General features: G+C 70.9%; 48 protein-coding genes and 3 pseudogenes (1 of these 51 only partly in view). 22 read left to right on the plus strand and 29 right to left on the minus strand.

Annotated elements, in window-relative coordinates; genetic code table 11:
* From IE177_RS25815 to IE177_RS25840, 6 genes and pseudogenes are all read right to left on the minus strand, one after another.
* A pseudogene (locus tag IE177_RS25815) lies at positions 1 to 152 on the minus strand (RNA polymerase sigma factor SigF); the annotation flags it as partial.
* Positions 153 to 264: 112 nt separating this feature from the next.
* Positions 265 to 2,484 carry a SpoIIE family protein phosphatase gene (locus tag IE177_RS25820; RefSeq protein WP_229816267.1) on the minus strand — a complete coding sequence of 740 codons (2,220 nt, stop codon included), beginning with the start codon at positions 2,482 to 2,484 and terminating at the stop codon, positions 265 to 267.
* Positions 2,485 to 2,742: 258 nt separating this feature from the next.
* Entirely contained in the window at positions 2,743 to 3,702 is a 960-nt protein-coding gene (locus tag IE177_RS25825) for an anti-sigma factor RsbA family regulatory protein (RefSeq protein ID WP_229816268.1), read from the minus strand.
* Positions 3,699 to 4,574: an MEDS domain-containing protein gene (locus IE177_RS25830; RefSeq protein WP_190017827.1), complete on the minus strand. Its 876-nt coding sequence runs from the start codon at positions 4,572 to 4,574 to the stop codon at positions 3,699 to 3,701. The genes IE177_RS25825 and IE177_RS25830 overlap by 4 nt, the downstream gene beginning before the upstream one ends.
* Before the next feature lie 110 nt (positions 4,575 to 4,684).
* On the minus strand, positions 4,685 to 5,644 hold the full coding sequence (locus tag IE177_RS25835; protein ID WP_190017828.1) for an SDR family oxidoreductase: 960 nt from the start codon (positions 5,642 to 5,644) through the stop codon (positions 4,685 to 4,687).
* Positions 5,645 to 5,945: 301 nt separating this feature from the next.
* Positions 5,946 to 6,470 (minus strand): GNAT family N-acetyltransferase, encoded by a 525-nt coding sequence (locus IE177_RS25840; RefSeq protein WP_190017829.1) that lies wholly within the window; start codon positions 6,468 to 6,470, stop codon positions 5,946 to 5,948.
* A 175-nt stretch (positions 6,471 to 6,645) separates the two neighbouring features.
* On the opposite strand from IE177_RS25840, the gene IE177_RS35850 reads away from it, so the two are divergent.
* Together IE177_RS35850 and IE177_RS25850 are read left to right on the plus strand one after the other, a co-directional pair.
* Positions 6,646 to 6,768 carry a hypothetical protein gene (locus IE177_RS35850; protein WP_373305179.1) on the plus strand — a complete coding sequence of 41 codons (123 nt, stop codon included), beginning with the start codon at positions 6,646 to 6,648 and terminating at the stop codon, positions 6,766 to 6,768.
* 229 nt (positions 6,769 to 6,997) lie between these two features.
* Positions 6,998 to 7,174, plus strand: coding sequence for a hypothetical protein (locus IE177_RS25850; protein WP_190017830.1), 177 nt, complete (start codon positions 6,998 to 7,000; stop codon positions 7,172 to 7,174).
* Positions 7,175 to 7,322: 148 nt separating this feature from the next.
* On the opposite strand, the gene IE177_RS25855 is transcribed toward IE177_RS25850, so the two are convergent.
* On the minus strand, positions 7,323 to 8,075 hold the full coding sequence (locus IE177_RS25855) for a helix-turn-helix transcriptional regulator (RefSeq protein ID WP_190017831.1): 753 nt from the start codon (positions 8,073 to 8,075) through the stop codon (positions 7,323 to 7,325).
* Positions 8,076 to 8,195: 120 nt separating this feature from the next.
* Here IE177_RS25855 and IE177_RS25860 point away from each other — a divergent pair, with 120 nt between their 5' ends.
* From IE177_RS25860 to folE, 3 genes are all read left to right on the plus strand, one after another.
* Positions 8,196 to 8,744, plus strand: a complete 549-nt coding sequence (locus IE177_RS25860) for a DUF2231 domain-containing protein (protein ID WP_190017832.1) — start codon at positions 8,196 to 8,198, stop codon at positions 8,742 to 8,744.
* A gap of 79 nt (positions 8,745 to 8,823) precedes the next feature.
* Positions 8,824 to 9,279 carry a hypothetical protein gene (locus IE177_RS25865; protein WP_190017833.1) on the plus strand — a complete coding sequence of 152 codons (456 nt, stop codon included), beginning with the start codon at positions 8,824 to 8,826 and terminating at the stop codon, positions 9,277 to 9,279.
* Between the two features lies 1 nt (position 9,280).
* Entirely contained in the window at positions 9,281 to 9,940 is a 660-nt protein-coding gene (gene folE / locus IE177_RS25870; protein WP_190017834.1) for a GTP cyclohydrolase I FolE, read from the plus strand.
* Between the two features lie 147 nt (positions 9,941 to 10,087).
* Here folE and IE177_RS25875 read toward each other — a convergent pair whose 3' ends face one another.
* Positions 10,088 to 11,512 (minus strand): non-reducing end alpha-L-arabinofuranosidase family hydrolase, encoded by a 1,425-nt coding sequence (locus IE177_RS25875; RefSeq protein ID WP_190017835.1) that lies wholly within the window; start codon positions 11,510 to 11,512, stop codon positions 10,088 to 10,090.
* A gap of 624 nt (positions 11,513 to 12,136) precedes the next feature.
* On the opposite strand from IE177_RS25875, the gene IE177_RS25880 reads away from it, so the two are divergent.
* Positions 12,137 to 13,570: an endo-1,4-beta-xylanase gene (locus tag IE177_RS25880; RefSeq protein WP_190017836.1), complete on the plus strand. Its 1,434-nt coding sequence runs from the start codon at positions 12,137 to 12,139 to the stop codon at positions 13,568 to 13,570.
* A 159-nt stretch (positions 13,571 to 13,729) separates the two neighbouring features.
* Here IE177_RS25880 and IE177_RS25885 read toward each other — a convergent pair whose 3' ends face one another.
* The 4 genes from IE177_RS25885 to IE177_RS25900 form a co-directional block, all read right to left on the minus strand.
* A complete protein-coding gene (locus tag IE177_RS25885) occupies positions 13,730 to 14,050 on the minus strand; it encodes a hypothetical protein (protein ID WP_190017837.1) in 321 nt (106 codons plus the stop codon).
* Positions 14,031 to 14,477, minus strand: a complete 447-nt coding sequence (locus IE177_RS25890) for a MerR family transcriptional regulator (RefSeq protein WP_190017838.1) — start codon at positions 14,475 to 14,477, stop codon at positions 14,031 to 14,033. Before IE177_RS25890 ends, IE177_RS25885 begins: the two co-directional genes overlap by 20 nt.
* Positions 14,474 to 14,809, minus strand: coding sequence for a hypothetical protein (locus tag IE177_RS25895; RefSeq protein WP_190017839.1), 336 nt, complete (start codon positions 14,807 to 14,809; stop codon positions 14,474 to 14,476). Before IE177_RS25895 ends, IE177_RS25890 begins: the two co-directional genes overlap by 4 nt.
* Positions 14,810 to 14,903: 94 nt before the next feature.
* The gene (locus IE177_RS25900; protein WP_190017840.1) at positions 14,904 to 15,089 is read right to left on the minus strand and encodes a hypothetical protein; all 186 of its coding nucleotides are present in this window, start codon (positions 15,087 to 15,089) and stop codon (positions 14,904 to 14,906) included.
* A 226-nt stretch (positions 15,090 to 15,315) separates the two neighbouring features.
* On the opposite strand from IE177_RS25900, the gene IE177_RS25905 reads away from it, so the two are divergent.
* From IE177_RS25905 to IE177_RS25930, 6 genes are read left to right on the plus strand one after another with little or no spacing between them, the layout of a single operon-like run.
* Entirely contained in the window at positions 15,316 to 15,585 is a 270-nt protein-coding gene (locus IE177_RS25905) for a hypothetical protein (RefSeq protein ID WP_190017841.1), read from the plus strand.
* The gene (locus tag IE177_RS25910) at positions 15,582 to 17,240 is read left to right on the plus strand and encodes a hypothetical protein (protein ID WP_190017842.1); all 1,659 of its coding nucleotides are present in this window, start codon (positions 15,582 to 15,584) and stop codon (positions 17,238 to 17,240) included. The genes IE177_RS25905 and IE177_RS25910 overlap by 4 nt, the downstream gene beginning before the upstream one ends.
* Positions 17,237 to 17,851, plus strand: coding sequence for a hypothetical protein (locus IE177_RS25915; protein ID WP_190017843.1), 615 nt, complete (start codon positions 17,237 to 17,239; stop codon positions 17,849 to 17,851). The genes IE177_RS25910 and IE177_RS25915 overlap by 4 nt, the downstream gene beginning before the upstream one ends.
* The gene (locus IE177_RS25920; RefSeq protein ID WP_190017844.1) at positions 17,848 to 19,944 is read left to right on the plus strand and encodes an Hsp70 family protein; all 2,097 of its coding nucleotides are present in this window, start codon (positions 17,848 to 17,850) and stop codon (positions 19,942 to 19,944) included. The genes IE177_RS25915 and IE177_RS25920 overlap by 4 nt, the downstream gene beginning before the upstream one ends.
* 4 nt (positions 19,945 to 19,948) lie before the next feature.
* Positions 19,949 to 22,909, plus strand: a complete 2,961-nt coding sequence (locus IE177_RS25925; protein ID WP_190017845.1) for a GTPase — start codon at positions 19,949 to 19,951, stop codon at positions 22,907 to 22,909.
* Positions 22,902 to 24,602 carry a GTPase gene (locus IE177_RS25930; protein ID WP_190017846.1) on the plus strand — a complete coding sequence of 567 codons (1,701 nt, stop codon included), beginning with the start codon at positions 22,902 to 22,904 and terminating at the stop codon, positions 24,600 to 24,602. Before IE177_RS25925 ends, IE177_RS25930 begins: the two co-directional genes overlap by 8 nt.
* Before the next feature lie 620 nt (positions 24,603 to 25,222).
* Here IE177_RS25930 and IE177_RS25935 read toward each other — a convergent pair.
* The 8 genes from IE177_RS25935 to IE177_RS25970 form a co-directional block, all read right to left on the minus strand.
* The gene (locus IE177_RS25935; RefSeq protein WP_190017847.1) at positions 25,223 to 27,808 is read right to left on the minus strand and encodes a sensor histidine kinase; all 2,586 of its coding nucleotides are present in this window, start codon (positions 27,806 to 27,808) and stop codon (positions 25,223 to 25,225) included.
* 2 nt (positions 27,809 to 27,810) lie between these two features.
* Positions 27,811 to 28,494, minus strand: coding sequence for a response regulator (locus tag IE177_RS25940; protein ID WP_190017848.1), 684 nt, complete (start codon positions 28,492 to 28,494; stop codon positions 27,811 to 27,813).
* 79 nt (positions 28,495 to 28,573) lie between these two features.
* Entirely contained in the window at positions 28,574 to 29,242 is a 669-nt protein-coding gene (locus tag IE177_RS25945; RefSeq protein WP_190017849.1) for a potassium-transporting ATPase subunit C, read from the minus strand.
* A gap of 5 nt (positions 29,243 to 29,247) precedes the next feature.
* Positions 29,248 to 31,353, minus strand: coding sequence for a potassium-transporting ATPase subunit KdpB (gene kdpB / locus IE177_RS25950; protein ID WP_373305180.1), 2,106 nt, complete (start codon positions 31,351 to 31,353; stop codon positions 29,248 to 29,250).
* 41 nt (positions 31,354 to 31,394) lie between these two features.
* Complete coding sequence (gene kdpA, locus IE177_RS25955; RefSeq protein ID WP_190017851.1) at positions 31,395 to 33,056, minus strand: potassium-transporting ATPase subunit KdpA; 1,662 nt, start codon at positions 33,054 to 33,056, stop codon at positions 31,395 to 31,397.
* Positions 33,057 to 33,064: 8 nt separating this feature from the next.
* On the minus strand, positions 33,065 to 33,154 hold the full coding sequence (kdpF, locus tag IE177_RS25960; RefSeq protein WP_037770757.1) for a K(+)-transporting ATPase subunit F: 90 nt from the start codon (positions 33,152 to 33,154) through the stop codon (positions 33,065 to 33,067).
* Positions 33,151 to 33,327 carry a hypothetical protein gene (locus IE177_RS25965; RefSeq protein WP_190017999.1) on the minus strand — a complete coding sequence of 59 codons (177 nt, stop codon included), beginning with the start codon at positions 33,325 to 33,327 and terminating at the stop codon, positions 33,151 to 33,153. Before IE177_RS25965 ends, kdpF begins: the two co-directional genes overlap by 4 nt.
* Positions 33,328 to 33,401: 74 nt before the next feature.
* Entirely contained in the window at positions 33,402 to 35,243 is a 1,842-nt protein-coding gene (locus IE177_RS25970) for an APC family permease (protein ID WP_190017852.1), read from the minus strand.
* Between the two features lie 335 nt (positions 35,244 to 35,578).
* Here IE177_RS25970 and IE177_RS25975 point away from each other — a divergent pair, with 335 nt between their 5' ends.
* Positions 35,579 to 36,004: a hypothetical protein gene (locus tag IE177_RS25975; protein WP_229816269.1), complete on the plus strand. Its 426-nt coding sequence runs from the start codon at positions 35,579 to 35,581 to the stop codon at positions 36,002 to 36,004.
* Between the two features lie 16 nt (positions 36,005 to 36,020).
* On the opposite strand, the gene IE177_RS25980 is transcribed toward IE177_RS25975, so the two are convergent.
* Both IE177_RS25980 and IE177_RS25985 read right to left on the minus strand, forming a co-directional pair.
* Positions 36,021 to 36,269 carry a hypothetical protein gene (locus IE177_RS25980; RefSeq protein WP_190017853.1) on the minus strand — a complete coding sequence of 83 codons (249 nt, stop codon included), beginning with the start codon at positions 36,267 to 36,269 and terminating at the stop codon, positions 36,021 to 36,023.
* Positions 36,270 to 36,555: 286 nt separating this feature from the next.
* Positions 36,556 to 37,449 (minus strand): annotated as a pseudogene (locus IE177_RS25985) (histidine kinase); the annotation flags it as partial.
* Positions 37,450 to 37,684: 235 nt separating this feature from the next.
* Between IE177_RS25985 and IE177_RS25990 the strand changes: the two are divergent.
* On the plus strand, positions 37,685 to 39,259 hold the full coding sequence (locus tag IE177_RS25990; RefSeq protein WP_190017854.1) for a Na+/H+ antiporter: 1,575 nt from the start codon (positions 37,685 to 37,687) through the stop codon (positions 39,257 to 39,259).
* A gap of 6 nt (positions 39,260 to 39,265) precedes the next feature.
* On the opposite strand, the gene IE177_RS25995 is transcribed toward IE177_RS25990, so the two are convergent.
* Positions 39,266 to 40,591 carry a GlnX family signal transduction membrane protein gene (locus IE177_RS25995; protein ID WP_506005065.1) on the minus strand — a complete coding sequence of 442 codons (1,326 nt, stop codon included), beginning with the start codon at positions 40,589 to 40,591 and terminating at the stop codon, positions 39,266 to 39,268.
* A 369-nt stretch (positions 40,592 to 40,960) separates the two neighbouring features.
* Between IE177_RS25995 and kdpB (IE177_RS26000) the strand changes: the two genes are divergently transcribed.
* The 5 genes and pseudogenes from kdpB (IE177_RS26000) to IE177_RS26020 all read left to right on the plus strand — a co-directional run bounded on the left by kdpB (IE177_RS26000) (position 40,961) and on the right by IE177_RS26020 (position 47,828).
* Positions 40,961 to 43,114, plus strand: coding sequence for a potassium-transporting ATPase subunit KdpB (gene kdpB, locus IE177_RS26000; RefSeq protein WP_190017856.1), 2,154 nt, complete (start codon positions 40,961 to 40,963; stop codon positions 43,112 to 43,114).
* Positions 43,115 to 43,538: 424 nt separating this feature from the next.
* A pseudogene (locus tag IE177_RS26005) lies at positions 43,539 to 44,350 on the plus strand (SDR family NAD(P)-dependent oxidoreductase).
* A gap of 196 nt (positions 44,351 to 44,546) precedes the next feature.
* A complete protein-coding gene (locus IE177_RS26010) occupies positions 44,547 to 45,323 on the plus strand; it encodes a GNAT family N-acetyltransferase (RefSeq protein ID WP_190017857.1) in 777 nt (258 codons plus the stop codon).
* A gap of 28 nt (positions 45,324 to 45,351) precedes the next feature.
* Positions 45,352 to 45,714, plus strand: a complete 363-nt coding sequence (locus tag IE177_RS26015) for a hypothetical protein (protein WP_229816270.1) — start codon at positions 45,352 to 45,354, stop codon at positions 45,712 to 45,714.
* 155 nt (positions 45,715 to 45,869) lie between these two features.
* A complete protein-coding gene (locus IE177_RS26020) occupies positions 45,870 to 47,828 on the plus strand; it encodes an APC family permease (RefSeq protein WP_190017858.1) in 1,959 nt (652 codons plus the stop codon).
* Between the two features lie 451 nt (positions 47,829 to 48,279).
* Here IE177_RS26020 and IE177_RS26025 read toward each other — a convergent pair whose 3' ends face one another.
* Together IE177_RS26025 and IE177_RS26030 are read right to left on the minus strand one after the other, a co-directional pair.
* Positions 48,280 to 49,608 (minus strand): class I SAM-dependent RNA methyltransferase, encoded by a 1,329-nt coding sequence (locus IE177_RS26025; protein WP_190017859.1) that lies wholly within the window; start codon positions 49,606 to 49,608, stop codon positions 48,280 to 48,282.
* 113 nt (positions 49,609 to 49,721) lie between these two features.
* Entirely contained in the window at positions 49,722 to 51,773 is a 2,052-nt protein-coding gene (locus tag IE177_RS26030; protein WP_190017860.1) for an APC family permease, read from the minus strand.
* Positions 51,774 to 51,934: 161 nt separating this feature from the next.
* Here IE177_RS26030 and IE177_RS35500 point away from each other — a divergent pair, with 161 nt between their 5' ends.
* The 3 genes from IE177_RS35500 (at position 51,935) to IE177_RS26040 (ending at position 53,523) form a co-directional block, all read left to right on the plus strand.
* Positions 51,935 to 52,069: a hypothetical protein gene (locus tag IE177_RS35500; protein ID WP_268253182.1), complete on the plus strand. Its 135-nt coding sequence runs from the start codon at positions 51,935 to 51,937 to the stop codon at positions 52,067 to 52,069.
* A 111-nt stretch (positions 52,070 to 52,180) separates the two neighbouring features.
* Positions 52,181 to 52,852, plus strand: a complete 672-nt coding sequence (locus IE177_RS26035) for a potassium channel family protein (RefSeq protein WP_190017861.1) — start codon at positions 52,181 to 52,183, stop codon at positions 52,850 to 52,852.
* The gene (locus tag IE177_RS26040; protein ID WP_190017862.1) at positions 52,852 to 53,523 is read left to right on the plus strand and encodes a potassium channel family protein; all 672 of its coding nucleotides are present in this window, start codon (positions 52,852 to 52,854) and stop codon (positions 53,521 to 53,523) included. The genes IE177_RS26035 and IE177_RS26040 overlap by 1 nt, the downstream gene beginning before the upstream one ends.
* 172 nt (positions 53,524 to 53,695) lie before the next feature.
* Here IE177_RS26040 and IE177_RS26045 read toward each other — a convergent pair whose 3' ends face one another.
* The 4 genes from IE177_RS26045 to IE177_RS26060 all read right to left on the minus strand — a co-directional run.
* Positions 53,696 to 54,475: a DUF3159 domain-containing protein gene (locus IE177_RS26045; protein WP_190017863.1), complete on the minus strand. Its 780-nt coding sequence runs from the start codon at positions 54,473 to 54,475 to the stop codon at positions 53,696 to 53,698.
* 3 nt (positions 54,476 to 54,478) lie between these two features.
* The gene (locus tag IE177_RS26050; RefSeq protein ID WP_190017864.1) at positions 54,479 to 54,877 is read right to left on the minus strand and encodes an OB-fold nucleic acid binding domain-containing protein; all 399 of its coding nucleotides are present in this window, start codon (positions 54,875 to 54,877) and stop codon (positions 54,479 to 54,481) included.
* 112 nt (positions 54,878 to 54,989) lie between these two features.
* Positions 54,990 to 55,676, minus strand: a complete 687-nt coding sequence (locus IE177_RS26055; protein ID WP_190017865.1) for a response regulator — start codon at positions 55,674 to 55,676, stop codon at positions 54,990 to 54,992.
* Positions 55,673 to 57,549: the 3' portion of an ATP-binding protein gene (locus IE177_RS26060; RefSeq protein WP_190017866.1), read on the minus strand. 679 nt of this gene lie beyond the right edge of the window; the window shows 1,877 of its 2,556 coding nt (coding positions 680-2,556); its start codon lies beyond the right edge, outside the window; its stop codon occupies positions 55,673 to 55,675. Before IE177_RS26060 ends, IE177_RS26055 begins: the two co-directional genes overlap by 4 nt.

Raw genomic sequence — 57,549 nt, forward strand, 5'->3', positions numbered from 1 at the left:
TGGAACTCCGGCGTACCCTCCTCCAGCACCGCCAGCCGATCGAAGAACACCCGCGACAACTCCCGCGCGTCCTTCGGCGCGACCCGGGACGGGTCGGCGATCTCCGGAACGTCCGCCGTACGCCTCGTGGTCCGCGCGGTCGTCGTCGCCATCGTGCCCCCTCCCGGTCGATCGGCCTCTTCCCCACCGGTCCCCCCGCCCGGCATGCACGCGTCTACCCCTGATGCCGCCCGGCAATCGGACGGAGCCGCGCGGCCGTTCCCGCTACGGCGCCGGCTCGTCGGCGGTGATGACCAGAACCGCCTGGTCGTCCTCGACGTCCCGGCCGTTCACGAAGCCGCGGACGTCCTCGGCCACCGCCTCGACGATGTCCGCCGCGGTCGGCCGGCGCGGCGCGGAGGCCAGGGCCTTGGCCAGTCGCATGTCGCCGTACTGTTCGGTCCCGTCCTCCCCGTCGGTCCGGCACTCGGTGAGGCCGTCGGTGTAGAGGAGCAGGCTCTCCCCGGGACGGAGGGTGAAGCGGCGGGCGGCGAGCCTGGGCGGGATGCCTATGCCGAGCAGCCCGCCGGACGCCTCCACCGTGTCGACCGCGTGGTCGGTGTCCAGCAGCAGGGGCAGCGTGTGGCCGGCCCGGACGAGGTGGACGGCGAGTCCGTCGGCCGCCGGTGCGAGGTGGCCGTAGACGAGGGTCACGAAGCCGTTGTTCTGGTGGGCGTAGCGGTCGTTCAGCGCCTTGTCGACGGCCTTGACGATGTCGACGGGGTCGTCGAGGAGGGAGGCGACGGCGCGGGCGGTGTGCCGGACCAGCGCGGTCGTGGTGGCGGCCATGGCCCCGCGCCCGCAGACGTCGCCGAGGATGAAGGCCCAGCTGCCGTCGTCGCGGGGGAAGACGTCGTAGAAATCGCCGCCGATCTCCAGCCCCTCGCCGGCCGGGTGGTAGAAGGCGGCGAGCTGGGCGCCGGGGATCTCGGGCAGGTCGGGCAGCAGAAGGCCGGTCTGCAGGTCGCGGGCCAGGGCCGCGCGCTGCGCGTACTGGCGCGCGTTGCGGGCGGCCGAGGCGGCGCGGCGGGCGAGTTCCTCCGCCAGGGCGACCCGGTGGCCGTCGAAGCTGTGCCCGTCGGTGGACAGCAGGGTCAGTGCGCCGAAGGGCCGGTCGCGGTCCAGGAGCGGTACGCAGACGTAGCCGGTGACGCCGAGGTCCTGCCAGGGTCCGGGGCCGGTCGGGGTGCGGCGGGCCACTTCGGTCAGGCCGGAGGCCAGGACCCGCGCGACGGCGTCGTCCTCGGTGTCGCGGGCGGGGGCGTGGGAGGCGAGCAGCCTGTGGGCCTCGCCGGCCGGTGCGGCGGTCGCCACCCGGTGCACGCGTCCGGCCTCCACGACGTCGACCGCGGCCAGGGGCGCCAGCGCCGGGCTGGACAGGGTGGCCAGGCGCTGCAGGGTCTGCCGCTCGTCGAGCGGGCCGGCCAGGGCGGTGCTGGCGGTCAGCAGGAAGGCGAGGTCGTCGCGGGCCGCCTTCTCCCGCTCGTCGGCGGCCAGCCGGGCCTGTTCCGCGCGGTGCCGCTCCACGGCGAGGGCCGCCGTGTCGGCGAAGACGCGGGCCATCGCCAGATCGGTGTCCTGAGGGGCTCGCGGTACGCGGTGGTACATCGCGAAGGTGCCCAGCAGCCGGCCGTCGCGGGTCAGGATCGGCGTCGACCAGCAGGCGGCGAGTCCGGCCCGGCCGGCGAGGTCGCGGAAGTCGTCCCACAGGGGGTCGGTGGCGATGTCGCTGACGATCACGTTCCGGCGCCGGTGGGCCGCGGTGCCGCACGAGCCCACGCCTTCGCCGGTGGTGATCCCGTCGATGGCCTGGTTGTAGAAGTCGGGCAGGCTGGGGGCCGCGCCGTGGTGCAGGTGGCGGCCGTCCTCGTCGGCCAGCAGAACGGAGACGATCACCTCGGAGGACAGTTCCTCGATCGCCCTGCACATGCCGTCCAGCACCTCGGACAGCGGGGCCTGGCGGGCTATCTGCTCCAGCAGCGCGCGCTGCTCCACGGCCAGCCGCCGGGCGTGCTTGACCTGGGTGACGTCCACGCCGATCATGCGCACGCCGAGGACGTTGCCGCCGGCGTCGCGGCGCGCCTCGTAGGTGAAGTCGAAGTAGGCCTCGCGCGTGTCGTCGCCGAGGCCGATGAGGACGCGGGCGTCGCGGCCGACGTGGCGCGTGCCGCTCCGGTACACCTGGTCCAGGAGCCCGATGAAGCCCTGGGCGGCCAGCTCGGGCATCAGCTCGGCCAGTGGGACACCGGTGCGTTCGCGCCGTCCGCCTCCGATCGCCGCGAAGAAGGCCGGGTTCGCCGCCTCCAGCACGTGCGCGGGGCCCGCCATGGACGCGAACAGCGCGGTGGACGTGCCGAACAGCAGCGACAGGTTCTCGTCCGTGCCGTCCGGCGCCGCGGGCAGGCGGACCTCGTCCGCCGGCCGCCGCTCTCGCTCAGCCGTCACGCCGCCCCCTCGCCGGACCGCCTGCCGCGCAGGCCGTCATCTTGTACGACATCGGTCAGTCCTCATCATGGGTCGTATGCACCGCGACGGGCCGGTACGGGCCCTTGGCGGACGGGCCGGGACACGGTCCGCGGTGGGGCCGGGACACGGTCCGCGGTGGGGCCGCGACCCGATCGGTGGTGTGGCCGCGACCCGATCGGCGGTGTGGCCGCGACGCCACGCCGAGCGCTTCCGGGGCGCCGCCGGCCGGTTCGCCGCTCATTCCAGCGTCACGTGAAGGCGCACGACCAGACCGGACGGCGGTGTCCGGATCTCCACCAGGTCGCAGAGCTGGTGCATCATCCAGACGCCCCGGCCGCCCGCCGGAGAATGCGGATCGGGGCGGCGCCGGCCGACGAGGGGGTCCGTAAGGCGCCCGCGGTCCCGTGCCTCGGCGACGACGGCGGCGGCCGTGCGCCACAGGCGCAGGGTGCCGTGTCCTCCGCCGTGGCGCACCGAGTTGCCGGTGGCCTCGTTGACGGCCAGCAGCCAGTCGGTGCGGCGGAGCCGCGGCAGGCCCGCCGACTCGGCCCAGTCCCTGGCGGCGTCGCGTACGTCCGCGAGGTCCTGCTCCTCGAAGCGCAGGACGACCGGGTCGGCGGGTTCGGGCAGTGGCGTGTCGCAGTCGTGGCAGACCGCGTGCGGGTCCGCGTAGCGCGTACTGCGCCGGTAGCCGCCGGGGTCGCCGACGACCGGGTGCGTACGGTGGGCCTGCGTCAGTACCCGCTCGGGCAGGGCGGTGTCGTAGGGACAGAGGATGGTGGCGCGCCGGCCGGCGAAGGCCAGGTTGATCAGCGCCTCGTGGCGGGTGGCCTCGCGTGCCTCCTCGGAGGTGCGCCCCACCCAGATCGGCTCACCCACGACCGCCGGGCGCCGGTCCGCGTGCCGGTCGGCGAAGTCCTGCAGCATCGACAGGATGCGCCCCGGGTTGCGGCCAGCCTGGCGCATGTCGACCCAGGTGACGCCCGCGTGCGCGTCGCCGACGAGGTCCCGGAGCACCGTCAGGCGTTCGCCGGGCACGGCGACCAGCACGGGGCGTTCGTCGGCCGTCTGCTTGCGGATGAAGTCACCGACGCCGTCCGCGTAGTCCTCCCCGGTGGAATAGAAGAGAGCGGGATGATGGAAGATCACGTCGTCCTGGGCGGGGGGCCGGGGCGTCCCGTGGATGCGGGCGGTCACCGTCCGTCCACCTCCAGGCCCTCCCCCAGCTCCGGGAAGAGCTCCACCATGCGGTGGAGTGCGGGCGGAGCCCCGACGAGGCGCACGGGTGTGCCGGTGGGCCGCCGGCGCGCCGCGTCGGCGATGTCGGCCAGCGCCGCGATGTCCAGGTGGTCGAGGACCGACAGGTCCAGGGTGACGCGCTCCGCCGGAGAAGCGGCGAGCGCGGCCGCGGCCGAGGCGACGACGCGACGGCCCTCGTAGCCGGCGGACCCGGCCAGCCGGAATCCCGGCGCACCCGTCAGCGGAGCCGCCGACAGACCCGGCCCGCCGCCGGGGGCGGCACCCGTGCCCCACCGCGCCAGGTGGGCGTGCGCGAGGACCTCGAGGTCGTCGCGGGCCAGCAGGCGCCGGTCGTAGAAGCACCATGCCGTCAGCGGCAACCGTTCGAAGACCTCGTGGTGTATCCGCAGCTCGTACTCCAGCAGGCGCTCGGCGCCCGCGATCCGCCGGGCTCCCCACGACATCTCACCGATCGCCCGCAGCCCGCGGAATCCCTGTGCGGCGGCCGCGTCCACGGCCTCCTGCCACAGACCCGTCATCACGTCCGGGTCGAAGCGGGCTCCGGCCAGGTACGTCTCGTCGGCGGTCGTCACCACGAGTTGTCCGCGCCGCACGGCGGAAGCGGCGTCCACGCCCCGGTCCGCGAGCGTGCGCGTCACGAGACCGGGATCGGTGGCGTCCGCGAAGTACTGGACCTGCTCGCCCCTGCCCAGCCCGGCTCGGACGAAGACCACGAGGTGACCTGCCCACTCGTCGTCGCTGGAGTACTCCACGGCGACATGACGGTCCGCCGCGGCTCCGCCGCTCGCGGACGGACATGCGCGGTGCATCGGATACCTTCCTCTTGCGACCGAATCCGGGTGTACCAGGCAGTACCAGGCATAGACGCATCGAGCCTACTGCAGGGTATGGGTGCCCGGACCTCCGCGGCGGCGGGCGGCTATCCGGGCGGCTCCTCGTACGGGCCGCCCGGCGACCGGTGCGCGGCGGACTTGTACGCCTCCCAGTCCGCGCGTCCGCCCGCGCCCATCACCCCGGTGCCGACGGTGAGCTCGGCGGCGGGCGTGCGGCGCAGCTCGCGCCGGGCGGCACGGGCGACCAGCGCGGGGAACAGCGGCCGCAGCGGCTGGCACAGGCGCAGCCAGGGCGGCGCGTAGACGTAGTGGGCGCGGCGCCGCACGCCGGCGGCGAGCCAGTCGGCCACCTCGCCTGAGGTGTGCACGCGGCGGCTGAACCAGGGCTGGTTGGCCCGCAGGGCGCGCAGCACCGGATGGTCGTCCACGCCGCTGATCATGTCGGTGCCGGTCCAGTGGAGGTAGGCGATGCCGACGGTGACCCCGTCGGGCTCCACCTCGCCGCGCAGGGCCTGGGCGAAGGACTCGGCGCCCGCCTTGGAGGCGCAGTAGGCGCTCATCATCGGCGCCGAGCCGAAAGCGGCGGTCGAGGCGATCTGCAGCAGGTAGCCGCGGGTGCGGGCGAGCTGGGGAAGGAAGGCGCGGGCGGTGTTCGCCGACCCGACCAGGTTGACGTCGATGACGCGCTGCCACACGTCGGCGTCGGTGCGCCGGAAGGGGCCGCCGGCCGCGACGCCCGCGTTGGCCACGACCACGGCCGCGTCGCCGAGCCGGTCCGCCACCTGCCGTGCGGCGCTGTCGAGTGCCGCCCGGTCGGTGACGTCGGCCTCGACGCACAGGCTCGGGGTGGCGAGCGAGGCCGCCGCCCGCCGCAGCGTCTCGGCCTCCCGGCCGAGCAGGGCCACGCGCATGCCGTCCTGGGACAGCCGCCGGGCGACGGCCTCGCCGATGCCGCGGGCGGCTCCGGTCACGACGGCGACACGCCCGCGCAGGGGCGAGTCCGGAGGGGCGGCGGCAGGGCGGCGCCGGGGGGTGACGGTGTCCATACGGTTCTCGCTGTTCCTCGGCTGCCGGAGCGCGGGCCGGGAGGAGTCACCTCTCCCGCGTTCCGCACCGGCTGACGTGACGCGCGGTCGGCAACGGGTACCCACCTGACCTCCACGTACTCCGGCGGCCACACCCACGGCCGCCCGGTGGTGGCGGTGTGCGGGCCCACCGCGCCGGGAGGGGCCGGGAGCACGGTCCCAGCGCGCCGGGCGGGAGGAATCGACGAGCGGTCGACCGCCTTGCGCGCCGCGGTCGCCTCCGCGCCCGGCCTCGACGCGCGGGTGCCGGGTGGGCGGGCTCCTACTCCGTCCCTCCCGGCACGGACTTCTCGAGAAGCGTGAACGACTTGGGCGTACCGCCCGGCTGCGGCTTGCCCTCCGTGCGTCCGACGACCCGGTAACCGGCGTCCAGGTAGTACGCGTTCAGGGACGCGTTGCCGGCCAGGCAGTCCAGGCGTACCAGCGGCCGGCCCGCTTCGGCCACGCGCCGCTCCGCGGCCCGCAGCAGCTCACGTCCCGTCCCGGGCGGGACCGTGCCGTGGTCCACCATCAGGCGGTGCACATAGCCGGCCGTCGACGGCTGCGGCCCCCACGCCTGCTCGTCCTCCCACCACAGTTCCCAGGCCCCGACCACACGGCCGGCGGCCTCCGCGAGCCACACCTCCCCGTTCTCCATGATCCGGCGGAAGTGATCCACACCCAGCTCACCCGGCTGCCACTGCCCGGTGACGCCACGGGCCAGCATCCAGCGGGCGGCGTCGTCACGCAGACGCACGAGGGAGACCAGGTCGGCGTCGCCGGCGAGACGGAAGCGCAGAGCAGCCATGTCGCGATCTTCGCACAGGCGTCCGTACAGCCCGAGCGACGGAACCCAGGAGCGGGACCGGCACGGCTCCAGGCCCACGAGTCTGCAACCGTTCGACGCGTTCCGGGAGAAAGAGCAGCGGAAAGGGCAGGGCGGCGGACGCCCGGCCGCCACAGCCCACCGAGGAGGACCGGGGATGCGACTGCGCGACGAGCTTCCCGTCGATCACGAGCCGGCCACCGTCCACCGCTGCGGCGCCGCGCTGTGCGGCGTGATCCTGCTGGTGTCCGGCCTGCTCGGCTTCGCCGACCACTGCTGATCCAGACCTTCGGCATGTACGGCCGCGTCTCGGGCGGGCTGCCGCACGACAACCCGTACTGGCGCGGCCGCCACCCGCGCGAGGCGGCACCGGAGAAGCAGTCCTTGCGCCGGTGTGCGCGGCAGGCGGCCCTCACCCCGGCACCGCCCACCGGCGGAACCGACCCGTTCGGCCCCGGCGCCCGGGCTGACCCGCCCCTACGGGACCCCTGCGGGGAAGGGCTCCTTCCATGACCACCCCGCACTGGATCTTCGGCGACCAGCTCGGCCCGCACTTCCTCACGCCGGCCGGCGAGGAGGGGCCGGGCCACGCCCGCATGCGGCGCGCGGTGCAGGGCCTGGACCGCCTCGCCGACCTGGACGAGGTGCTGCGGCAGGAACGGCGACGGGCGAACGAGGTGCCGTGAGGGGCTGGACGGCGGAAGGGGCCGGGCGCCGGGGCGTGGTGCGGCGGGAAGACGAGCGCACGACTTGCCCACCGCCCGACACCGCGCCGGGAAGCGATCGGCAGGACGCGGTCGATCTCATGTGCCCGGGACTGCGACCGGCGCGGCGTCAGCCGTCCTGTGCCGTCTCGTCGTCACGATCGGTGTCGCCAGGACCCAGTCGCACGCAGCACTCGCCCGGCTCGGGGGCCAGGACGGCCCGGACCCCGCCCACCTCCAGGCCCTGGAGGTAACCGGCGAGGAAGGACTGGTTCATGCCGCACACCAGCTCCGTGGCCTTCGCGGCCAGCGGGTGGAACGGGCAGTTGCGCAGCCGTAGCTCGGTCGGGGATTCCCGTACGGGTTCGTAGCCGAACTGGTCCAGCAGGCGCTCGCAGACGGTCAGCCCGCGCTCGGGGCCGAGGCGGCCGGGTCGGGTCCGGTCCCGCGCGGCCTCGCCCAGCTGCCGTCCGCGTCGTCCGGCGCTGCGCATGGCCGCCTGCGCGGCGTTCTCGTCGGCGCCCTGGGTCAGGACGGCGTCCAGGAGGAGGTCCGCCAGGAGTTCGTGACGCCGGTCGGGGATGCTCACGGTGATCTGGGCGTCGGTGGGTTCGTACACCTTGGGCTGCCTGCCGACCTTGCGGATCCCGCCGGGCGTCTCGTAGCGCGCCCGCAGCAGGCCGGCGTCGACGAGCTTGTCGAGGTGGAAGGCGGCGAGCTTGCGGGAGATGCCGACGCTGGCGGCCGCCTCGTCCCGGGTGACCGCGCGGCGGGCACGGCGGATGAAGGCGAACATGCGCCGACGCGAGTCCTCGCTCAGGACGCTGACGGAGTCGATGGCGCTGTCGGCCGCGTCGGCCCGCGCGCTCGGATCGGATGCCACACGACCACGGTAACTCCCATTCCGGTAGGTACAAGTGTTCTTCGCTCGTCTTGGGGTGCACATCTTGACGCCGACCCTCAATAAGTCCAAGACTTGTTGGTGAAACAACTGGAGGTTGCGATGGCCAGTGAGTCACAGCTTCAGGCGAAGCGCCCGGTAAGCGCCCTGCTCGCCGGCCCGTACGGCCACCCGTTCCATCCGATCCTGGTGACCGTGCCGATCGGCGCCTGGGTGGTCAGCCTGGTGTTCGACATCGCGTCCCACGTCGTGCACCGCCCAGGCTTCCTGGCCCAGTCCTCTCAGTGGCTGATCGCGGTCGGCGTGATCGGTGCCCTGCTGGCGGCCATGGCCGGATTCCTCGACCTGTTCGCCATTCCCGCCGGGACCCGGGCCTTTCGCACCGCCCTGGTCCACATGACGCTGAACCTGCTGGTGACAGCCGCCTACGTCGTCAACTTCCTGTGGCGCCAGGGCGACTACGCGGACGGCGGGAGCGTCGGCACCGGCAGGATCGTCCTGTCCGCGCTCAGCGTCGCCGCCCTCGCGGTCTCGGGATTCCTCGGCGGCAAGCTCGCCTACCGCTACGGCGTACGCGTCGCCGACGAGGACACCCAGGCCGAGGGATACACGCCCGGCGGCAGCCGGAACGGCACCCGCACGGCCGTGTGAGCCGGCCCTCCCCACGCCCACCCGCGACGCGGCCGGTGTCCTCCGGCCGCCCGCGCCACCGTCCCCTCAGGAGTTCCCCATGGACATCGCCGCACTGATCACCTGGGTGGTCACCGCTCTCGGCGGTTTCTACATGCTCGGCACCTGGATCCAACGCGGCGGCATCCGGCAGCAGCGATCCGGCGCCAGCCGCCTGCCCGCACCCGTCGTCTTCGGCCACTTCGCCCTGGCCGCGATCGGACTGGTGGTGTGGATCGCCTACGTCGTCGCCGACAGGGGCGCGCTGGCCTGGACCGCGTTCGGCCTGCTGCTGCCGGTCGCACTGCTGGGCTTCGTGATGCTGGCCCGCTGGCTCCCCGTCCACCGCGACCGCGCCACGGCCGGCGCGGCGGTGACCGCGGGGGGCCCGGGGGCCGAAGGTCCCGTCCCCGCCGAACGCCACTTCCCGGTGCCGGTCGTGCTGGCCCACGGGCTGCTCGCCGTGGCCACGCTCGTCCTCGTCCTGCTCACCGCCCTGGGCGTCGGGGGCAGCTGACATGACCGAGCACCGGAACCTCACCACCGCTGCCCGGAGAGACCCTCTCGGCGAGGAGGACGCGATAGCCACGCGGCCGGTCCTGCGGGTCGTGCACGAGCCCGACGGGATAGACCTGGCGGCCGCGGAAGCCGCGGCCGGCCGGTTCCTCACCGCGCTCGGCATCTCCACCGCCTCGGAGAGCCTGCGCGGCACACCGGGCCGGATGGCCCGCGCCTACGCCGAACTCTTCACCCCCCGCCCCTTCGACCTGACCACCTTCCCCAACGACGAGGGATACGACGAACTCGTCCTGGCCCGGCGCATACCGGTCCGGTCGGTGTGCGAACACCACCTGCTGCCCTTCGTGGGCACGGCGCACGTCGGCTACCTGCCGGGGGCCCGCATCCTGGGCCTGTCCAAACTGGCCCGTGTGGTCGAGCACTTCGCCTGCCGCCCACAGGTCCAGGAACGTCTGACCAAGCAGGTCGCCGACTGGCTGCAGACCCACCTTGAGCCCAAGGGCGTCGGCGTGGTGATCGAAGCCGAACACTCCTGCATGACCCTGCGCGGTGTTCAGGCGACGGGATCCAGCACCATGACCTCCACCCTCCTCGGTCTGCTGCGCTCCGACGCCCGCTCCCGCAGCGAGTTCCTCGGCCTGACCGGAGCGGCTTCCTGACCTCTGCGCCGGGCTGACCGGTACGCGCTCCGGTGCGCGGCACGCGGCGCTCCTCCTCCGGCGGTGCGCCGGAGACGAGAGGAACCCCGGCCGCCGCGCGGCCGGGGTTCCTCGAGACGGTGTGCGTCGGTCGGCAGGTCGGGGAGGTCAGCGCCGCAGCGTGAGGACACCCGGCCGCCACGGCAGCTGGTCGTAGGGGCCGCTCGCGGTCGGGGACTTGCCCTGGTAGAGGAACTGCAGGTTGCAGGGGTCGACGGTCATGGTCTGGTCGGGGTTGCTGCGGACCAGGTCACCGTGGCTGATGTCGTTGGTCCAGGTGGCACCGCTGTTGGCCTTGCCCGCGAAGGGGTTGCTCTCGCTCGTGGCCTGCGGGGTCCACGAGCCGGTCAGGCTGGAGGCGGTGAAGGAGCGGAAGTAACGCCCGTTCGCACCCATGGCCTCGACGATCATGAGGTACTGGTTCTGGCCCTGGACCTTGTAGACCTGTACGCCCTCGAACAGGTTGGCCTTCGTGTCGCTCATGACCGTCGTGTACGACGAGCCGAAGTTGCCCGGGAAGTTCCCGATCGGCATGCTCGCCCGGTAGATCCTGCCGTTGTCCCCGGCGAAGAACAGGTACATGTTCTGGCCGTCGGCGATCAGGGTCTGGTCGATCGGTCCGGTGTCGGAGCCGGAGATGCTCCCGGTGAACAGCGGCTGCGGAGCGGACCAGCCGTTGGGGTTGGCGGGGTCGCTCGACGTGCGGTAGACGAAGGGCGACGCACCCCACTGGTACGCCAGCACCCAGATGTTCCTGGGCGCGAAGTAGAACAGCGTGGGCGCCACGGCGGCCTGGCTCATCCCGGTCTGGCCGGCCGACGCCATGTCCGGCCAGTTCGTGAACGGGCTGAACATCATCGAGCCGTAGGACGACCCCGACACGTTCGACGCGTAGACCAGGTGCCTGCCGTTGTAGGTCACGGTGGTGAAGTCCTTCACCGCGGCCCATCCGTTCGCCGGCTGCGCCAGCACACCCGTCGACGTCCAGCGGTACGTCGACGGAAGAGAGCACGTGCCGTCCGTCGGCGGCGCCCCCGTCAGGCCGGCCCACTTCTGGTTGCCGCCACCGTTGCACGTCCCGACCTGCACCGCCGTACCGTTGGCCGTACCGGCGCCCGTGACCTCCAGGCACAGCCCGGACTCGACGCCGACGACCGCACCGTCGGAGTTCACCCGCCACTGCTGGTTCGCACCGCCGGAACAGGACCAGATCTGCACCCGGGTACCGGGCGCGGTTGCGTGGCCGGGTACGTCCAGGCACTTGTTGCCGTACACGGTCAGCTGATGGTCGTCCGTCAGCGTCCACTGCTGATTGGCCCCACCCCAGCAGTCGTAGATCTGCAGGTGGGTGCCGTTCTCCTGGCTGGCGCCCGGCACATCGAGACACCGGTTCGAACCGGCGCCGCGCAGGGCGCCGCTGGTAGCCGCATGAGCCGGGGTGACGACGAGCATCGCCGCCAACGCGGCCAGGACCGCGGCCCCGGCGGCGAGCATCGCGGACGTATGCCTGCGGCTGGAACTTCCTCCGTGCATGGGGACTTCCTCAACCTTGAGTGGGCGGTTCCGGTCGGCCTCGTCAGAGGTTGTCCGGACTGTCGGTGCGGTGGGGGTGCGCTACGCGATGGGCGAATGAGCGACCGGTTCGACGTACCGAACAACAGTCGAAGTATCGAGCGCTTGAATGATAGGTAACCGGAGAACGGCGTCAACCTCTCTCGCACGTATCGCCGGACACTCCGAAACATTTGGCCGGTATTCGCGTACGACGGCATGCGCCCACTCAACAAAAGCCCGCGTCGCACCGCACCTGGCGCGCCGAGCAGGCGGGGCCCCGCACGGCCGGTTCCAGGTAGTCGGCGCTGGAGCGGGACAATGGCCTTCCTGCACCGCCCGACTCGCGGTATCGAAACTTTCGGACAAGATGCAGAAAGTTTGCACGCAGCGTGTATTGACGATGCGTCGTCGGCACCTCAATGATTTCTGCCTGAGAGACCGGCCGCAGGTCGACATTTCGAACCGGCGCCTGCGGCCCAGGCTTCGGTTCGCCCCGCTGCACCCCGTCCGTCCGCCCGTCCGCGGCACCTGCCGAACGACAGCGGACGACGCGGTCCCCCTGCGCTTCAGTCCTTCCGTGATTTCTACCTTGGAGGCACAGTGATGGGCTCGTATGCCCTCCCCAGGCCGCTCGTCCGCCGGAAGAGGCGCGGCCTGCTGTTGACGCTGGTCGTCGGCGTCCTCGGTGTCGTCGCCGCACTGGTCGCGCCGCCGGCCGCCCACGCCGCCGAGAGCACGCTCGGCGCCGCGGCGGCGCAGAGCGGCCGCTACTTCGGCACCGCCATCGCCTCGGGCAAACTGGGCGACTCGACGTACACGGCGATCGCGGGCCGTGAGTTCAACGCGGTGACGGCCGAGAACGAGATGAAGATCGACGCCACCGAACCGCAGCGGGGCCAGTTCAACTTCTCCGCCGGCGACCGCGTCTACAACTGGGCGGTGCAGAACGGCAAGCAGGTACGCGGCCACACCCTGGCCTGGCACTCCCAGCAGCCCAGCTGGATGCAGAGCCTCAGCGGCAGCACACTGCGCCAGGCGATGATCGACCACATCAACGGCGTGATGGGCCACTACAAGGGCAAGATCGCACAGTGGGACGTCGTGAACGAGGCCTTCGCCGACGGCGGTTCGGGAGCCCGGCGCGACTCCAACCTGCAACGCACCGGCAACGACTGGATCGAGGTCGCCTTCCGGACCGCCCGCGCCGCCGACCCGTCCGCCAAGCTCTGCTACAACGACTACAACGTCGAGGACTGGACCTGGGCCAAGACCCAGGCCGTGTACAACATGGTCCGGGACTTCAAGCAGCGCGGTGTGCCGATCGACTGCGTCGGCTTCCAGTCGCACTTCAACAGCGGCAGTCCCTACAACAGCAACTTCCGCACCACCCTGCGGAACTTCGCCGCCCTCGGCGTCGACGTGGCCATCACCGAACTCGACATCCAGGGAGCGTCGGCCTCGACCTACGCCAACGTGGTCAACGACTGTCTGGCCGTCCCGCGCTGCCTCGGCATCACCGTCTGGGGGGTGCGCGACACCGACTCCTGGCGATCCGGGGACACGCCGCTGCTGTTCAACGGCGACGGCAGCAAGAAGTCTGCCTACACCGCCGTCCTCAACGCCCTCAACGGCGGCGGCTCCACGACGCCCCCTGCGGAATCCGGACAGATCAAGGGCGTCGGTTCGGGCCGCTGCCTGGACGTGCCCAATTCCAGTACCTCGGACGGCACCCGGCTTCAGCTGTGGGACTGCAACAACGCCACCAACCAGCAGTGGACGTACACCGGCGCCGGCGAACTCAGGGTCTACGGCAACAAGTGCCTGGACGCCGCCGGCACCGGCAACGGCGCCAAGGTCCAGATCTACAGCTGCTGGGGCGGCGACAACCAGAAGTGGCGCCTCAACTCCGACGGAACCATCGTCGGCGTCCAGTCCGGCCTCTGCCTCGACGCCGTCGCGGGCGGCACCGCCAACGGCACCCTGATCCAGCTCTACTCCTGCTCGAACGGCGGCAACCAGCGCTGGACCCGCACCTGACGGAACCTGATGCCCTTCGCGGCCCCGGGCACCCGGCGGCTCGGCCTGGCCGTGCCGCCGGCGGCACGTTCGGCGGGATGTCGGCGCGGTCGGCATCCCGCGCCTGGCCGACGGGCCTGGCCACCGCCGCCGGATCGTGATGCGGACGCGCGTCTGACCCTACCGACGACCCGCGCCGCTGATCTTCAGCGGGCCGGCGGACGCCTTGCAGCCGCATCCGCCCTCACCGGCGGTCTTCGGCGCGCAGGCACAGGAGCGGCGACGCCCGCCATACCACCAGGTGCCAGCGGCGAGCACGGCCAGGACGACGGCGAGGGCGGGCAGCCGGCCCACCACCGCCCCGGCCCCGGCGCCGGCGCCGACAACCCCTGCGGTGATCAGGACGGGCAGCGCGCAGCACGCCACACAGGCCAGCGCGGCAAGTCCCCCGAGCGCCTTCGGGGCCCGCTCAGGGCGTCGGTCAGCAGCAGGGCCCGGCATGGCGGTTCCCCTCGGCGAGGTCGGTGAAGGGGATCGGGCAGCACGTCCTGGACGCGCAGACGGTCAGGTCGTCGCAGCCCGCCTCCGCGGCGGCGGCCAGGACGGTGCGGATGGTGGTGAGGTCGGCGATCTTCGCGTCGACCTCGGCGAGCTTGGCCGCCGCCCGGTCCTGGAGGCCCGCGACAGGGCGGCCGTGACGGAGGCGGCCGGCCTCCAGCAGCTCGGCGACCTCCTCCAGCGTGAAGCCGAGCCGCTGGGCGGCCTTGATCACCCGCAGCGCGGTCACCGCGTCCTCGCCGTACAGGTGGTGACCGCCGTTGCTGCGTTCCGGCTCCGCCAGCAGGCCGCGCCGCTCGTAGTAGCGCAGCGTCTGGATGTTCACCCCAGCCGCCTCGGCGACCTGCCCGCTGCGCAGATCCGTGCTCACCGCTGCTCCCCGGCGGCAGCAGTCCGGACGGCGAGGGCGTCCAGGACCGGCTCGTGCGCCTGGTCCACGGAGATGTCCAGCCGGAACAGGTCCTGGCCGGGCATGGTGGTGAAGGTGAAGAACGAGCAGCAGCCGCTCTCTCGCTCCACCAGGTCACGGACCCGGTCCGCCACGTCCTCTCCGCCTGCCAGGGCAAGGCGCAGGTGGAGCGGCTGCGGCCTCGACAGCGAGGTCAGCCGCTCGGCGAACAACGCATCCCGTTCGGCGCCCCGCAGGGGCCGCTCCTCGGTGGGCAGGGTGCAGGACTGCGGCACCCACGCAAGATCACTCATCGCGCTCCCTCCCGTCAGCACGTCCCGGTGGTGGGGACACCTCCGACGGTAGACCTGTACCCGGGTACCGGTTGCAGGCCCGGCCGCCGGCGGATCAGCGGCGGGCGTCCCCCGGGGCGAGCAGGCTGGTCAACCCGGCGATGGCCTCCGGACCGGCCTTGCTCGCCCTGGCCAAGGCCCTGGTGGTGCAGGCCGGTGGGCTCGGCGCGGTCACCCGGACCGTGGAGGAGCTGGGCGGGTCGCGGGGCAGTACGAGCAGATCGAGAAGGTCTCCGCCCACCACGGCAACTTCTGGGAGCTCGTCGAGGGGGGCGAATCCCGACGAGGTGCCGCTGCTGCGTTGACCATGTCAACAGGCAAACACCTGTTGCGTGCACCGATCTCCGTGTACTGTAACGACCGCGTCGCCCTCTGTCCTGAGACGATGGGCCGCGCGCCAGGGTGCAGAGGGGAGCGCGTTCACCCGGGGGAGGGTGGGGGCGCGTGCAGAGAGCAGAGGAGCGGCAGTGACCCACGAGCTCGCCGACGGCGGATTCCGCATGGGGCGCGGCATGGGCAGGGGAGACATGGGGGAGGTCCACCGGGCCGAGGACCTGCGGACTCCCGCAGAAGTCTCCGAGCGCGCGGTCGCCGTCAAGACGATCCTCCGCCGCCGTACCGGGGCCCGCGTCGACACCGGCAGCGACTCGAAGGCCCCGGTCCCCGCCTGCGAGCAGCCGGCCCCGGTCACCCCGCTCCCGGGCCACGGCCTCCGGCACGAAGGAGCCGGGCAGTGACGGGTCCGCCGCCGGTCGGCGGGGCCGGGCAGCCGGTGTCGGGGACGCGGGCCGAGGCAGTCGCACGCGAGAGGGAGCGGCTGAGGGCGCTCAGGGAGCGGCGGGACGCTCAGAGCGCGGACGACGGAGTCGACGGGTTCACCGTACGCAGATGGCGCAAGGCCGGGGTGTTCGGAGCCCAGGCGGTACTGCAGGCCCGCGCTCTGCTCCGACAACTCGCGTCCCGCGCACAGGACGCGGCCCACGACGCCCTGGCCGACGCCCTGCGTGACGAACCGGACGAACGCCTGCTGCCTGCTGTGCGAACCGTCCTGGAACGGGCGGACGCAGCCACGGTCGCCGCAACGCTCAAGGCGGTCCACGCGGGCGGCTTCCTCTGGCTGTCCGAGGCCGGGGAGCAACTGCTCACCTCCCTGAGAGCGGGCGACGACACGCTCGCCGTCGGCGCGAGCGAGGACCCATCCGGGGCCTTCGCCCTCCTCACGGCGTTCGCGACGGACGGCACGGCCGCCTTCCCGACTCGGATGCTGCCGCGTGTGCTCCCCTGGATACCGCTGAGCGTTCTCGACGACCTCATCGACGCCGGAGCGGTCGGCCCCGAGCACCAGCCCTGGCAGTACCGGGCCGGGGATGCGGAGCACGCGTACCTCAAAGCCCGGCTCGTTCCCGACCAGGTGACCGCCGAGCAGGCAACCGCACTGGAGTGGACGGCCCGGCAGCGACGGGAAGCGTTCCTCGCCGGTGAGGAGCCGCTGTCCACGGCCGGCGACGTCTACGACCTCTTGGAGCGAGTCGCCGACGGCGACGCATCGGTGGTGAAGGATCTCGAGAGGGAGCTGCCCCGCGAGCTGGTGCTCCGGCTGCGCCGGCTTCTGGACGGGGCCGCCGTCGGCAACTGGGACCGGGACATCTGGGAGGACCGGGGTCTGTGGCGGCTCATCTTCTCCCTGTGGGAGCCCAAGGCCGCCGTCACTCCGTCGCGGTCACCACTCCACGCGCTCATGGCCCTGCGTCAGGCCTACGACCTGCTGTGCCTGAACGACGTCGCCCGTGCGTCGTCCCAGATCGACAGGCTGGTGTCGTTCGAGACCGCTGACCCGGCCTACCGGGCCGAGGTCCTCAACTTCCATGCGTACACACTGCTGCTGCGGGAGGAACTGGACGCGGCAGCGGTCGTCCTGAAGTCGATCAGTGGATCGCGCGGGCCGGCCGATTCCAACCTCCGCATGATCGAGCAGCGTCGGACGGTTCCCCGTAACGACAGAGCGGCAGCGTCCAACCCCTACCTGGACCTCGGGCTGCCGCACGGCACACCGAGCTGGGAGACCCGGTACCGGGATCTCCGCCGGGAGCATGTGCACGACGTGGACATGAGCGCGCGGCTCAACAGCGCGATGAAACGCATCAGAGACGCCGAGCGCGACGAGGACTGGTCAGGTTTCTTCGCGCTACCGCTCGATCTGGACGCGTTCGAGCTTCCGGACGCGGTGCCGGTCACGCTGGTCCCGCCCCTGGCCCCGCTGCCCAGGCGAACGACCCCTCACCCTTCCGAAGACCTCGGGCTCGTTCGGGAGCGAGCCACGGCGGATCTGCTGCCCCACCTGCTCAACACCCCCCGACGCCCCGATCGCAACTCAAGGATGCACACCAAGTGAAGAAGGTGCCCCGCAGCCAGCGGAAGACCACAACGGCCACCAAGCGGGCTGCCCCCAAGGGCAACAACGGCCTCAAGCACCGTCGGGAGAAGCGGCGGGCAGCGGCCGATGTCCCCGGGGACTCCCCGCGCACGTACCGCCCCGAGGAACTGCTCAGCCCTCCCATGCTGCTCTCCCGATTCACCGAGCGGGCGACCGATCTCATGGCCGCTCTCCCGGCGGAGGCACGACCCACGCAGGCCGCTGTGACGGCTGCCTTGCGCCAGGCGGTGCTGGAGGCCTTCCGCTCCAGGGAGGAGTACGTGGCCCGGATGGTCGAGGTCGATCTGCTCGCCGGCGCGCCCAACCAGAGCGCCAGTTCCCTCCGGAAAGGCATCCGTGCCGCCTTGCTGGACCAGGGCGTGCGGTGCGCGGACTCACCCGACGGTGAAAGCGAGCTGTTCGTGGTGGTGGAAGGCGATGGCGAGACGTTCGAGGTGCTGCGCCCGGCCTATGTGGATCAGGCCACCGGCAAGTTGGTGCTTTCCGGGCAGCTGCGCCGCCTGCCCGGGGCGGACGGAGGGGTCCACTCCGCGGCGGAAGGCGAAGCGACGAGAGGGGAGGGCGTGTGACCGCCACCGGGATCGATTTCGGCACCACCAACTCCGTGGTGGCCCAGTGGCTGGGTGACGACGCCGACGTGCTGCTGCTGGACGCCCACCACATCGACGCCGACTGGCGCCATCCCGGCTTCGAGTACCTCTTCCCGTCGGTTGTGGGCATGAGCTCGCTGCGCCGCGGAGCGCTGTTCGGCTGGGAGGCCAAGCTCCGCTCGGAGGAGGCGGCCGAGGCCTGCAAGCGACTCCTCAAGAGCGACGAGTACGTCACGATCCAGGGCCGCAGGTTCGCGGCCACGACGGTGGCCGCAGGTGTCTTCCAGGCCATGCGGAAGGGCGCGGAACACAACCTCACCGCCATCGACCAGGCCGTGATCACCGTACCGGCCAACGCCACTGGTGCCGCGCGCTATCGCACCCGCGTCGCCGCGCAGTTCGCGGGCATCAACGTCCTCGCACTGCTCAACGAGCCGACGGCAGCCGCCATCTCGTACGTGCACGAGCTGCAGGAGGCCCGCACCATCCTGGTCTTCGACTGGGGTGGCGGCACCATCGACGTCACCGTCCTCGACTATCAGGACGGGTTCTTCGAGGAGCTCGCGTCGCGGGGTGTGACCGAGCTGGGTGGCCTGGAGATCGACCGCCGTCTGCGTGACCTCGTCCTCGAACGGGCCCCGGCCCGGTCGGCGTGGACGCCGGCGCAGGAGCGTCAGTTCGGGCTGGACGTGGAGCGCAGCAAGATCCGCCTGTCCTCCGAGGACTCCGTCACCGTGAGGACTCCGGACGGTGACACCGTCGAGGTGTGGCAGGAGGAGTTGGAGGACGCCATCACCGACCTCGTCGACCGCGCTCTCGCACCGGTCCAGCAGTGCCTCACCGACCTGCACATGGCGCCCCTGGACGTGGACGCGGTGCTGATGATCGGCGGCACGAGCCAGATCCCGAGCGTCCGGACGGCAGTCGCCGAAGTCATGCAGCAGCAGCCCGTCGAGGTCGACCTGTGCAATCCCATGACGGCGGTCGCCCGCGGCGCTTCCATCGCGGCAGCTGTGCTGTCGGGGGAGGTCGACGGTGTGATCCAGGTGGCCACGAGCCACGCCCTGGGCACAGTCGTCAAGGACGACGCCGGACACAAGAGGTTCAGCCAGATCATCCCGCGCAACTCACCGCTGCCGTGGAAGGAGCGCAAGAACTACACACCGCGCCTGGACAACGCCGGCAGTCTCACCGTCGAGATCTGGGAGGGTGACCCGGACCGGCCCCTGGATCACGCCGACAACGTCAAGCTGACGGATCTACGACTCACCTACCGGGACCCCCGGCCTCGTGCAGACTCCCGATTCCTGCTGGAGTACACCTACGACACGAACGGCCTCCTGCACGTCAAGGCAGTGCTTGAGCGCACAGGCGAGGAGGTGCTGAACGAGGAGATCAAGAGTTTCAGCTCCGGTGGTCCGACGCCGGCGGTACGCAAGGAGCTCGACGACCTGCTCGCGGGCAACGCGGTCACCGGTCTCCTGCCGGCACAGACACTGAGGCGAGCCACGGGCCCGGGCCCCGCGGTGCTCGTGGTGGACGGCTCCAACCTGGCGTGGATCGGCAGGTCGCCGCGGCAACCCGGTGTGTACGGCAACGAGGACCGGCCGTCCTACGCCCAGCTGCTGTCCGCGCGCGAGGCCCTGACATCGCGGTATCCCGATGCCGTGCTCCACGTGGTCGTCGACGCCACCTTCAGGCACAGGGTCGCGGAGGAAGAACGTGCGGCAGTCGACGCGGCGCTCGGCACGGGGGACCTCATCCAGCCTCCGGCCGGGACCGAGGGCAAGGGCGACGCACTTGTCACAGCGATCGCGGAGGACGCGCACGGAACCGTCGTCACCAACGACAACTACGTGGAGCTGCAGGGCAGGTATTCCTGGCTGAGGAACAAGGACCGTGTTCTCGGGGCCACCTTGACCCAGGGCAGGTGGGTGTTCACACCCCGCACCTGCGTACCGCCCCGCCACCGGATCGCACGGGCGGAGGTACCTCAGCAGTCCCGGGCCCTGATTCCTCCGGGCCCCGGCCCGCTCCCCACGTTCCGGTACCACCGCCCTCATGAGGAGTAGCGGGGTGACTGACTCCGCAGCGAACGACAGGCCGGCGAGCCTCAGAACCGAGATGCTGGCCCTCCTGGTCGAACCGTTGGGTGTCGACGCCATGGCCGGGCAGGCCGCACTCCGGCGGCTCGCTGAGAACGTGGACACGGTGGCCCGGGCGTGCGGATGTGCCGGTCTGCCGCCGTCCGGGAGCACTCTTCCATGGGTCTCGGGGGCCGTGGCGGCGTGCGTCGAGGAACACGAACTGGTCCGTCTGGCCACGGCTCAGGGCGGGACTCTGACGCTGGGCGAGGCCGGAGCCCTCCGGGAGCTGACGCGGCTCGAAGGAATTCGGCCTCGTCTTCAGGCGCTTGCGGGTGTGCCGGTGGAGGCGCTTCGGGCGGACCTCGCGGCTGTGGCGGTCGCGGAACGGCTGCTGCCCGGAGTCCTTGAGCGGTGTCGTCGCGCGGACCAGGACTGGCCCGAGGAGATCTGGCCGTCGATCCGCGAGATCGACGTCGACAGCGCGCTGACCGACCTGAGCCGGCCCCGCGTGACCCGGCAGGCGGCTGCCGCGCGGGAGGTCGTCCTTCAGCACAGCGTCTCGGCAGCGCAGGATCTGCGGAACCGGGACCTGGTGACACGGCTTGAGAAGGTGCGGGACTTCATCGCGGCGGAGACGGCGTACGAGGCGTTCCTCTCGGAACGACCGAGGTGGTGGCGCTGGCTCGCGCCGGACGCGCGGTCCGGGTTCAGAGCCGACCGGCGTGACGCCCTGGCGTGGGCGATCGAGGCCCGCGACACGGGCGCCGTGTCGGGCAGTGCTCTCGGACTGCTCGCGGCGGACGACGCGCGGGCCGTGATCGAACACGCGTCGGCGACGACCTCCGTGACCACGACCGCTTCCCCCTCCCGGCCACCTGCCACGAGTTCGGCCGACCGACTCGCGACAGGGCTCCTGGCGGTCGCCTCCCGGCACGACCTCGATCAGCTGCGCGCTGTTGAGTCCTGGTACACCAAGAACGCCGCGTTGTTCGACCGCGTGGCAGCGGCCATGGACGTACGGAGTACCGAACCCGGACTCCGCAGGGCCCTCGATCCTCTGGTCGGCGAACTCGCTCTGCCGTCCGGGACGGTGGACACGAGCCGCACGGACTACCGCGGCATCCAGTCCGCTCTTCGGGCCGAAGTCGAGGCTCGCCTTCAGCGGACGCCGTACTCCGAGCACGCGACGGAGAGCGAGGACCTCGTCCGGATCATCGGCCGCATCGGAACGCTCGAACGCGAACTGCGCGATGCCATGAGGCCCCTGCCCGCGGTCAGAGGCAGACTGCTCGTGGCCATCGCCGGAAGGACCAAGTCCGGCAAGACCACGCTCCGCAAAGCCCTGACCCGCGACGCGGACCGAACCGGGATCGGGCGAGGGGCGCACCGCACCACGCGGAAAACCTCCGCGTTCGACGTCGGCTCCGTGACCTACCTGGACACGCCCGGCTTCGCCGCCAAGGACGACGACTTCGACGCGAGGCGGGCGCGGGCTGCGTGCGACAGCGCCGACGCGGTCGTCTGGAACTACGCCGACACCCTGCGTGACGAGGAGGCCGCGGAACTCCAGCGGCTTCTTCTCTCGGGGAAACCTCTGCTGGCTGTCGTGAATGTGAAGGGGCTTGTCAACACACCTGTCCGCCTCCAGCTGTTCGCCGATCTCCCGGAGAGAGAGTTCAAGTCAGCGCCGGGGCATGCCGTTCGGATCGCACAGGTCGCCATAGCGGTCGGAGCCGCCCCGCCAGACATCCTCGCGGTCCACTCCGGCGCCGCGCACGAGGCGTTGTCCACGGCGGACCGGGAGCTGGGGGACAGGGCTCTGCGAGCGAGCAGGTTGCCCGAGCTGGAGCAGTCCCTCGCGCGGCTCCTCGCCGAGCGCGCGATACCGCTTCGTGCCGTGCGACTGGCCGAGGGCGTACGGGCGCCGCTCGCCGCGATCCATGACCGGCTGGGCGAAGAACTTCCGGACATCGACCGCGCGCTGGACGACCTCGAACGCTCGGCACCGAGTGAACAGGCCGCGCTCCTCGACGCCTTCCGGATAGCGGCCCGCGGCGCTCATGACCGGCTCACAGCCGGACGTCAGCACGCCAAGGAGCAACTGCCGAAGTTGATCGGGGAGTTGGGCGGGGCGGATCACGCACGGAGGTGGAGCGATTTCGTCACCGGTCTGGGATGGGAGGGGCCTGTCTCGGCGCTCGAGAGCGAGCTCGAACGGGAGACGCGGAACCGGAGGCGGGTGCTGCGCGTGCAGTCGAGCCCCCCGGAGTGGCGAGACGACCAGCATCCGCGCGTACAGCCGCGTCCTGCCGTGAAGCCCGTCAGCGTGGGCACGGCGGCTGCCAAGGGTGCCGCGACCGCCCTCCTGAGCTCGCTCACCGCCAAGGGCATCCCAAAGAAGCTCTCGGTGCCGCCTCCCGCGGTGGCGGCGGTCTATGTGGCGGAAACCTTGACCGCAGCCTCGAAGGCGGTGAGCGGCGAGGTCGACCGCGTACGGCAGGCGAAGGACGAGTGGACCAGCGCGACAACGGAACTGGCCGAGGCCGGCCTCGATGAGCTTCATGACTTCGTCGAAGCGCGGTTGGCGCGGATCGTCGAGGACGCGACGGCTCGGATCGACGCCCAGTTCGCGGCGCAGGCCGCGGACATCAGCAGTGCCCGGGAACGCTTCGAGCAGCTTGGTCGGATGCGGACGGCCGTACGGTCCGCCCTCGACGCGATCGACCTCGTGCTGGTACGCCGGCTCCTCTCTCTTGCGGGCGGGGACCCTGCGGCCGTCCGTCGGGCACGCAGGACGCCGGGGGTCGAACTCCGCGTCTGGACCGACGCGTCGCGCACCGCGGAAGTACGGTCGTGCTTGCGGGAACACCTTGTGGATGTCCTCACCGACCAGCTGGAAGTCTGCTCGGATTCCAGAAGCGGAGAAGGAGATGGGACCGCACATGACTGACGGCGGGCCGGACACCCGTGTAGTGGCGCAGATCGCACGGGCGAAGGAGATCCTGAACGCTCACCCTCGCACCCGAGGCCTGACAGCGAGCCTGCCCCAGGCGGACACGAGCCCGCTGCGGATCGCCCTCCTGGGTCCGTACAGCGCCGGGAAGTCGATGCTCATCGCGGCACTGCGTCGGCTCCCGGCGGCCGACGTCGAAAAGCTCGTCGACGCGGCGCCCAGGACGCAGGTGGCGACGCCGTATCCGTGGAACGGCGTGACGCTGGTCGACCTGCCCGGAACGCTGTCCGGCGACGAGGAGCACTCCGCCGCGGCCCGGCGTGGGGTGCGCGGCGTGGACGCGCTGATGATCGTGACAACGAGCGAGCTGCCGGGCGAGGCGGAGACCAGGGCGATCCTGCGGGCGCTCGATGCCGACGGGTTCGCCGACCGCAGTGTCGTCGTCGTCAACAAGATGAGCGCCGAGAACAGTGACCGTGAGGTCATCCTCGACGAGATCCGCAAACGGCTCGGCCCCTTCGCCGATCGTGTCCCGGTCATCCCGACCGACGCGCGAGACTATGTCGACGCGGCCAACGAACCACAACTGACGCAAAAGCAGCGTGAGCTGCTCGTCGCGGAGAGCGGCATCGACGCCCTCGCCGCCGAATTGCGGAGAATCACGGCACCTGGTGTCGAGGGAGTCCGCCCCAAGGCGCAGGCGTACGAACTCATGCGGGTTCTGGAGGACGCCGAACAGCGGTGGGAACTGGATGGCGAGGACCTCGACGCAGCGCAGACCGCGAAGAAGGCCGAGGAGTCGATCTCCCGGGCGAAGGAGGCGGTGATCGACGCCCTGGAGAGGGAAAGCGAGATCGCCGCCTCCAGGATCAGAACGGCGGGAGGCAGAGCCGCCGACGGCGTCTCCGAGAAGAACGGCGTCGTCCCCGTGGACATCGCCACTGCCGTCACCGGGGAACTGATCGATGCCCGCACCGACTTCGACGTCAGGTTCTCTGCATCGGTGAGGGCGGCGTTCGCTGCGCTGGTCGCCGAGTACGGGGAGGGTGTTCCGGCGCCCGAGGCCTGGGTGAACGGCGCCGACGCCCCCGAGACGACACTCGCCGCGCCCACGGAGTCACCGTATGAACGGGCCATCAGGGAAGCCGCGGAGAAGGCCGCGAAGGTGGGCGCCAAGAGGCTGCACGAGTGGCTCAAGAAGGTCGCCAGCGAGCCGGGAGAAGCGGCAGCCAACGTCGCGAACTGGCTCAACAAGACCCGAGCGGGCCAGAAAGTGCTCAACGCCGGCGGGAAGATCACCAACGGCGTCGGCAAGTTCAAGCCGTGGGGCAAGATCAAGGCGGGCGAGAAGGTCGCCAGCACGGCCGGAAAGGTGCAGTGGGCGATTGCGGTCATGGGCCCGTTGACGGACGTGAAGAGCATCGTGCAGGACCAGAGCAAGCGGATGGCGATCAACAAGCGTCGCCAGGTGCTCCGGGATCACTTCGCCGAGGTGGCGCTCCGCCAACGGACCGATCTCACCGACGCCGGTGAGCGGCACCTCAGCGAGTGGATCACCGAGGTGGAACACTCACTGGCAGATCTCACGCACCCGGGTGCGGAAATCAGCGCCGCGCGTGAAGCGGCGTTGGAGGAGATCAAGAGCCTCCGCGACGAAGCCGAGAAGCTCGCCAGGCCGGCCACCGGCTGACCCTGAGTCCAGCCGGAGATGCGTCTCCACCGGCCGGTCCACGGCACTCGAGCGTCCTATGCGCGTCAGGAATCCCGAGGGCCCGGCACCGTGCTGCCGCTCCCGCCAGCCACCCCGTTACGAATGCGCAGGTGAAGGCAGGTCCGAGAGGCCCGATCCGGTGGATGCCGCCAACAGTCGAGCCTCACCGTCGCTACGCCGACCGCAGGTCAGGAGCCCTTGGCGGCAGGCTCCAGAATCGCAACACACTCCACGTGATGCGTCATCGGAAACACGTCACAGAGAGCGGTCAGCGAGAAACAGCAGGTCAGAGGGCGTGCCTTGGGTCTGCGAGCGGCTGTAGGCGCCCCAGAGCGTCAAACGAGCGTCACCCCAGGCGCGCGCTTGCCCACTGCCGGGTCCGGGCAGTCGTGCCGGGCCGGGCCGGCGATCAGCCGGAACGCGCCTCGGGTCCCAGTCCACGACACGGATGAGGACCGCGGGCACGGCGCCCTCAGCGGAGGATCTCTCCTCCCGGTCGCATGCAAGCCGTGCGCTTGCTCCGGGGCCCAGTCGTAGGGTTCGGTCGCCCACGGCGACGGAGTTCGCCACACTTCCGCCCGGGCTGGGAGAACTACTCGTCACCTGGTGACGGGTGCTCCTCTCCGGGCGACGACGCCTGAAACTCTCGGAAGCTCGGCGGCTTCGGACTCCTCCGGGCGGCGTTGAGGTGCTGTCGGCAGGGTGAGGACCATGGTGAGGCCGCCGCCGGGGGTGTCCTCGGCGTTGAGGGTGCCGCCGATGGCCTCCGCGAAGCCGCGGGCCACCGCGAGACCGAGGCCGACGCCGGCGCCGCGCGGTGAGTCGCCGTAGCGCTGGAACGGTTCGAAGATGCGGGACTTGGCCTCGTCCGGGACGCCGGGGCCGCGGTCCACGACGCGGACCTCGACCCGGTCGGCGATCGCGCTGGCCGAGACCAGGACCCGCTCCCCCGGCGGGCTGTACTTGACCGCGTTCTCGACGACGTTGGCGACCGAGCGTTCCAGCAGGCCGCGGTCGACGTCGACCATCGGGAGGGTCTCCGGGATGTCGAGGTCGACGCTGTCCTCCGGTACGCCGCCCAGCGTCATCGGGATCACCTCGTCCAGGTCGGTCTCGCGGATGATCGGCGTGACCGTGCCGGTCTGGAGGCGGGACATGTCCAGGAGGTTGCCAACGAGGTGGTCCAAGCGGTCGGCACCCTCCTCGATGGCCTCCAGGAGGTCGGCCTGGTCCTGCGGCGACCATTCGACGTCGTCCGAGCGGAGGGAGGTGACGGCGGCCTTGATGCCGGCGAGCGGGGTGCGCAGGTCGTGGCTGACGGCGGCGAGCAGGGCGGTGCGGATGCGGTTGCCGTCGGCCAGTTCCTTGGCCTCGTCGGCCTTCTGCTGAAGCCGCTGGCGGTCCAGGACGACGGCCGCCTGGGCGGCGAAGGCGGCCAGGACGCGGCGGTCTTCGGCCGGCAGGACACGGCCGGAGAGGGCGAGTGACATGTGGTCGCCGACCGGGACGTCGACGTCGGCTGCGTCGGGGGTGGTGCAGGGGCGCGGGCCGACGCTGCCGGCACAGGTCCAGGGCGCGATGTCGCTCTCACGTTCCAGCAGGGCCGCCGACTCCATGCCGAAGGTCTCGCGGACCCGGTCCAGAAGGGCCTCCAAAGTGGTCTCGCCGCGCAGGACGTTGCCGGCGAGGAAGGAGAGGATCTCCGACTCGGCCCGCAGCCGGGCCGCCTGGTGGGTGCGGCGGGCGGCCAGGTCCACCACGGACGCGACGGATACGGCGACACCGAAGAACACGGCGATGGCGACGATGTTCTTCGGGTCGGCGATCGTCCAGGTGTGGACCGGTGGCGTGAAGTACCAGTTCAGCAGGAGGGACCCGGCCACCGCCGAGGCCAGGGCGGGGAAGAGGCCGCCGAGCAGGGCCGCTGCGACCGTCATGGTCAAGAACAGCAGCATGTCGTTGGCGAGCCCCATGTCGAGGACGAGGCTGCTCAGGAGCCAGGTCAGCAGCAGCGGGCCGCCGAGGCCGGTCAGCCAGCCCCAGACGAGCCTGGCCCGGCCGAGCCCCGCGCCCCTGCCGGGGACGGGCAGACCGCGGCCCTTGCCCACCTCGTCGTGGGTGATGAGGTGGACGTCCAGGTCAGGGCCGGATTCCCGGGCCACCGTCGCGCCGACGCCGGGCCCGAAGACGTACTGCCAGCCCCTGCGGCGGGAGACACCGAGGACGATCTGGGTGGCGTTGACACCACGGGCGAAGTCCAGCAGAGCGTTCGGTATGTCGTCGCCGACGACATGGTGGAAGGTGCCGCCCAGGTCCTCCACCAGTGTGCGCTGGACGGCCAGTTCCTTCGGGGAGGCCGAGGTCAGACCGTCGCTGCGGGAGATGTAGAGCGCCAGTACCTCACCACCTGCTCCCTTATCGGCGAGCCGGGCGGCGCGCCGGATGAGGGTGCGCCCCTCCGGGCCTCCGGTGAGCCCGACCACGATCCGTTCGCGCGAGCCCCAGATCGTGGAGACGCGGTGCTCGGCGCGGTACTCGGTCAGGTACGCGTCGACCCGGTCGGCCACCCACAGCAGCGCCAACTCTCGCAGGGCGGTCAGGTTGCCGGGGCGGAAGTAGTTGGACAGCGCCGCGTCGACCTTGTCCGGCTTGTAGATGTTGCCGTGCGCCATCCGGCGGCGCAGCGCCTCCGGGGACATGTCGACCAGCTCGATCTGGTCGGCCCGCCGCACGACCTCGTCCGGCACGGTTTCGCGCTGCCGTACGCCCGTGATCGACTCCACGACGTCACCCAGCGACTCGAGGTGCTGGATGTTGACGGTCGAGATCACGTCGATCCCGGCGGCGAGCAGCTCCTCCACGTCCTGCCAGCGCTTGGCGTTGCGCGAGCCGGGGACGTTGGTGTGGGCGAGTTCGTCGACCAGGGCGACCTGGGGGCTGCGGACAAGGACGGCGTCGACGTCCATCTCGGTGAAGGTGCTGTCCCGGTACTCGACCTCCTTGCGCGGCACCTGTTCCAGGCCGTGCAGCATCACCTCGGTGCGCGGCCGCCTGTGGTGCTCGACGAAGGCCACGACGCAGTCGGTGCCCCGCTCCACCCGGCGGTGTGCCTCGGAGAGCATGGCGTAGGTCTTGCCGACGCCGGGCGCCGCGCCGAGGTAGATCCGGAGCTTGCCGCGTGCCATGTTCATCCTTCGTAGCGGTAGCCCATGCCGGGCTCGGTGATGAGATAGCGGGGGTGGGAGGGGTCTGATTCCAGTTTGCGTCGCAGCTGGGCCATGTAGACGCGCAGGTAGTTGGTCTTGTTGCTCTGGGAGACCCCCCACACCTCCTGGAGCAGCTGCTTCTGGGTGATCAGACGGCCGGGATTGGCGACCAGGATCTCCAGCAGGTGCCATTCGGTCGGGGTCAGGCGTACGTCGCGCCCGTCCCGTACGGCCTTCTTCGCGAGGAGGTCGAGGGTGAAGTCCTCCGTCTCCACCAGCGTCGTCTCGGGGACCAGCGGGGTGTCCTCGGTGCGGCGGACAGCGGCGCGCAGCCGGGCGAGCAGCTCGTCCATGCTGAACGGCTTGGTGACGTAGTCGTCGGCGCCGGCGTCGAGGGCCGCGACCTTCTCGTCGGACGCCTGGCGGGCGGAGAGGACCAGGATGGGGACACGGGTCCAGCCGCGCAGGGCCTTGATGACGTCGACGCCGTCCATGTCGGGCAGACCGAGGTCGAGCATCACCACGTCCGGCTGGCGGGCGGCGGCCAGGCGGAGCGCGGTGGCTCCGTCGGGGGCGGCGTCCACGCCGTAGTGACGTGCCTGCAGGTTGATCACGAGGGCCCGTACGAGCTGCGGGTCGTCCTCCACCACGAGCACCCTGGTCATGGGTGTGTGCCTCTCCTGTCATGCCTGCGGGAGTCGGCACCCCGAGGTGCCGACTCCCGTCGCGGATCGCGTAAGGCGGTCACTTCTTCGCCACAAGGTCCTTGAGCGCGATGTTCAGCTCCAGGACGTTCACCCGGGGCTCGCCCATGAAACCCAGGGTCCGGCCCTCGGTGTGGTCCTTGACCAACCTCTCCACCGCGGAGACGGACAGGCCGTTCTTCGCGGCGACCCGGTGGACCTGGAGGTCCGCGTAGGCCGGGGAGATGTCCGGGTCCAGACCAGAGCCGGAGGAGGTGACCGCGTCGGCGGGCACGTCCGAGGGCTTGACGGCGTAGCCGGGCACCGAGTTGTCCTTGACGACCGCGGCCCTGGCGTCCCCGACCTGCTTGATCAGCACTTTGCTGTCGGCTGACAGGTTGGTGGCACCGGACAGGATCAGCTTGTACTGCGTGTTGACGCTGTTGGCGCCGAGCCCGTTCGACGGCCGACCCTGGAACCACTTCAGGTCCGGGTCAGGCGTCTCCTGCCCCTTCTTCAGCGGGAGGTTGTACGACTGCCCGATCAGGGACGAGCCGACGACCTTGCCGTCCGCCTTGATTTCGGAGCCGTTCGCCTTGTCGTGGAACAGTCCCTGGGCGATGCCGGTGACGACCAGCGGGTAGATGACGCCCGTCACCAGGGTCAGGACGAGGAGGGCGCGCAGGCCCGCCCCGAGCAACCGGACGGTGTTGGTTACGGAGTTGTTCATGGCGGTCAGCCGATCCCGGGGATGAGGGAGATGAGCAGGTCGATGAGCTTGATGCCGATGAAGGGTGCGACCAGGCCGCCGATGCCGTAGATCCCGAGGTTGCGCCGCAGCATCTTGTCGGCGCTCATCGGCCGGTAGCGCACGCCCTTCAGGGAGAGGGGCACCAGCGCGATGATGATCAGTGCGTTGAAGACGACCGCGGACAGGATCGCGGAGTCGGGCGAGGACAGATGCATGATGTTCAGCTTGTCCAGGCCCGGGTAGACCGCCGCGAACAGCGCCGGGATGATCGCGAAGTACTTCGCGACGTCGTTGGCGATGGAGAACGTCGTCAATGCACCTCGAGTGATGAGGAGTTGCTTGCCGATCTCGACGATCTCGATGAGCTTGGTCGGGTTGGAGTCGAGGTCGACCATGTTGCCGGCCTCCTTGGCGGCCGACGTACCGGTGTTCATCGCCACGCCGACATCCGCCTGCGCGAGCGCGGGCGCGTCGTTGGTGCCGTCACCGGTCATCGCGACCAGCTTGCCGCCGGCCTGCTCCCGCTTGATCAGGGCCATCTTGTCCTCGGGAGTGGCCTCCGCGAGGAAGTCGTCGACGCCCGCCTCCTCGGCGATCGCCTTGGCGGTCAGCGGGTTGTCACCCGTGATCATGACCGTCTTGATGCCCATGCGGCGCAGTTCCACGAACCGCTCCCGCATGCCCTCCTTGACGACGTCCTTCAGGTAGATGACGCCCAGGACGCGGGCGCCCTTGTCGTCGTTCACGGCGACCAGCAGCGGGGTGCCGCCGGCCTCGGAGATGCGGTTGGCTGTCGCGTCCGCGTCCTTGGCGACAGTGCCGCCCTGCTCCTCGACCCAGGCGATGATCGAGGCCGTGGCACCCTTGCGAATCTTCCGGCCGTCGACGTCCACGCCCGACATACGGGTCTGGGCGGTGAACTCGATCCACTCCGCGCCGACGAGCTCGCCCTGGTGGCGCTCGCGCAGCCCGTACTTCTCCTTGGCGAGGACGACGATGGAGCGGCCCTCGGGGGTCTCGTCGGCCAGCGAGGACAGCTGGGCCGCGTCAGCGACCTCCGCCTCGGTGGTGCCCTTCACCGGCACGAACTCGGCGGCCTGGCGGTTGCCGAGGGTGATGGTGCCCGTCTTGTCCAGCAGCAGAGTCGACACGTCACCGGCGGCCTCGACAGCACGACCGGACATGGCCAGCACATTGCGCTGGACCAGGCGGTCCATTCCCGCGATGCCGATCGCGGACAGCAGGGCGCCGATCGTGGTCGGAATCAGGCAGACCAGCAGGGCGACGAGGACCACCATCGTCAGGTGGGTGCCCGCGAAGTTCGCGAACGGCGGCAGGGTGGCCACCGCCAGCAGAAACACGATGGTCAGCGACGCCAGCAGGATGTTCAGCGCGATCTCGTTCGGCGTCTTCTGCCGGGCCGCGCCCTCGACCAGGTTGATCATCCGGTCGATGAAGGTCTCACCGGGCTTCGTCGTGATCTTGATGACGATCCGGTCGGACAGGACCTTCGTACCGCCCGTGACGGCACAACGGTCACCGCCGGACTCACGGATCACCGGGGCGGACTCACCCGTGATCGCCGACTCGTCCACCGACGCGACACCCTCGACGACGTCACCGTCACCGGGGATCACGTCACCGGCCTCGCAGACGACCAGGTCACCGATCTTCAGCTCGGTGCCCGCAACCTGCTCCTCGGACGTGCCGTCCGCGAGCAGCCGGCGCGCGACCGTGTCGGTCTTGGCCTTGCGCAGGGTGTCCGCCTGCGCCTTGCCACGGCCCTCGGCGACCGCCTCCGCCAGGTTGGCGAAGACCACGGTCAACCACAGCCAGGCGCTGATGGTCCAGCCGAACCAATCGGTCGGGTCCTTGAGGGAGAACACCGTGGTCAGCACCGAGCCGACCCACACCACGAACATCACCGGCGACTTGACCATCACCCGGGGGTCCAGCTTGCTGAAGGCGTCCGGCAGCGACTTGACCAGCGCCTTGGGGTCGAACAGACCCGCCCCGACACGGCTCTCGGCCGACTTGTGCCCGGTGGGGACGTCGCTGTGCGGCGCCCGGGTGGGTGTGGCTGTGGACATGGAGTCCTCTGGGTTCTCTGTCTTCTCTGTACGGGTGGTCATCACGCCAGTCCTTCCGCGAGCGGGCCCAGGGCGAGGGCCGGGAAGTAGGTGAGACCGGTGATGATCAGGATTGCGCCGACCAGCAGGCCGGTGAACAGCGGCTTCTCGGTGCGCAGCGTGCCCGCGGTCACCGGCACCGGTGTCTGTTCGGCGAGCGAGCCGGCCAGCGCCAGGACGAACACCATCGGCAGGAAGCGGCCGAGCAGCATCGCGAGCCCGGTCATGGTGTTGAACCAGTCCGTGTTCGCGTTCAGACCGGCGAAGGCCGAACCGTTGTTGTTCGACGCCGAGGTGAAGGCGTACAGCACCTCGGAGAAGCCGTGCGCACCGGAGTTGAGCATCGAGTGCGGGGGCGTCGGCAGCGCCATGGAGGCCGCCGTGAAGACCAGCACGAGCGCCGGCGTGATCAGGATGTAGGCGGCGGCCAGCTTCATCTCGCGGCCGCCGATCTTCTTGCCCAGGTACTCGGGCGTACGGCCCACCATCAGACCGGCGATGAACACCGCGATCACGGCCATGATCAGCATGCCGTAGAGGCCGGATCCGGTGCCGCCGGGCGCGATCTCGCCCAGCATCATGCCGAGCATGGCAACACCGCCGCCGAGACCGGTGAATGAGGAGTGGAAGGAGTCCACCGCACCGGTCGAGGTCAGCGTCGTCGAGGTCGCGAAGATCGACGACGAGCCGACGCCGAAGCGCGTCTCCTTGCCCTCCATCGCACCGCCCGCCGCCTGGAGCGCGGCGCCGTGGTGGGCGAACTCGGTCCACATCATCAGCACAGTGAAGCCCAGCCAGATGGTGACCATCGTGGCGAGGATCGCGTACCCCTGCTTCACGTTGCCGACCATCACGCCGAACGTGCGGGTCAGCGAGAAGGGGATCACCAGGATCAGGAAGATCTCGAACAGGTTCGTGAAGGGGGTCGGGTTCTCGAAGGGGTGGGCCGAGTTGGCGTTGAAGTAACCACCGCCGTTCGTACCGAACTCCTTGATGGCCTCCTGCGAGGCCACCGCACCGCCGTTCCACTGCTGCGAGCCGCCCATGAACTGACCGACCTCGTGGATGCCGGAGAAGTTCTGGATCGCACCGCACGCCACCAGCACGATCGCCGCGATCGCGGCGCCCGGCACCAGGATGCGCAGCGTGCCCCGGACCAGGTCGCTCCAGAAGTTGCCCAGCTCACCGGTGCGCGAGCGCGCGAAGCCACGCACCAGCGCCACGGCGACGGCGATACCGACCGCGGCGGAGACGAAGTTCTGCACGGCGAGACCGGCGGTCTGCACGACGTGCCCCATGGTCTGCTCGCCGTAGTACGACTGCCAGTTCGTGTTCGTCACGAACGAGACGGCCGTGTTGAACGACTGCGCCGGGTTGACCGAGGAGAAGCCCATCGAGCCCGGCAGGACACCCTGCAGCCGCTGCAGCAGGTAGAGGAAGAGGACGCCGGCCGCGGAGAAGGCCAGGACACCGCGCAGATACGCGGGCCAGGTCATCTCGGCGTCAGGGTTGGCACCGATGGCCTTGTAGATCCACTTCTCTACCCGCAGGTGCTTCTTCGAGGAGTAGACCTTGGCCATGTAGTTGCCAAGGGGGATGTAGGCGAGCGCCAGTGCGCCTATGAGGGCGAGCAGCTGGAGGAAGCCTGCAAGTTCTGGACTCATGTCTGTGCTCAGAACCTCTCCGGGAAGATCAGGGCGAGGACGAGATAGCCCAGCAGGGCGACGGCCACGACCAGGCCGACGACGTTCTCGACGGTCACAGCTTCGTCACCCCCCGGGCGACGAGAGCCACCAGCGCGAAGCCCGCGATTACGGTGACGACGAAGGCCAGATCGGCCATCGTGAACTCCTGAAGAGGTTCGGGGGTGGAACAAGGACGGTTAGAGGAAACCTCCTCCCTGGCCGGATCCGGTCGCTCGTTGACGACCCTCATACGGCCTCGCCCACGGCTTTGACGGAACTCTTACGGCCGCCGAGCCGTACCAGCCGGTAACAGACCGTTTCAGTTCACAGCAGCCGGAAGCGCAGCCGACAGATCACCGCGTCCGTCTCCCGCCGCACCGCGTGCGCGACGACCGCGCCCCGCTGGTTCTGCAGCAGCCGCTCCCACAGCCTCTCCGGCTCGGTCTCCGGAATCAGCACGGTGACCCGGGTGCCGGGCTCGGCGGCGGCCACCTCACGGACGTATGCCGCAATGGGACGGCCCAGGCTGCGCCGCCCGCAGGAAAGCCCCACCAGGGGCACGCCCGGGTCCCACTCGACCCAGGCCCGCTCCAGGGCGTGCAGGTGGGCGCGGTCCTCGGGGTCGGGGTAGGAGACGGTGACGGCACGGACCTCGTCACCGAGGGATGCTGCGGCCGTCAGGGCCTCGGAGGTGAGCCGGGACAGTGAGGACACCGGCACGATCACCAGGGAGCGGTCACGGTGCGGGGGTTCGGGGATGCGGCCCAGGCCGAGTCGCTCGCCGATGCGGCCGTAGGCACGGTGGACGGTGACGAAGGCGGCGACGAGCAGGGGCAGCGCCACCACGATCAGCCAGGCGCCCTCCGCGAACTTGCTCGCCGTGACGACGACCGTCGAGACACCGGTGAGCAGCGCGCCGAAGCCGTTGAGCAGCACCTTTCCGCGCCAGCCACGGCCCCGCTCGCGACGCCAGCGCCGGACCATGCCGACCTGCGCGATCGTGAAGCCGACGAACACACCGATGGCGAACATCGGCACCAGGGTGTTGGTGTCCCCTCCGGAGAAGACCAGCAGCGCGGCGGAGACGACGGCGAGGGCGAGCACACCGTGCCGGTGCACCTGACGGTCAGCCTTCAAGGCGAACACGTGCGGCGCGTAGTTGTCCCGGGCGAGCAGCTTCAGCAGCACCGGCAGCCCGCCGAAGGACGTGTTGGCAGACAGCGCCAGCAGTATCATCGTCGCGAACTGAATGACGTAGAAGGCCCAGTTGTGGCCGAGTGAGGCGTCCGCGAGCTGGGCCAGGACCGTGACGCCCGCCACGGGCTGGAGGTGGAAGCGCCCAATCAGCGCCGACAGACCGATCAGCATCAGGCCGAGTACGGCACCGAGTGCGACCTCCGCCCGCTGAGCCCGCCGCACGCGCGGGACGCGGAAGGAGGGGACGGCGTTGGCGATGGCCTCGACGCCGGTCAGGGCGGAACACCCGGAAGCGAAAGCCTTCAGCAGGAGCAGGACACCCACGCCGGTGGCGTTGCCCGCGACGACCGAGGCATGCCCGGCGGCTGTCGCCGTACTGACCGGCTCGGAGCGGAACAGACCAACGCCGATCAGCACGAAGACCGCACCCACGAAGACGACCGTCGGCACGATGAACGCCTTCGCCGACTCGACGATCCCGCGCAGGTTGATGCCCGTGATCAGGGCGAGCACCGCCAGGCACAGCCACAGCCGGTCGCCGTACAGGCCGGGGAACGCCGATGTCAGCGCGGCCACGCCCGCCGTAACCGCCACGGCGACGTTGAGCACGTAGTCCAGGATCAGTGAGGCCGCCGCCACCAGACTGGTCCGCGGTCCCAGGTGCGTCTTCGCGACCGCGTAGGACCCGCCGCCGTCCGGGAAGGCCGCGATCACCTGCCGGTAGGAGGCCACCAGCACCGCCAGCAGGGCCGCGATGGCCAGCGTCACCGGCAGGGTGAAGCCGAGGCCGTGCGCGCCGGCGGCGGCCAGGACCAGGACGATCGCCTCGGGGCCGTAAGCCACCGACGCCATCGCGTCCAGGGACAGCGCCGCAAGTCCCGTGACAGCGGTCAGCCGGTGGCGCTCACCGGTATCAGGCGGTTCCTCGCCGGCGGGGACGGCATCGGGCTCGGTGGTCAGGACGGTCATGGGGCGGAACTCCTTCGGTGAAAGCCGCGCAGCCACGTGTGCGCGGTGCCCTCAGGTTCTGACCGTTTCCGACGGTGATCGGCCGTTCCTTGCGGGATCTTCGCGCCGATACGACCGACCTTGACGGGACCTTGACGGGCCGTGCCATCAGAGCCCCATCAAGATGCATGGATCTGGTCCATCGCGTCTTTACCGTCACCGGTATGGGACGACGCGAAAGGGCGCGCAGGGCAGCGGCCGGCGCTCGCGCACACTCATCCGCGGGCGCGGTGTACGACCGTCGCTGGGCGCGGAACGTGAGGGATGCCGCCCGGTGCGCCGGCGCGCTGCTTACCGTGCTCCTGCTGATCGACTGGGGCTCGGGCCGGTTCGCGATGTGGCGCGGCCTGTTATGGCTCGCGCTCGCTGTGCTGCTGTTCGTCGTGCTGTTTCCCGTCCGCGTCTCGGCCGGTGAGGACTGGCTGGCCGCACAATGGATGCTGCGCAAGCGCCGGGTCCGAACCGATGTGCTGGTGTCCGTGCGCTGCCTGGACGGCGTCTCCCAACGGCTCGTATTGCGTGACGCGTTCGGCGCGCGCGTCGTGATCGATCCCGTCGTCCTGGTGACCAACCCGGACCTGTGGCACCGCTTCGAGGCGGGCGCCCGGAAGGCCGCGGCCGACGGTCTCCTGCTGTGCGGGCAGACCGCGCTGCGGCACCTCTCGGCCCGCATGGACCGGGAGACCGCGCTGGCCGTCTTCAAGGCATCCGGACTGGACTGATGCTTCCGGTGCCGCCTCAGTCCCGTCGGTCCGAGGGATGCGGCTGCACGCCCGTCATCAGGATGTCCAGCCCGCGCCCGGTGGTCGCCAGGACCACCTGGTCGGCGGCCCGCAGCACCCTGCCCTGCGCGGGGCGCCAGTCGAAGCCGGACCGCCGGTCGAGACGGAGTCCGGTGAGGGTGTCCATGAAGGAGGGGTCCGCCGCCGGACCGGCCGCTCCGACCGAGAGCACCCGCCACTCGTTCTCACGGAACGCCTCGTGCACCGAGCGCCCCTCCAGCTCCGGGTGCCCGGCCACGTCCAGTTCGCGGGCGAGCGCGACGCCCCGCGCGTGCGGGTCGCGTTCGATCACCACGACCGGGTGGTCGGCGGTGCACAGTCGGGGCGAGCACCCGGGTGCCGATCTTGCCGAGGCCGACGAGGACGATGTGGCCGGTCGTGTCCTCGTCCGGCGGGTGGGTCGCGGAGGCGGCGCGGAAGGCTTCGGTGGCGTTCAGGGTGGCAGCCACGACGAGCGGCAGCACGGCCAGGTCGACGAAACCGGCGACGAGTCCGAGGTCCTCCACCAGCCTGCGCTGCCGAGCCAGGGATGCGGCCGAGACGCCGCCGGCCAGGCCGTCGCTGCGGGCCACGTGCACGGCGAGCAGGTCGCCGCCGGCCGACCGGGCGGCGATCCGCGCCGCCCGCCGGACGAGCGTGTCGCCCTCCGGGCCGCCGGTCAGGGCGACGACGACCCGCTCCCGGGTCTCCCGCACCCCGCCGATGCCGTGCTGCGAGCGGTACTCCTGGAGCGCCTCGTCCACCCGGTCGGCCACCCACAGCAGCGCCAGCTGCCGCAGGGCGGTGAGGTTGCCGGGCCGGAAGTAGTTGGCGAGGGCCGCGTCGATCTTCTCCGGGGCGTAGATGTTGCCGTGCGCCATGCGGCGGCGCAGTCCCTCGGGGGGCATGTCGACCAGCTCGATCTGCCAGGCCCGGCGTACGACCTCGTCGGGCACCGTCTCGTGTTGCGGGACGTGGGTGATCTTCTCGACCACGTCGTTGAGGGATTCGAGGTGCTGGATGTTCACCGCGGTGATGACGTCGACGCCGGCCGCGAGGAGTTCCTCGATGTCCTGCCAGCGCTTGGGGTTGCGGCCGTCCCCGGGGACGTTGCTGTGGGCGCACTCGTCGACGATCGCGACCTGCGGGCGGCGGGCGAGGACCGCGGCCAGGTCCATCTCCTGAAAGCCCCCGCCGCGGTAGGTGCAGGATGTGCGGGGGACGACCTCGAGGCCGTCGGTCATGCCCTCCGTGTGCAGGCGGCCGTGGCACTCCACGAAGCCCACCACCACGTCCGCCCCGCGCGAGGCGCGGCGCCGTCCCTCGTCGAGCATCCGGTAGGTCTTGCCGACCCCCGGGGCCGCCCCGAGGTAGACCTTCAGTCGTCCGGGCCGTACGTCACTCATCGCCGCCGACGCGCTCCGCTCCCTGGCTCGACTCCCCCTGGTCCAGGGGGACTGCTCCTAAGGAAGCCCTTCGCAGGGCCGAGTGGGGCGCGTGTTAGCGACTTCTTGGCGCCGGTCTCGGGGACCTTGACACTGTTTTGACGTGACCTGGGCCGATAGGGTGAAGGCGGTGTGCCGGGAAGTCTGGTCGGCAGGGGAGCCAGGGCGGCTCTTCTCATAGCCCCAGGGGGACGGCATGCGGAGCGTCGGTACGGTACTCGCGTTGGTCATTCTGGCCACCGTCGTGGCGACCTTCGCGCGCCGCTGGCGGATGCCCGCTCCTTCTCTGCTGGTGGTCGCCGGTCTGGCCGTGGCGCTGCTGCCGGGCAGCCCGCAGATCGAGATCAGTCCGGAGATCATCGGGCTGGTCGTGCTCCCGCCGCTGTTGTACGCGAGCGCGGAGGACATGCCCTGGCGGGAGCTGCGGGCCGTGTGGAAGCCGGTCGGGGTCCTCTCCATCGGTCTGGTGCTCGCCTCCGCGGCAGCCGTCGCGGCAGTGGCGACCGCGGTCACCCCGCTGTCTTGGCAGATGGCCTTCGTGCTGGGCGCGGTGCTGGCCAGTACCGACCCGGTGGCGGTGACCGCGCTCGGCCGCAGGCTCGCCCTCCCTCCGAGGGTGCAGGTGCTCGTGCAGGCAGAGAGCCTGTTCAACGACGCGACCTCGCTGGTCCTGGTCCGGGTGGCGGCAGGCATCGCGGTGGCCTCGGCGGCGGCGAGCTGGGAGGCGGCGGGCGACCAGTTCCTGCTGCTGGCCGGCGGTGGCACGGTGATCGGGGCCGCAGTGGCCGGTGTGGTGGTGCTCATCCGACGCCGTACCGAGGAACCGGTGCTGGAGACGGTGATCGCCTTGGTCACCCCGTACGCCGCCTACCTGCTCGCGGAGGCGGCGCACACCTCCGGCGTGACCTCCTGTGTGGTCGCCGGGGTGGTACTGGGCGGCCGGGGCGACCGACTCACCAACGCCCGCATACGCCTCCAGCTGCACGCCGTGTACGGCACGGTGGTGTTCCTGCTGGAGAGCGTGGTCTTCTCCCTCATCGGGCTGGCCCTTCCCGGCGAGGTGCGGGCGCTCGCCGTCGGCGACCGGTCCTGGCCGCTGTACGCCCTCGCCGTCGCCGCCACCCTCATCGCCGTACGCCTGTTGTGGCTCGCACCGCTGTCGGCGGTCGTCCAGCGCAAGGGCGGGATCAGCCGTTTGAACTGGCGGCTGCCGTTGGTGCTGACTTGGGCGGGCACGCGCGGTGTCATGCCGCTGGCAGCCGCGCTGTCCATCCCCGCGGTCGCCAAGGACGGCACCGCCCTGACGGACCGCTCTCTGATCCTCGTCCTGACCACGTCCGTGGTGGTCGTGACGCTGGTCGTCCAGGGTTTCACCCTCGCCCCGGTCGTCCGCGCCTCCGGCCTCGCCCTGGAGCCCGCCCACACCGAGCGCGAGGAGGTCGAGGCCCGCTCGCACCTCGCCCACGCCGGACTCGCCCGCCTCGAGGAACTCGCCGAGCTGGAGGCCGTCCCCGACATCGTCCTCGACCGGCTGCGTCGCGGGCTGACCGCCCGCCTGGACGACGCCCGCGACCGCCTCGCCGAGCACAACGGCACCCCCGCCTCCACCGAGTCCGCCGACCTGGTCTACCGCCAGCTGCGCCGCGACCTGATCACCGTGGAGACCGCGGAGCTCCAGCGCCTCTACGACACGCACCGCGTCAGCGACACGACCCGGCGCCGGCTGCAACGCTCCCTGGACCTGGAGGAAGCCCGGCTCACAGACGTGTGAACGGCGTCAGCGGAACTCCGCCAGCCGTGGCCGCAGCCCCAGCGCGGTGAACGCCATCGCCGCGAGCAGCAGGGTGCCGGCCCAGGGCAGCAGGCCGCTCTTCGCCCCGCGGCCGTCCCGCACCGAGGAGGTGAAGTGGGCCCGGTTGATGTCCGTCACCTTGTCCAGGGCAGCCATCCACGCGCCGAAGTGCGCGTTGGAGGTGCCGGGCTTCCAGTCCATGCAGAACTCCACCGCCTCGCGCTCCCTCCCGGCCGCCAGCAGTGCCCAGATCCTGCGGTCGTCGCGCTGGTAGACGGCGTACGTCTCCACGGTCTTCTCGGCCGCGGCACGTTCCCCGGGGAAGGCGATGTTGTCCAGCTCGCGCCGGAACTCGCCAGTGAAGCGCAGGTCGTGGCGGTCGGTCCGGTACTCCCGCCAGCTGGTGGCCAGCCCGGCGTCGTACGTGTCGAGGGTCTCGCGCTGGATGCCGTACAGCTTCTGCGACTTGGCGAGGAACGACTGCGCGTACTGCTCGCGGCGCCGCGGGTCGAGGAGGTAGCGGCTCTCGTCGGCATTGGCGTCGTAGGCGATGGCGCGGGCGCGCGAGAGCGCGACGACGGAGTCGAAGGCGTCACGGCGTGCGCCGCGCAGGTTCCCGGACGACGAGGTGAGCATCTGCGCGCCAAGTACCACCGCGAGCAGGGCGCAGGCGGTCGCGGCGAGGAGGGGCGGGTTCAGGATCCGGTGGAAGCGCCGAGTCAGGTACCACTGGAGGATGCCGAGGGCGGCCAGCAGGAGCAGGCCCAGCGCGGCGGTGGCGGCAAGCTGCGCGGAGAGCGTGGAGCGGGCGGCGCTGTACTCGGCGTCGAAGGCGCGGTCGTTGGCGGACACCAGCGTGCGGGACTCGGGCAGCAGCCTGCCCTGCAGCAGGTCGGTCGCCTTGCGGTAGCCAGCCCGGGCGGCCGGCTTGCCGCCGGCGTGCCCGTCGTTCTCCAGGGCGCGCCCTATCAGCTCCTGGTAGTCGGCGAAGTCGTCGGTCAGGTTCTCCACGGTCTTCTCGTCGGACCGCTCCCCCGGGCGCAGCCCCGGACCCGGTCCGGCCGTCCGCGAATACCCTCGTCTTCGCGGTCCGGGGCTGCCCCCGGATTGGGCGACCACAGTCCGTGGCGGTGCTCCTTGCTCGGTCCGAGGACCCTGCGCTGATCCGGCCGTGAGTGTCACGGTCCCTCCAACGTCACCGCCACGGACGGTCGCCCGTCCCCCGTTGGTGATCAGTCTGCGACCGGATTCGGCCACCCATGGCTCGTCTTGACGGCTCCCTGATGGCGAATCAGCTTTGTTTGACGGCACTTTGACGGCGGCCTGCGCGGCGCCGTATGAGTGCCGCAAATTCTGTGTCCGCCACGCCGGTCGGAGCGGCGAGCGGCATTAGATTCGCTGTCGGCCGCCGCTGGAGCCATGAACGTCAGGGCCCAACAGACGTCCGTGGCCCCGCACGACGGGCGGAGTCCCCACTCCGCTGTGACGCGGGGGCGGCCCGGTGTGTGTCCGAGGGGGCACACGCCCGCGCAGGACGCCTTGTCGTCGCCTCTTCGCCGGCGTCCGTGCGCCGCCGTGCGGTGCCGGGGCCCCGGCACCGCACGGACCGCCCACTCCGTTCGATCCCCGGCTGTCCGATCCCCGGCTGTCCGATTCCCCCGACAAGACACGAAGGTGTCCATGCTTCCCGCTGCCCCCGAGCAGGCTTCCCCGTCCCGTCCCGAGCGCGCGGCCCGGCCCGGACCGGAGGGACGGCGGAGACGCCGTGCGCCGAGCGGGCTGTTCGAACCCGTCCAGCTCGTCCGCTCGTTCCCCGAGGCGCTGCGCAAACTGCACCCGCGCACCCTGGTCCGGAACCCGGTCCTGTTCGTGGTGTCCGTCGGGGCGGTCCTGACCACGCTGTCGGCGCTGCTCCATCCCGCCGTCTTCACCTGGGTCATCAGCCTGTGGCTGTGGCTGACAGTGGTCTTCGCCAACCTGGCCGAGGCGGTCGCCGAGGGCCGCGGCAAGGCACAGGCGGAGTCGCTGCGCAGGGCCCGCACGGACACGGTGGCGCTGCGGCTGCTGCACTGGAGCTACGGCACCGATCCACGCACCGCCCGCACGGAGGCCGTCGCCGCCACCGAACTGAAACCGCTGGACGTCGTGGTGGTCGAGGCGGGCGAGATGATCCCGGCCGACGGCGACGTGATCGATGGAGTCGCCGCCGTCGACGAGTCCGCCGTGACGGGTGAGTCCGCGCCCGTGATCCGGGAGTCGGGCGGGGACCGCAGCGGCGTCACGGGCGGCACCACGGTCCTGTCAGACCGGATCGTCGTACGAGTTAGCGCACGCCCCGGGCACAGCTTCCTGGACCGGATGATCGCACTGGTCGAAGGAGCCTCCCGGCAGAAGACCCCGAACGAGATAGCGCTGAACATCCTGCTCGCCTCCCTCACGATCATCTTCCTCTTGGTCGCGGTGGCCCTGCAGCCGATGGGCGAGTACGCGGGCGCCGCCCAGACCACGACCGTGCTGGTCGCGCTCCTCGTCACGCTCATCCCGACGACGATCGGCGCCCTGCTGTCCGCGATCGGCATCGCCGGCATGGACCGGCTGGTGCAGCGCAACGTGCTGGCCATGTCGGGTCGGGCGGTCGAGGCTGCGGGGGACGTGAACACCCTGCTGCTCGACAAGACCGGCACCATCACGCTCGGCAACCGGGAGGCCGCCGCCTTCGTCCCGCTGCCCGGCATCGACGAGCGGCAGCTCGCCGACGCGGCCCAGCTGTCCTCGCTGGCCGACGAGACCCCGGAGGGCCGCTCCGTCGTCGTCCTGGCGAAGAACCGGTACGGCCTGCGGGGCCCCGCCGAAGGTGAGTTGGCGAACGCCCGCTGGGTGGCCTTCAGCGCACAGACCCGGATGAGCGGCGTCGACCTGCGCTGGGACAACGGAGCCGTCTGCGCCATCCGCAAGGGGGCCGCGCAGCAGGTGATCGACTGGGTGCAGATGTACGGCGGCCACGTGCCGCCTGAGGCGCGGCGGTACGCCGACGCCGTGGCCGCCTCCGGCGGGACACCGCTGCTGGTCGCGGTGCACGACTGGGACGGACCGCGCGTCCTCGGCCTGATCCATCTCAAGGACGTCGTCAAGGACGGCATCCGCGAACGCTTCGCCGAACTGCGCCGCATGGGCATACGCACGGTGATGATCACCGGTGACAACCCGCTGACCGCCAAGGCCATCGCCGAAGAGGCGGGTGTGGACGACTACTTGGCCGAGGCCACCCCCGAGGACAAGCTCGCCCTGATCAAACAGGAGCAGGAGGGCGGCAAGCTGGTCGCCATGACCGGTGACGGGACCAACGACGCGCCCGCGCTCGCGCAGGCGGATGTCGGCGTGGCGATGAACACGGGCACGTCGGCCGCCAAGGAGGCCGGCAACATGGTCGACCTCGACTCCAACCCGACCAAGCTCATCGAGATCGTCGAGATCGGCAAGCAACTCCTCATCACTCGGGGAGCGTTGACGACCTTCTCCATCACCAACGACGTGGCGAAGTACTTCGCCATCATCCCGGCCATGTTCGCGGGCTCGTACCCGGGCCTGGAGTCGCTGAACGTGATGGGCCTGCACAGCCCGACCTCCGCGATCACCTCCGCGATCATCTTCAACGCCCTGATCATCATCGCCCTGATCCCCCTCGCCCTGCGCGGCGCGCGCTACATCCCCGCCTCCGCCCACGACCTGCTGCGCCGCAACCTGCTCGTCTACGGCCTCGGCGGCCTGGTCCTGCCCTTCGTCGGCATCAAGCTGATCGACCTGCTGATCTCCCAGGTGCCCGGCCTTGGCTGAGCCCCGCCCACCCGTCTGGCTCGCCCGTCAAGGTCCCGTATGCGCACGTCAGAGCCCCGTCAGAAAAGGGGATTTCGGCTTGCCCCGCCCGTGCGGCACGGCTTCCATGGATGACGTGAACAGCGCCTGGCTCCTCCTCGACCGGCCGCCGAGTCCCTCCCCCAGCCTTCGGCCGGGGGTGCCCCCATCTCGCTTCGCTCGGCAGTCGCGTCGTCAGCCGCGCTGACCGGAAGCGCCCGCGCCACGCCGGCATCGCGTCCCGCCGACGCCATGCCGCACCGGCGACGCGTCCCGCCGACGCCGCTTTCCGAGACTCGAGGGGCGCCGTGATCGGCTCCCGGCGCCCCTCGATTCACCTTCTCCACCGCACGCCCACCGCCCCTCACCAGGTGGCGTCGGCATGCCCACAACCCCGGATCGGATCATGCCCACCTCCGCCCTTTCGTCCCGTACCGTCCTGGTCACGGGCGCCACTTCCGGCATCGGTTACGAAACCGCCCGGCAGCTCGCCGAGCGCGGCGCCACCGTGCTGCTGCACGGCCGTACCGCCGAGGAGGCCCGTGCCGCCGCCGACCGCCTCATCGCTACAGCCGGAGTCGATGCCAACCAACTCGCGCTCTACTCGGCTGACTTCGCTCACCTGGAGGAAGTCGGGACCCTCGCCCGCACGATCGTCGCTGAACACCCGCACCTGGACGTCCTCGTCAACAACGCCGGCATGGCCGCCCCCGAGCGGCACACCGTCACCACCGACGGCAACGAGATCGCCTTCCAGGTCAACTTCCTCGCCCACTACCTCCTCACCTGCCTGCTGGGACCCGCCCTCACCAGCGACCCGGGCGGCCGCGTCGTCAACGTCTCCTCCTCCCTGCACCGCACCGCCTCCATCCAGTGGGCCGACCCCAACCGCGCCCGCCGCTACTCCCGCCTCGCCGTCTACGCGCAGTCCCAGCTCGCGTTGACCGTCTTCACCGCGGACCCGCGCGTCACCGCCGTCTCCGTCCACCCGGAAGTCGCGACACCGCGCTCCTGCCCCTGTACTCGCACGAGTGCGGCTCAGCGGCCGAGGGCGCCGCGCACGTGGTCCGGCTCTGCGACCCGGCCGTCGAGATCGTCAACGGCGCCTACTACGACCGCGACGCGCGCGTCGAACCGGCCCCGGCCGCGACCGAGGACCGCACGGTCAAACGCCTCAACAAGCTGGCGGATCTGCTGGTCGGCCGCAACGCCGCCTGAAGAACGGTCGAGACAGAGGGAGTTGTACATGTCGAAGCGCGCCCGCAAGCAGAAGGACCGCCGCAAGAAGAAGACCAGCCACGGCAGCAAGGCCGGCCAGGGCTGACCGCGGCACCCCCGGGGCGGGCGACAGGGAGCGGCAATCCCCGTCGCCCGTCCGATCCGTGTCCCATCTCCCACCCTCTACGAGGCATTGATGATCCCGATCTCTCCGCCGGACCGCCGGGCACTCGCGCGCTGGTTCCCCACGAACTCACCCGGCCCCGCCACCATCGGCGAACACGTGCTGGCCACGGGTGTCGGCCGGTGGTGGGCCGACCGGCCCGTCCAGCCGAGCACGGTCGCCGTCTCCTGCGCCGGCCACGTCGTACTGCGCGGCAACCCGGAAGACCTGACGCCAGAACTCCTCGCCTCGCTGGCCGGCAACCGCGTCGAAGCCCCGGCCCGGCTCCTGCCCGCCCTCGGTGCCGCCTTCGACCGGCTCACCCCCTGGGAGCGCATGATCTGGACCCTCCAGGCCACGCCCCAGCCCGCCACCGTCGCGCACTCCGTGACCGTACGGCGCCTGGAGCCGGCGGACACAGACGCGGTGCAGGAACTCGGCCCGGACGCCTCCTGGCTCTCGGCCAGCTGGGGTGGCCCGCGCGGCTTCACCGCCTCCGGCCACGCCTGGGCCGCAGTGGGCCGCAGCGGCTGCATCCTCGCTGTGGCCTGCACCTACTTCCGTGGCACCGGCTACGAGGACGTGGCCGTCTACACCGTCCCCGACCGCAGGCGCCACCACCTCGCGCTGGCCTGCGTCACCTCCCTGTGCGCGGACATCACGGCTCGCGGCCACACACCCAGTTGGAACTGCTCCCTCCACAACCGCGCCAGCCGCCTGCTGGCCTGGAACGCCGGTTTCCGCCTGGTCCGCGAATACGTCCACTACGCGGCGGGGAGCCCGGTGTCACACCCTCGGCTCAGCGCCTAGCGATCACCCCGGAAAGAAGGAGACTCCCGTGACCAGGAAGCCCCCGCTCCTCACCCTGCCGATCCTCGAAGGCCGCCACGAGCTCACGATCACCCGGCTGAAGCGCGGTGAGGACTCCTTCACGCTCCACTACCGGATCACGCCCCCGCTGCCAGAGTCCGGCGACGAGCCCCCCCTACGCCCGGTCCTGAAGGCCGTGGACGACCTCGGCAACGAGTACGACGACCGCGGCGGCGCCTACGGCACGCACCCGGACGGCACCTGCACCGACGGGAGCCTCAGCGGACATCCGTCCCCGCATCCGGACGCGACCAGCCTGCGGATCCGCATCACCTTGCTGCGGGGCGGCAGGGAAACGTCGTACGACATGACGCTGCGTGTCCGGCCCTGAAGGCGCGGCGCGCGACGCGCTCGGCCTTAACGCGGTCTTGACGCGTTAAGCGGACATACAGGTGGGCCCATGCGTCACTCCCTGCTTACGCTGGTGCGGCCGTCCGTGTGATGGCCGGAACCCCACGCTGAGCCGCACACCAGGAGAGCACGTCCATGGCCACCACCGAACACCCTCCCAGTACCGGCCGCCTGCGCACCTGGATGCTGGAGGGCCTGTCCGACATGGGCAAGCACGGCGGCCACACCGGCCCGCACGCCGAGCCCGAGCCCCCGCACACGGGTCAGCGCTGGTACCGGGTGATGTGCCTGACCGGCGTCGACTACTTCTCCACCCTCGGTTACCAGCCCGGCATCGCCGCCCTGGCGGCCGGCCTGCTCTCCCCGATCGCCACCCTCGTCCTCGTCGTCGTCACCCTCGCCGGCGCTCTCCCGGTGTACCGCAGGGTGGCCGAGGAGAGCCCCCACGGCGAGGGCTCCATCGCCATGCTGGAACGGCTGCTGTCCTTCTGGAAGGGCAAGCTCTTCGTCCTGACCCTGCTGGGCTTCGCCGCCACGGACTTTCTGATCACTATCACCCTCTCGGCCGCCGACGCCTCCACCCACCTCATCGAGAACCCGCACCTGACGAACGTGCTGCACGGCCAGCAGATGCTGATCACTCTGCTGCTGGTGGCCCTGCTCGGCGCGGTGTTCCTCAAGGGCTTCCTGGAGGCGATCGGCGTCGCCGTCGCCCTGGTCGTGGTCTATCTCGGCCTGAACGCCGTCGTCGTGGTCGTCGGCTTCTGGCACGTCCTGACCGCCGGGCACGTCGTCACCGACTGGACCAGCGCCCTGACCACCCAGCACGGCAACGTCTTCGCCATGATCGGCGTGTCCCTGCTGGTCTTCCCGAAGCTCGCCCTCGGTCTGTCCGGTTTCGAGACCGGCGTCGCGGTCATGCCGCACGTCCAGGGCGACCCGGATGACACCGAGGACAAGCCCAAGGGCCGGATCAGGGACACCAAGAAGCTGCTGACGGCCGCCGCGCTCATCATGAGCGTGTTCCTGATCGCCACCGCATTCATCACCACGGTGCTGATCCCGGCGAAGGAGTTCAAGACCGGTGGCCAGGCCAACGGCCGTGCACTCGCCTATCTCGCCCACGAGTACCTGGGCAACGCCTTCGGCACGGTCTACGACCTCTCGACGATCGCCATCCTGTGGTTCGCGGGCGCGTCCGCGATGGCGGGCCTGCTCAACCTGATGCCGCGCTACCTGCCCCGCTACGGCATGGCCCCGCACTGGGCCCGCGCCGTGCGCCCGATGGTGATCGTCTTCACGCTGATCGCCTTCCTGGTGACCTGGATCTTCGACGCCAACGTCGACGCACAGGGCGGCGCCTACGCCACCGGCGTGCTGGTCCTGATGTCCTCCGCCGCGATCGCGGTGACCATCGCCGCCCGCCGGGCCGCCCAGCGCGGCTGGACCGTCGGCTTCGCCATCATCTCGGCCGTCCTGCTCTACGTCACCGTCGCCAACGTCATCGAGCGCCCGGACGGTGTGAAGATCGGCGCCTGCTTCATCGTCGGCATCATTCTCATCTCCCTGGCGTCTCGGCTGGCCCGTGCCTTCGAGCTGCGCGTCACGCACGTCGAACTGGACGACATGGCGGAACGATTCATCCGTGACATGTCCAGCCGCAAAATCCGGTTCATCGCCAACGAGCCCGGTGTGCGGGACAAGGCCGAGTACCGCGACAAGGTCGAGCAGATCCGCGCCGACAACGACATGCCCGAGCAGGAGGACTTCGTCTTCGTCGAGGTCACGGTCACCGACCCCTCCGAGTTCGAGGCGGGCCTCACCGTGCGCGGCGAGGTCCTCCACAACCGCTACCGCGTCCTGACGGTGGAGTCCTCTTCCATCCCCAACGCCCTCGCAGCGCTCCTCCTCCACGTCCGGGACATGACGGGCTGCACCCCGCACATGTACTTCGAGTGGACCGAGGGCAGCCCCTTCGCCAACTTCCTGCGTTTCTTCCTCTTCGGCCAGGGCGAGGTCGCCCCGGTCACCCGCGAGGTGCTGCGCGAGGCGGAACCGAACCGCGTCAGGCGCCCGCGCGTGCACACCGGCTGAGGACCGGCCCCGCGGCCGCGTCAGGATCCCGTCAAGATTCGGAACAGGTCGGCAATCGTCCACACCGACGGGCAGTGGTCACTCACTGACCACAGTCCGGTGCACAGGTGGCTCGTACCGACATGCTCCAGCAGCCCCGGCGGCACGGACCGCCGTTCATCTTCTTGATGCGGGCGCCCATTGCCGTGCTCCGGGCGACTCGACGCGCGAACCACACCTCGGGCCTCGCACACAGCCTGACGCTCCATCAGGGCGAGCGTCACATGAGCGTCAGAACTGCCTCGCGGGGACGCTGCGAAGACCACGGTCACCGCGCGCCCACCTTCCCGTCGCTGATCGAAGCCGCAGGTCAGGGACGTCCGTCCGGCACGCGGCCTGCTCCACCTCGTGCACTTCGGGAAAGAGGTCGAGGACCGCCGACGCGCCTCGGCCATCCAGGAAGACTCGCAGGTCAGAGCCCCTTTGTAGTGGGTTCGAGAATGGCCACGCACTCCACATGGTGCGTCATCGGGAACAGGTCGAACGCCCGCAGCGTCCGCACCCGGTAGCCGCCCTCGCGGAAGTAGCCCAGGTCCCGGGCCAGCGCAGCGGGATCGCAGGCGACGTACGCGATGCGGCGGGCGCCCAGGGAGGTGAGGTGGGCGACCGTGCCGCGGCCGGCGCCCGCGCGGGGCGGGTCGAGGACGATGAGGTCGACCTCCGTGATGCCCGTGCGCGGGAGGACCGACTCGACCTTGCCCTGCTCGACGCGGACCCGCGGGAAGCCGGCCAGGTTGTGCCGCGCGTCCTCCACCGCCCGCTTGCCGGACTCGATGCCGAGGACCGCGCCCTTCTCGCCGAGGCGGTCGGCGAGGGCGCCCGCGAAGAGGCCGACTCCGCAGTACAGGTCGAGGGCCATCTCGCCCTTGCGGGGCAGCAGGCCCTGCATGACGGCCTTGACGAGGGTGTCGGCCGACTTCGGGTGGACCTGCCAGAAGCCGCCGCTGCCGACCCGGTAGGTGCGGTCGTCGGCGCGCTCGCGGACGAACGCGCGGCCGTGGACGCGGTGGATGCCGCCGTCCTTCTCGTCGACGCGCATCACGGAGACGGGCCTGTCGAGCTCGACGAGCGGCAGCCGGGCGCCGGGACGCGGCTCCAGGATCACCATGCGGTCCTGGGAACCGGTCGCGGCGATCGCCTCGACGGAGGCCATGCCGGACCAGTCCCGGTCCTCGATGCCGAGTTCGCTGACGCCCTGCGCGGCGATCATGCAGTGGTCGATCGGTTCGACCTCGTGCGAGCGGTGGCGCCGCAGGCCGGCGTTGCCGTCCGCGTCGACCGCGTACTGGACCCGCGTCCTCCATTGCGGGACCTGGCCGGCCGGCAGCTTGTCGCCCTCGGCCGGCATCACCGTGCCGTCCCAGCCCGCCTCCTCGGGGGTGAGGCCGGCGAGCCGCTGCAGCTGCTCGGCGATCACCTCGCCCTTGAGGCGGCGCTGGGCGCCCGGCTTGGCGTGCTGCCAGTCGCAGCCGCCGCAGCGGCCGGGTCCGGCGAACGGGCAGGGGGCCTCGATGCGGTCCTTGGAGGCCTCGAGGATCTCCACCGCGTCCGCGCGCAGGAAGCGGGCGCCCTCCTCGCCCTCGGTCACCCGGGCCACCACCCGCTCGCCCGGCAGCGCGTGCCGCACGAAGAGGACCTGCCCCTCGGAGGTACGGGCGACGCAGTGGCCGCCGTGGGCGACGGGGCCGACCTCGACCTCGTACTCCTCGCCCACCAGAGACTTCGTCGGTTCTGTCTGCATGGTGGGGTGACTCCAGCTCGCGAGGGGGAAACGGGACAAACTCGAGGGGAAGAAGGCCGCAGACCGGTGGGGCCTGACAACAGCCCACCAGTCTACGGCCTTCCCGCCAGGCCTCAGTCCTTGGACGCCGACGGCTCCTTCGGCCTCTCCACCGCCGGGCCGCGCCGGACCGCGCCCGGCGCGTTCCACTCCTGCCGCTTGCGGGCCCGCAGCTTGGCCGCCTCGGAGGACTGCAGCTGGTAGGGCACCGAGGTCACCATGACGCCCGGCGTGAACAGCAGGCGGCCCTTGAGGCGCAGGGCGCTCTGGTTGTGCAGCAGGTGCTCGTACCAGTGGCCGACCACGTACTCCGGGATGATCACGGAGACCGCGTCGCGCGGGGACTCCTTGCGCAGGCCCTTGACGTACTCGATCACCGGGCGGGTGACCTCGCGGTACGGCGAGTCCAGGACCTTCAGCGGTACGTCGATGCCGCGCCGCTCCCACTCCTCGCGCAGTGCCTTGGTCTCGGCCGGGTCGACGTTGACCGTCAGCGCCTCCAGGGTGTCCGAGCGCATCAGCTTGGCGTAGGCCAGGGCGCGCAGCGTCGGGCGGTGGATCTTGGAGATCAGGACGACCGAGTGCACACGGGAGGGGCGGACGCTGTCGTCGCTGGGGCCCTCGGGGGCCGCGATCTCCTCGGCGACGCGGTCGTAGTGCTTCCGGATGGCGGTCATGGTCGCGTAGAAGATGCACATGCCCAGCAGGGCCACCCAGGCGCCGTGCGTGAACTTGGTGACCAGGACGACGACCAGCACCAGGCCGGTGAAGAAGGCGCCGAACGCGTTGATCGCGCGGGAGCGGACCATGTGGCGGCGCTTGGCCTGGTCCTTCTCGACCGCCAGGTGGCGGTTCCAGTGCCGGACCATGCCGGTCTGGCTGAGCGTGAAGGACACGAACACGCCGACGATGTACAGCTGGATCAGGCGCGTGGAGTCGGCGCCGTAGATGACGACCAGCAGCGTCGCCGCGCCGGCGAGCAGCACGATGCCGTTGGAGAAGGCCAGGCGGTCGCCGCGGGTGTGCAGCTGGCGCGGCAGGTAGCGGTCCTGGGCGAGGATCGAGCCGAGCAGCGGGAAGCCGTTGTAGGCCGTGTTCGCGGCCAGGAACAGCACCAGGGCGGTGGCGGCGGCCAGCAGGACGAACAGGAAGCTGCCCTTGCCGAACACCGCCTCGGCGACCTGGGAGATCACCGGGTTCTGCACGTAGCCGGAGCCGACCGGGCTGCCGTTGTGGATCAGGTCGGTGGCCGGGTGCTCGGCCATGCGGACGTTGGTCGACATGGCGAGGGCGATGATGCCGCAGAACATGGTGACGGCCAGCAGGCCCATCATCGCGAGCGTGGTCGCCGCGTTCTTCGACTTGGGCTTGCGGAAGGCCGGGACGCCGTTGGAGATGGCCTCCACGCCCGTCAGCGCGGCACAGCCGGAGGAGAAGGCCCGCAGCAGCAGGAAGACGAGCGCGAAGCCCGCGAGGCCCTGGTGCTCGGCCTTGATGTGGTAGTCGGCCGTCGGGGCCCGCATGGTGTCGCCGAGGACCATGCCCCGGAAGGCTCCCCACGCGATCATGATGAAGACGCCGCCGACGAACACGTACGTCGGGATCGCGAAGAGCTTGCCCGACTCCTTCACGCCGCGCAGGTTCATCAGCGTCAGCAGCACGATCACGGCGACCGCGCACAGCACCTTGTGCTGGACGACGAAGGGGATCGCGGAGCCGAGGTTCTCGATGCCGGAGGCGATGGAGACGGCGACGGTCAGGACGTAGTCGACGAGCAGGGCGCTGGCCACGGTCAGCCCGGCCCTGGGGCCGAGGTTGGTGGTCGCGACCTCGTAGTCGCCGCCGCCACTCGGGTAGGCGTGGACGTTCTGCCGGTAGGAGGCGACGACCGTGAACATCAGCACGACGACCGCGACGGCGATCCAGGGGCTGAAGTGGTACGCCGACACGCCCGCGATGGACAGGACCAGCAGGACCTCCCCCGGCGCGTAGGCGACGGAGGACAGCGGGTCGGAGGCGAAGACGGGCAGTGCGATGCGCTTCGGCAGGAGCGTTTCGCCCAACCGGTCACTGCGCAGTGCGCGCCCGATCAGAATCCGTTTGGGCACGTCGGTCAGTTTGGACACGAGAGAGGATCGTAAGCCTTCGAACAGGCTGCCGCCCAGTCGCCGTCCCACATCTGCCCCACGAGTGAACTCGAGCATCACAGGATCTGCGGATTCCGTGGCGGGACCGCCCGCCGTGTCTAGATGACAAATCCCGCCCGTCGTCGTGTCTGGGAGGTTCCATGCCCGCGACCGCTGAGCTGATCGGGGCCACGGTCGCCCTCGTCGGCCTCGGAATCCTGACCCTGTGCAGCGTGCGCAGCATCACTCGCCGCAGGGCGCCGTCGTTGCTCCCCGACGGCGAACCGCACCCGTGAGCGGGGAACGGCACACGCGGGTGCCCGCCCCGAACCGTCCATGTGTAGCTTTGGGCGTCGGTCTGAGACCCTGAGGCTGAGCAGTCACTTTTGGACACCGGAAGGACGGTCGTGCACATCGTCATCATGGGCTGCGGAAGAGTGGGTTCCGCTCTTGCCCAGACCCTGGAGCAACAGGGACACACGGTCGCCGTGATCGACCAGGACCCCACCGCCTTCCGCCGGCTGGGCCCGGGATTCGGGGGCCGCCGGGTCACCGGGGTCGGCTTCGACCAGGACACCCTGCGCGAGGCGGGCATCGAGGAGGCCGGCGCCTTCGCCGCCGTCTCCAGCGGTGACAACTCCAACATCATCTCCGCCCGCGTGGCCCGCGAGATGTTCGGTGTGGAGAACGTGGCCGCCCGTATCTACGATCCGCGCCGCGCCGAGGTCTACCAGCGCCTGGGGATCCCCACCGTGGCCACGGTGCGCTGGACCGCCGACCAGATGCTGCGCCGGCTGCTGCCCTCGGGCGCCGAGCCGCTGTGGCGCGACCCCACTGGCGGGGTGCAGCTCGCCGAGGTGCACGCCTCCCCGAAGTGGGTCGGCCACAAGATCAGCAAGCTGCAGGAGGAGACGGGCGTCCGGGTGGCGTTCCTGACCCGCCTGGGCGAGGCGATCCTGCCCACCTCGCAGACGGTGCTGCAGGAGGGCGACCTCGTGCACGTGATGATGCGGACGGACGACGTCGAGAAGGTCGAGGCGGCGTTCGCCGAGGGCCCGGAAGAGGAGGGCGGTCACTGATGAGGGTCGCCATTGCCGGAGCCGGCGCCGTCGGCCGCTCGATCGCGGGCGAGCTGCTGGAGAACGGCCACGAGGTCCTGCTCATCGACAAGGCCCCGACCGCCATCTCGGTGGAGCGGGTGCCCCAGGCGGAGTGGCTGCTGGCCGACGCCTGCGAGATCACGTCCCTGGACGAGGCCGCGCTGCAGCGCTGCAACGTCGTCATCGCCGCGACCGGCGACGACAAGGTCAACCTGGTCGTCTCGCTGCTCGCCAAGACGGAGTACGGCGTGCCGCGCGTCGTCGCCCGGGTGAACAACCCGAAGAACGAGTGGCTGTTCAACGAGTCCTGGGGCGTGGACGTCGCCGTCTCCACCCCGCGTCTGATGTCCGCCCTGGTCGAGGAGGCGGTGAGCGTCGGCGACCTGGTCCGCCTGCTGCGCTTCAGCCACGGCGACGCCAACCTGGTCGAGCTGACGCTGCCCGAGGAGTCGGCGCTGGCCGGCACCCAGGTCGGCGACGTGGAGTGGCCGGAGGACACCTCGCTGGTCACGATCATCCGCGGCACCCGGGTGCTGACGCCCTCCAAGGAGGACTCCCTGGAGCCGGGTGACGAACTGCTCTTCGTGGCCGCGCAGGCCCGGGAGGAGCAGCTGGAGGAGCTGCTGTCGGTGCGGCGGTCGGAGGACTGACCCCGTCCCCGCCGGACCCGCTCGTGCGGAAAGGGCGCCCCTGCTCGTCAGGGGCGCCCTTCTCGTCGTCGTACGAGGGCTGTCCGTGGTCGTACGACGGCTGTTCGTGAGGGGGTGCGAAGCCGGCCGGAAGGCCAGGAAGGCCCTGAGGCGAAGGCCCTGGGCTAAGGCCCTAGGCCTCGCGGCGGTGCCGTCCGCCGGTGGCCTCCGCGCCCGCCTTCTCCTCGTCCGCCTCCTCCACGGCCGCCTTCTGCTCGGCCGCCTTCTCCTCCGCCTCCATCTCCGCGAACACGTCGATCGGCGCGGGCGCCTTCGCGAGGAAGACCCAGGTGAGCCAGACCGCGAGCAGGAACGGCGGGATCTTCAGGGCGATGAGGACCCAGCCGAGCTTGGTGGTGTCGGACCACCAGTACAGCGGGAAGAGGATCGCGCACTTGGCGAGCAGGATGAGACCCCAGGCCCAACTGGCCTTCGCGTAGGCCTTCTTGCGGCCGGGGTTGCGGGTGCGCCAGGAGAGGTTCTCCTTGAAGACCGGGCCCAGCATCAGACCGATCAGGGGCACACCGGCGAGGGTCGTGACGATGTACGCCACCGCAAGGCCCAGGGTGTAGAGCATGCCCGGGAGGTAGAAGTCCTTGGCGTTGCCGGTGAACATCGCGAACAGCACGCCGAAGGCCACGCCGAACACCCCGCTGAAGGCGTGCTTGACGGTGTCCTTCCTGGCCAGCCTGACCACGACCAGGACCAGGGACACGGCCAGGGCCGCGATGGCCGACAGGTGCAGGTCCTTGTCGACCGTGAAGATCGCGACGAAGAGCAGTCCCGGCAGGACCGTCTCGACCATGCCGCGGACACCGCCGAACGCCTCGAACAGCGCGGCCTCGGTCACCGCGCGGGCGTCGTCCACCGTGGTCTGGTCGGTGCCTTCGGTCGGCTTGTCGAGGGACGTCACCGGCTACTCCCGTCCGAGGGGTCGCAGTTCGTACTTGGGGTTGAACAGCACCCGGCGGCCCCGGCTCATGGAGATCCGGCCCGATGCGATCAGCTTGCGCCCCGGTTCTATACCGACGATGGAGCGCCTGCCGAGCCAGACCACGTCCAGTGCGGCCGAGCCGTCGAACAGCTCGGCCTCCAGGGCGGGAACTCCCGCACGCGGGCGCAGGGTGACCGTGCGCAAGGTACCAGTTACGGTGACGATCTGCCGGTCACGACAGTCCCCGATCCTGGTGCAGCCCGCCGTCTCGGCGTCCTCGCGCAGCTCCTCGGACTCCAGGTCCTCCTGTGACGAGGAGAGCCGGTCGAGCATGCGCCGGAACCGGCCGGCCGGCTTTTCGGAGCGGGGAACAGCAGTCATACCTGAAGCGTACCGGGGTGGCCCGAAAGGACTGTAAGCCAGCTCGCTTCGCGATCCGGGGCACGGCCGCCCCGCGGCTCACGCGACTCGCAGGGCACGCCGCTCCGGCCCCTCACACCTCGAACCGGTACCCCATCCCCGGCTCGGTGATGAAGTGCTTCGGGTGCGACGGGTCCGTCTCCAGCTTCCGGCGCAGCTGGGCCATGTAGACGCGCAGGTAGTTCGTCTCCGTCCCGTACGACGGTCCCCACACCTCCTGCAGCAGCTGCTTCTGGCCGACCAGGCGGCCCGTGTTGCGCACCAGGACCTCCAGCAGGTGCCACTCGGTCGGCGTGAGCCGGACGTCCTTGCCGCCGCGGTTGACCTTCTTGGCGGCCAGGTCGACGGTGAAGCCCTCCGTCTCGACGGTCGTCAGGTCGCCCTCGCCCGGGCCGGCCGGCTCGGCCCGGCGTACGGCGGCCCGCAGCCGGGCGAGCAGTTCGTCCATGCCGAAGGGCTTGGTGACGTAGTCGTCGGCGCCCGCGTCCAGCGCCTGGACCTTCTCGTCGGAGGAGTGGCGGGCGGACAGGACGAGAACGGGGACGCGGGTCCAGCCGCGCAGCCCCCTGATCACGTCGACGCCGTCCATGTCGGGCAGGCCGAGGTCGAGGACGACCACGTCGGGGTGGCGGGAGGCGGCGAGTTCGAGGGCGGTCCTGCCGTCGGGGGCCGAGTCGACCTCGTACTTGCGCGCCTTGAGATTGATCACGAGGGCGCGCACGATCTGCGGCTCGTCGTCGACCACGAGCACCCGGGTCATAGGGCCTGCCTTTCTGGTTCTTCGCCGGACTCCTCGAGGCGGAGTGGTCCGGAACGCGATCCTGCCGCCCGCAGGCTCAGGACCATGGTGAGCCCTCCGCCCGGCGTGTCCTCGGCGTTCAGCGTGCCGCCCATGGCCTCGGCGAAACCGCGGGCGACCGCGAGACCGAGGCCGACGCCGGCGCCGCGCGGGGCGTCGCCGTAGCGCTGGAAGGGTTCGAATATGCGGTCCTTGGCCTCGTCCGGCACCCCCGGTCCGCGGTCCACCACCCGCACCTCCACCCGGCCGGCCATGGCGCTGGCGGAGACCAGGACGCGCTGCCCGTGCGGGCTGTACTTGACGGCGTTCTCCACCAGGTTGGCCACCGACCGCTCCAGCAGCCCGGGGTCGACGGCGACCATGGGCAGCGTCTCGGGCACGTCCAGGCCGACGCTGTCCTCGGGTACGCCCCCGAGCGCCATCGGGACGACCTCGTCGACGTCGATCTCCCGGATCAGCGGCGTGACGGTGCCGGTGTGCAGGCGGGACATGTCGAGGAGGTTCCCCACGAGGTGGTCCAGGCGGTCGGCGCCCTCCTCGATGCCCTCCAGCAGCTCCGCCCGGTCCTCCTCGGACCAGGCCACGTCGTCGGAGCGCAGGGACGACACGGCGGCCTTGATGCCGGCCAGCGGGGTGCGCAGGTCGTGGCTGACGGCGGCCAGCAGGGCGGTGCGGATGCGGTTGCCCTCGGCCAGCGTGCGGGCCCGGTCGGCCTCCTCCTGCAGGCGCCTGCGGTCGAGGGCGACGGCGGCCTGTGCGGCGAAGGCGGCGAGCACCCGGCGGTCCTCGGCGGGCAGCACCCGGCCGGTGAGCGCGAGGGCCATGTGGTCGCCGACGGGCATGTCGACGTCGGCGTCCTCGGGGCGTTCCAGCGGGCGCCCGAAGCCGGCCCGGCCGGCGCAGGTCCACGGGTCGACGTCGCTCGCCCGCTCCAGCAGGGCGGCCGACTCCATGGCGAAGGTCTCGCGGACCCTCTCCAGCAGTTCCTCCAGACTGGTCTCGCCGCGCAGCACGTTGCCGGCGAGGAAGGAGAGGATCTCGGACTCGGCGCGCAGCCGGGCGGCCTGGTGGGTGCGCCGGGCGGCGAGGTCCACCACCGAGGCGACCGACATCCCGACTCCGAAGAAGATCACGATGGCCACGATGTTCTTGGGGTCGGCGACGGTCAGCCGGTGCAGCGGCGGTGTGTAGAAGTAGTTCAGCAGCAGCGATCCGAAGGCCGCCGAGGCCAGGGCGGGCAGCAGGCCGCCGAGCAGCGCGGCGGCGACGGTGACGGCCAGGAACAGCAGCATGTCGTTGGCGAGGCCGAGGTCCACGGTGTTGAGCAGCAGCGCGAGGATCGCGGGACCGGCCAGGCCGACCGCCCAGCCCGAGACGATCCGGGCCCGCCCGAGGCGCCCGCCGCGGGCCACCGGCAGTCCGCGGCCCTTGGCGACCTCTTCGTGGGTGACGATGTGCACGTCGAGGTCGGGTCCGGACTCCCGGGCGACCGTGGCGCCGACCCCCGGTCCGAAGGCGTACTGCCAGGCCTTGCGGCGGGAGGAGCCCAGCACGATCTGGGTGGCGTTGACGCCCCGGGCGAAGTCCAGCAGCGCGGCCGGTATGTCGTCGCCCACCACGTGGTGGAAGGTGCCGCCGAGGTCCTCCACGAGGGTGCGCTGGACGGCCAGCTCCTTGGGCGAGGCCGAGGTGAGGCCGTCGCTGCGGGCTATGTAGACGGCGAGGACCTCGCCGCCGGCGCCCTTCTCGGCGAGCCGGACGGCGCGCCGGATGAGCGTGCGGCCCTCGGGGCCGCCGGTCAGCCCGACGACGATACGCTCGCGGGAGCCCCAGA

Origin of the sequence: Streptomyces lucensis JCM 4490 (assembly GCF_014650035.1) — a bacterium.
GTDB lineage: Bacteria > Actinomycetota > Actinomycetes > Streptomycetales > Streptomycetaceae > Streptomyces > Streptomyces lucensis.

What these genes read in the sequence shown, in the direction of transcription:
- IE177_RS25830 (WP_190017827.1), bottom strand. Translation starts at nt 4,574, where the DNA reads ATGCACCGCGCATGTCCGTCCGCGAGCGGCGGAGCCGCGGCGGACCGT.
- IE177_RS25835 (WP_190017828.1), bottom strand. Translation starts at nt 5,644, where the DNA reads ATGGACACCGTCACCCCCCGGCGCCGCCCTGCCGCCGCCCCTCCGGAC.
- IE177_RS25840 (WP_190017829.1), bottom strand. Translation starts at nt 6,470, where the DNA reads ATGGCTGCTCTGCGCTTCCGTCTCGCCGGCGACGCCGACCTGGTCTCC.
- IE177_RS35850 (WP_373305179.1), top strand. Translation starts at nt 6,646, where the DNA reads ATGCGACTGCGCGACGAGCTTCCCGTCGATCACGAGCCGGCCACCGTC.
- IE177_RS25850 (WP_190017830.1), top strand. Translation starts at nt 6,998, where the DNA reads ATGACCACCCCGCACTGGATCTTCGGCGACCAGCTCGGCCCGCACTTC.
- IE177_RS25860 (WP_190017832.1), top strand. Translation starts at nt 8,196, where the DNA reads ATGGCCAGTGAGTCACAGCTTCAGGCGAAGCGCCCGGTAAGCGCCCTG.
- IE177_RS25865 (WP_190017833.1), top strand. Translation starts at nt 8,824, where the DNA reads ATGGACATCGCCGCACTGATCACCTGGGTGGTCACCGCTCTCGGCGGT.
- folE (WP_190017834.1), top strand. Translation starts at nt 9,281, where the DNA reads ATGACCGAGCACCGGAACCTCACCACCGCTGCCCGGAGAGACCCTCTC.
- IE177_RS25875 (WP_190017835.1), bottom strand. Translation starts at nt 11,512, where the DNA reads ATGCACGGAGGAAGTTCCAGCCGCAGGCATACGTCCGCGATGCTCGCC.
- IE177_RS25880 (WP_190017836.1), top strand. Translation starts at nt 12,137, where the DNA reads ATGGGCTCGTATGCCCTCCCCAGGCCGCTCGTCCGCCGGAAGAGGCGC.
- IE177_RS25885 (WP_190017837.1), bottom strand. Translation starts at nt 14,050, where the DNA reads ATGCCGGGCCCTGCTGCTGACCGACGCCCTGAGCGGGCCCCGAAGGCG.
- IE177_RS25895 (WP_190017839.1), bottom strand. Translation starts at nt 14,809, where the DNA reads ATGAGTGATCTTGCGTGGGTGCCGCAGTCCTGCACCCTGCCCACCGAG.
- IE177_RS25930 (WP_190017846.1), top strand. Translation starts at nt 22,902, where the DNA reads ATGACTGACGGCGGGCCGGACACCCGTGTAGTGGCGCAGATCGCACGG.
- IE177_RS25935 (WP_190017847.1), bottom strand. Translation starts at nt 27,808, where the DNA reads ATGGCACGCGGCAAGCTCCGGATCTACCTCGGCGCGGCGCCCGGCGTC.
- IE177_RS25940 (WP_190017848.1), bottom strand. Translation starts at nt 28,494, where the DNA reads ATGACCAGGGTGCTCGTGGTGGAGGACGACCCGCAGCTCGTACGGGCC.
- IE177_RS25945 (WP_190017849.1), bottom strand. Translation starts at nt 29,242, where the DNA reads ATGAACAACTCCGTAACCAACACCGTCCGGTTGCTCGGGGCGGGCCTG.
- kdpB (WP_373305180.1), bottom strand. Translation starts at nt 31,353, where the DNA reads ATGTCCACAGCCACACCCACCCGGGCGCCGCACAGCGACGTCCCCACC.
- kdpA (WP_190017851.1), bottom strand. Translation starts at nt 33,056, where the DNA reads ATGAGTCCAGAACTTGCAGGCTTCCTCCAGCTGCTCGCCCTCATAGGC.
- IE177_RS25965 (WP_190017999.1), bottom strand. Translation starts at nt 33,327, where the DNA reads ATGAGGGTCGTCAACGAGCGACCGGATCCGGCCAGGGAGGAGGTTTCC.
- IE177_RS25970 (WP_190017852.1), bottom strand. Translation starts at nt 35,243, where the DNA reads ATGACCGTCCTGACCACCGAGCCCGATGCCGTCCCCGCCGGCGAGGAA.
- IE177_RS25990 (WP_190017854.1), top strand. Translation starts at nt 37,685, where the DNA reads ATGCGGAGCGTCGGTACGGTACTCGCGTTGGTCATTCTGGCCACCGTC.
- kdpB (WP_190017856.1), top strand. Translation starts at nt 40,961, where the DNA reads ATGCTTCCCGCTGCCCCCGAGCAGGCTTCCCCGTCCCGTCCCGAGCGC.
- IE177_RS26010 (WP_190017857.1), top strand. Translation starts at nt 44,547, where the DNA reads ATGATCCCGATCTCTCCGCCGGACCGCCGGGCACTCGCGCGCTGGTTC.
- IE177_RS26020 (WP_190017858.1), top strand. Translation starts at nt 45,870, where the DNA reads ATGGCCACCACCGAACACCCTCCCAGTACCGGCCGCCTGCGCACCTGG.
- IE177_RS26025 (WP_190017859.1), bottom strand. Translation starts at nt 49,608, where the DNA reads ATGCAGACAGAACCGACGAAGTCTCTGGTGGGCGAGGAGTACGAGGTC.
- IE177_RS35500 (WP_268253182.1), top strand. Translation starts at nt 51,935, where the DNA reads ATGCCCGCGACCGCTGAGCTGATCGGGGCCACGGTCGCCCTCGTCGGC.
- IE177_RS26040 (WP_190017862.1), top strand. Translation starts at nt 52,852, where the DNA reads ATGAGGGTCGCCATTGCCGGAGCCGGCGCCGTCGGCCGCTCGATCGCG.
- IE177_RS26050 (WP_190017864.1), bottom strand. Translation starts at nt 54,877, where the DNA reads ATGACTGCTGTTCCCCGCTCCGAAAAGCCGGCCGGCCGGTTCCGGCGC.
- IE177_RS26055 (WP_190017865.1), bottom strand. Translation starts at nt 55,676, where the DNA reads ATGACCCGGGTGCTCGTGGTCGACGACGAGCCGCAGATCGTGCGCGCC.